Origin of the sequence: uncultured Phocaeicola sp., assembly GCF_948499155.1 — a bacterium.
GTDB lineage: Bacteria > Bacteroidota > Bacteroidia > Bacteroidales > Bacteroidaceae > Phocaeicola > Phocaeicola faecalis.
On sequence record NZ_CAOOSE010000006.1, the window covers coordinates 1 to 57671 of the forward strand.

Annotated in this window: 48 protein-coding genes, 1 tRNA gene and 3 pseudogenes (1 of these 52 running past the window's edge); 20 read left to right on the forward strand and 32 right to left on the reverse strand. The window is 43.1% G+C overall.

Annotation, left to right across the window (positions count from 1 at the left end; all coding sequences use genetic code 11):
* Nucleotides 1-160: 160 nt before the first annotated feature.
* The 3 genes from hflX to QYT14_RS06305 are packed head-to-tail and all read left to right on the forward strand — an operon-like array spanning nt 161 to nt 4632.
* Nucleotides 161-1420, forward strand: a complete 1260-nt coding sequence (gene hflX, locus QYT14_RS06295) for a GTPase HflX (RefSeq protein ID WP_237040362.1) — start codon at nt 161-163, stop codon at nt 1418-1420.
* 12 nt (nt 1421-1432) lie between these two features.
* Complete coding sequence (locus QYT14_RS06300; RefSeq protein WP_237040361.1) at nt 1433-3418, forward strand: DUF4954 family protein; 1986 nt, start codon at nt 1433-1435, stop codon at nt 3416-3418.
* A gap of 50 nt (nt 3419-3468) precedes the next feature.
* Entirely contained in the window at nt 3469-4632 is a 1164-nt protein-coding gene (locus tag QYT14_RS06305) for a GTP-binding protein (protein WP_288324522.1), read from the forward strand.
* Nucleotides 4633-4805: 173 nt separating this feature from the next.
* On the opposite strand, the gene QYT14_RS06310 is transcribed toward QYT14_RS06305, so the two are convergent.
* On the reverse strand, nt 4806-6716 hold the full coding sequence (locus QYT14_RS06310) for a CocE/NonD family hydrolase (RefSeq protein ID WP_288324523.1): 1911 nt from the start codon (nt 6714-6716) through the stop codon (nt 4806-4808).
* 141 nt (nt 6717-6857) lie between these two features.
* Between QYT14_RS06310 and QYT14_RS06315 the strand changes: the two genes are divergently transcribed.
* Nucleotides 6858-8501: a fumarate hydratase gene (locus QYT14_RS06315; RefSeq protein WP_237040358.1), complete on the forward strand. Its 1644-nt coding sequence runs from the start codon at nt 6858-6860 to the stop codon at nt 8499-8501.
* Nucleotides 8502-8735: 234 nt separating this feature from the next.
* Here the strand turns inward: QYT14_RS06315 and QYT14_RS06320 are convergent, their stop codons facing one another.
* From QYT14_RS06320 to QYT14_RS06355, 8 genes are all read right to left on the reverse strand, one after another.
* Nucleotides 8736-10391 (reverse strand): amino acid permease, encoded by a 1656-nt coding sequence (locus QYT14_RS06320; protein WP_288324524.1) that lies wholly within the window; start codon nt 10389-10391, stop codon nt 8736-8738.
* Between the two features lie 88 nt (nt 10392-10479).
* On the reverse strand, nt 10480-11799 hold the full coding sequence (locus QYT14_RS06325; protein ID WP_237040356.1) for a TolC family protein: 1320 nt from the start codon (nt 11797-11799) through the stop codon (nt 10480-10482).
* Complete coding sequence (locus QYT14_RS06330) at nt 11796-14831, reverse strand: efflux RND transporter permease subunit (RefSeq protein WP_288324525.1); 3036 nt, start codon at nt 14829-14831, stop codon at nt 11796-11798. The genes QYT14_RS06325 and QYT14_RS06330 overlap by 4 nt, the downstream gene beginning before the upstream one ends.
* A gap of 18 nt (nt 14832-14849) precedes the next feature.
* Entirely contained in the window at nt 14850-15926 is a 1077-nt protein-coding gene (locus QYT14_RS06335; protein ID WP_288324526.1) for an efflux RND transporter periplasmic adaptor subunit, read from the reverse strand.
* Nucleotides 15927-16019: 93 nt separating this feature from the next.
* Nucleotides 16020-17039 carry a M20/M25/M40 family metallo-hydrolase gene (locus tag QYT14_RS06340; RefSeq protein WP_237040353.1) on the reverse strand — a complete coding sequence of 340 codons (1020 nt, stop codon included), beginning with the start codon at nt 17037-17039 and terminating at the stop codon, nt 16020-16022.
* Nucleotides 17040-17052: 13 nt separating this feature from the next.
* Nucleotides 17053-17985 (reverse strand): ribosome small subunit-dependent GTPase A, encoded by a 933-nt coding sequence (gene rsgA, locus QYT14_RS06345; RefSeq protein WP_237040352.1) that lies wholly within the window; start codon nt 17983-17985, stop codon nt 17053-17055.
* A gap of 9 nt (nt 17986-17994) precedes the next feature.
* Nucleotides 17995-18555 carry a ribosome recycling factor gene (gene frr / locus QYT14_RS06350; RefSeq protein ID WP_237040351.1) on the reverse strand — a complete coding sequence of 187 codons (561 nt, stop codon included), beginning with the start codon at nt 18553-18555 and terminating at the stop codon, nt 17995-17997.
* Between the two features lie 99 nt (nt 18556-18654).
* Nucleotides 18655-20061: a S41 family peptidase gene (locus QYT14_RS06355; protein ID WP_288324527.1), complete on the reverse strand. Its 1407-nt coding sequence runs from the start codon at nt 20059-20061 to the stop codon at nt 18655-18657.
* A 99-nt stretch (nt 20062-20160) separates the two neighbouring features.
* Between QYT14_RS06355 and QYT14_RS06360 the strand changes: the two genes are divergently transcribed.
* A complete protein-coding gene (locus QYT14_RS06360; RefSeq protein ID WP_288324529.1) occupies nt 20161-20676 on the forward strand; it encodes a histidine phosphatase family protein in 516 nt (171 codons plus the stop codon).
* 517 nt (nt 20677-21193) lie between these two features.
* Here the strand turns inward: QYT14_RS06360 and pyrH are convergent.
* The gene (gene pyrH / locus QYT14_RS06365; RefSeq protein WP_237040348.1) at nt 21194-21904 is read right to left on the reverse strand and encodes a UMP kinase; all 711 of its coding nucleotides are present in this window, start codon (nt 21902-21904) and stop codon (nt 21194-21196) included.
* A 171-nt stretch (nt 21905-22075) separates the two neighbouring features.
* On the opposite strand from pyrH, the pseudogene QYT14_RS06370 reads away from it, so the two are divergent.
* Nucleotides 22076-22285 (forward strand): annotated as a pseudogene (locus tag QYT14_RS06370) (DNA-3-methyladenine glycosylase I); the annotation flags it as partial.
* Here QYT14_RS06370 and QYT14_RS06375 read toward each other — a convergent pair.
* Genes QYT14_RS06375 through QYT14_RS06390 form a run of 4 tightly spaced genes read right to left on the reverse strand, consistent with a single transcriptional unit; the run spans nt 22252 to nt 25087 of the window.
* The gene (locus tag QYT14_RS06375; RefSeq protein ID WP_288324530.1) at nt 22252-23586 is read right to left on the reverse strand and encodes an MATE family efflux transporter; all 1335 of its coding nucleotides are present in this window, start codon (nt 23584-23586) and stop codon (nt 22252-22254) included. The pseudogene QYT14_RS06370 and the gene QYT14_RS06375 overlap by 34 nt on opposite strands.
* 12 nt (nt 23587-23598) lie before the next feature.
* Nucleotides 23599-24360, reverse strand: a complete 762-nt coding sequence (locus QYT14_RS06380; protein WP_288324531.1) for a biotin--[acetyl-CoA-carboxylase] ligase — start codon at nt 24358-24360, stop codon at nt 23599-23601.
* A complete protein-coding gene (locus QYT14_RS06385; protein WP_237040345.1) occupies nt 24344-24703 on the reverse strand; it encodes an MmcQ/YjbR family DNA-binding protein in 360 nt (119 codons plus the stop codon). The genes QYT14_RS06380 and QYT14_RS06385 overlap by 17 nt, the downstream gene beginning before the upstream one ends.
* A gap of 18 nt (nt 24704-24721) precedes the next feature.
* Nucleotides 24722-25087, reverse strand: a complete 366-nt coding sequence (locus tag QYT14_RS06390; RefSeq protein WP_237040344.1) for a YraN family protein — start codon at nt 25085-25087, stop codon at nt 24722-24724.
* 75 nt (nt 25088-25162) lie between these two features.
* Between QYT14_RS06390 and QYT14_RS06395 the strand changes: the two genes are divergently transcribed.
* Entirely contained in the window at nt 25163-25396 is a 234-nt protein-coding gene (locus QYT14_RS06395; RefSeq protein ID WP_237040343.1) for a hypothetical protein, read from the forward strand.
* A gap of 7 nt (nt 25397-25403) precedes the next feature.
* Nucleotides 25404-25838 carry a nucleoside deaminase gene (locus tag QYT14_RS06400; protein ID WP_237040342.1) on the forward strand — a complete coding sequence of 145 codons (435 nt, stop codon included), beginning with the start codon at nt 25404-25406 and terminating at the stop codon, nt 25836-25838.
* Nucleotides 25839-25858: 20 nt separating this feature from the next.
* On the opposite strand, the gene QYT14_RS06405 is transcribed toward QYT14_RS06400, so the two are convergent.
* From QYT14_RS06405 to QYT14_RS06415, 3 genes are read right to left on the reverse strand one after another with little or no spacing between them, the layout of a single operon-like run.
* The gene (locus QYT14_RS06405; protein ID WP_237040341.1) at nt 25859-26149 is read right to left on the reverse strand and encodes a DUF4834 family protein; all 291 of its coding nucleotides are present in this window, start codon (nt 26147-26149) and stop codon (nt 25859-25861) included.
* 52 nt (nt 26150-26201) lie between these two features.
* A complete protein-coding gene (locus QYT14_RS06410) occupies nt 26202-26909 on the reverse strand; it encodes a CDP-alcohol phosphatidyltransferase family protein (protein ID WP_237040340.1) in 708 nt (235 codons plus the stop codon).
* A gap of 10 nt (nt 26910-26919) precedes the next feature.
* On the reverse strand, nt 26920-27606 hold the full coding sequence (locus QYT14_RS06415) for a phosphatidylserine decarboxylase family protein (RefSeq protein WP_237040339.1): 687 nt from the start codon (nt 27604-27606) through the stop codon (nt 26920-26922).
* Nucleotides 27607-27797: 191 nt separating this feature from the next.
* Between QYT14_RS06415 and dnaE the strand changes: the two genes are divergently transcribed.
* The 3 genes from dnaE to QYT14_RS06430 are packed head-to-tail and all read left to right on the forward strand — an operon-like array spanning nt 27798 to nt 32335.
* Complete coding sequence (dnaE, locus tag QYT14_RS06420) at nt 27798-31595, forward strand: DNA polymerase III subunit alpha (protein WP_237040338.1); 3798 nt, start codon at nt 27798-27800, stop codon at nt 31593-31595.
* 52 nt (nt 31596-31647) lie between these two features.
* A complete protein-coding gene (trxA, locus tag QYT14_RS06425) occupies nt 31648-31962 on the forward strand; it encodes a thioredoxin (RefSeq protein WP_237040337.1) in 315 nt (104 codons plus the stop codon).
* A gap of 37 nt (nt 31963-31999) precedes the next feature.
* Nucleotides 32000-32335 (forward strand): hypothetical protein, encoded by a 336-nt coding sequence (locus QYT14_RS06430; RefSeq protein WP_237040336.1) that lies wholly within the window; start codon nt 32000-32002, stop codon nt 32333-32335.
* Between the two features lie 74 nt (nt 32336-32409).
* On the opposite strand, the gene QYT14_RS06435 is transcribed toward QYT14_RS06430, so the two are convergent.
* From QYT14_RS06435 to dinB, 10 genes are all read right to left on the reverse strand, one after another.
* A complete protein-coding gene (locus tag QYT14_RS06435; protein ID WP_288324533.1) occupies nt 32410-34704 on the reverse strand; it encodes an outer membrane beta-barrel protein in 2295 nt (764 codons plus the stop codon).
* Nucleotides 34705-34856: 152 nt separating this feature from the next.
* Nucleotides 34857-35747, reverse strand: coding sequence for a LytTR family DNA-binding domain-containing protein (locus QYT14_RS06440; protein ID WP_288324534.1), 891 nt, complete (start codon nt 35745-35747; stop codon nt 34857-34859).
* Nucleotides 35744-35965, reverse strand: a complete 222-nt coding sequence (locus tag QYT14_RS06445; RefSeq protein WP_018452168.1) for an immunity 17 family protein — start codon at nt 35963-35965, stop codon at nt 35744-35746. The genes QYT14_RS06440 and QYT14_RS06445 overlap by 4 nt, the downstream gene beginning before the upstream one ends.
* Before the next feature lie 136 nt (nt 35966-36101).
* Complete coding sequence (gene tsaE / locus QYT14_RS06450; protein WP_237040333.1) at nt 36102-36527, reverse strand: tRNA (adenosine(37)-N6)-threonylcarbamoyltransferase complex ATPase subunit type 1 TsaE; 426 nt, start codon at nt 36525-36527, stop codon at nt 36102-36104.
* 28 nt (nt 36528-36555) lie between these two features.
* Entirely contained in the window at nt 36556-37380 is an 825-nt protein-coding gene (locus QYT14_RS06455) for a metal ABC transporter permease (protein ID WP_237040332.1), read from the reverse strand.
* 52 nt (nt 37381-37432) lie between these two features.
* A complete protein-coding gene (locus QYT14_RS06460) occupies nt 37433-37852 on the reverse strand; it encodes a phospholipase (RefSeq protein WP_237040331.1) in 420 nt (139 codons plus the stop codon).
* A gap of 4 nt (nt 37853-37856) precedes the next feature.
* Entirely contained in the window at nt 37857-39083 is a 1227-nt protein-coding gene (locus tag QYT14_RS06465; RefSeq protein WP_288324612.1) for a 3-phosphoshikimate 1-carboxyvinyltransferase, read from the reverse strand.
* A gap of 203 nt (nt 39084-39286) precedes the next feature.
* A complete protein-coding gene (locus QYT14_RS06470) occupies nt 39287-40339 on the reverse strand; it encodes a class I fructose-bisphosphate aldolase (protein ID WP_288324535.1) in 1053 nt (350 codons plus the stop codon).
* Nucleotides 40340-40363: 24 nt separating this feature from the next.
* Nucleotides 40364-41110 carry a 2,3-diphosphoglycerate-dependent phosphoglycerate mutase gene (gene gpmA / locus QYT14_RS06475; RefSeq protein WP_288324536.1) on the reverse strand — a complete coding sequence of 249 codons (747 nt, stop codon included), beginning with the start codon at nt 41108-41110 and terminating at the stop codon, nt 40364-40366.
* Nucleotides 41111-41232: 122 nt separating this feature from the next.
* Entirely contained in the window at nt 41233-42330 is a 1098-nt protein-coding gene (dinB, locus tag QYT14_RS06480) for a DNA polymerase IV (RefSeq protein ID WP_289307097.1), read from the reverse strand.
* 116 nt (nt 42331-42446) lie between these two features.
* On the opposite strand from dinB, the gene QYT14_RS06485 reads away from it, so the two are divergent.
* The 4 genes from QYT14_RS06485 to QYT14_RS06500 all read left to right on the forward strand — a co-directional run bounded on the left by QYT14_RS06485 (nt 42447) and on the right by QYT14_RS06500 (nt 45277).
* A complete protein-coding gene (locus QYT14_RS06485; RefSeq protein ID WP_288324538.1) occupies nt 42447-43259 on the forward strand; it encodes a 6-bladed beta-propeller in 813 nt (270 codons plus the stop codon).
* A 101-nt stretch (nt 43260-43360) separates the two neighbouring features.
* Entirely contained in the window at nt 43361-43891 is a 531-nt protein-coding gene (locus tag QYT14_RS06490) for a hypothetical protein (RefSeq protein WP_288324539.1), read from the forward strand.
* Nucleotides 43892-44091: 200 nt separating this feature from the next.
* Nucleotides 44092-44490 carry a hypothetical protein gene (locus QYT14_RS06495; protein ID WP_288324540.1) on the forward strand — a complete coding sequence of 133 codons (399 nt, stop codon included), beginning with the start codon at nt 44092-44094 and terminating at the stop codon, nt 44488-44490.
* On the forward strand, nt 44450-45277 hold the full coding sequence (locus tag QYT14_RS06500) for a hypothetical protein (protein ID WP_288324541.1): 828 nt from the start codon (nt 44450-44452) through the stop codon (nt 45275-45277). The genes QYT14_RS06495 and QYT14_RS06500 overlap by 41 nt, the downstream gene beginning before the upstream one ends.
* A 530-nt stretch (nt 45278-45807) precedes the next feature.
* On the opposite strand, the pseudogene QYT14_RS06505 reads toward QYT14_RS06500, so the two are convergent.
* Nucleotides 45808-46095 (reverse strand): annotated as a pseudogene (locus tag QYT14_RS06505) (DNA polymerase IV); the annotation flags it as partial.
* Nucleotides 46096-46194: 99 nt separating this feature from the next.
* On the opposite strand from QYT14_RS06505, the gene QYT14_RS06510 reads away from it, so the two are divergent.
* Complete coding sequence (locus QYT14_RS06510) at nt 46195-48399, forward strand: cation:proton antiporter (RefSeq protein ID WP_288324542.1); 2205 nt, start codon at nt 46195-46197, stop codon at nt 48397-48399.
* Here QYT14_RS06510 and QYT14_RS06515 read toward each other — a convergent pair.
* Complete coding sequence (locus QYT14_RS06515) at nt 48386-49873, reverse strand: alpha-L-fucosidase (RefSeq protein WP_288324543.1); 1488 nt, start codon at nt 49871-49873, stop codon at nt 48386-48388. The genes QYT14_RS06510 and QYT14_RS06515 overlap by 14 nt on opposite strands.
* A 674-nt stretch (nt 49874-50547) precedes the next feature.
* Nucleotides 50548-50775: a hypothetical protein gene (locus tag QYT14_RS06520; RefSeq protein WP_288324544.1), complete on the reverse strand. Its 228-nt coding sequence runs from the start codon at nt 50773-50775 to the stop codon at nt 50548-50550.
* Nucleotides 50776-51201: 426 nt separating this feature from the next.
* On the opposite strand from QYT14_RS06520, the pseudogene QYT14_RS06525 reads away from it, so the two are divergent.
* Nucleotides 51202-51356, forward strand: a pseudogene (locus tag QYT14_RS06525) (addiction module killer protein); the annotation flags it as partial.
* A gap of 201 nt (nt 51357-51557) precedes the next feature.
* Here QYT14_RS06525 and QYT14_RS06530 read toward each other — a convergent pair.
* Both QYT14_RS06530 and aroB read right to left on the reverse strand, forming a co-directional pair.
* Nucleotides 51558-51632: transfer RNA gene (locus tag QYT14_RS06530), tRNA-Pro, on the reverse strand.
* 134 nt (nt 51633-51766) lie between these two features.
* Entirely contained in the window at nt 51767-52822 is a 1056-nt protein-coding gene (aroB, locus tag QYT14_RS06535) for a 3-dehydroquinate synthase (RefSeq protein ID WP_237040321.1), read from the reverse strand.
* 99 nt (nt 52823-52921) lie between these two features.
* Between aroB and QYT14_RS06540 the strand changes: the two genes are divergently transcribed.
* The 3 genes from QYT14_RS06540 to cls all read left to right on the forward strand — a co-directional run.
* Nucleotides 52922-53326 carry a hypothetical protein gene (locus tag QYT14_RS06540; RefSeq protein WP_237040320.1) on the forward strand — a complete coding sequence of 135 codons (405 nt, stop codon included), beginning with the start codon at nt 52922-52924 and terminating at the stop codon, nt 53324-53326.
* 81 nt (nt 53327-53407) lie between these two features.
* Complete coding sequence (locus QYT14_RS06545; protein ID WP_288324546.1) at nt 53408-56314, forward strand: TonB-dependent receptor; 2907 nt, start codon at nt 53408-53410, stop codon at nt 56312-56314.
* A gap of 86 nt (nt 56315-56400) precedes the next feature.
* Nucleotides 56401-57671, forward strand: the 5' portion of a protein-coding gene (gene cls / locus QYT14_RS06550; protein ID WP_237040318.1) for a cardiolipin synthase. It continues 166 nt past the right edge of the window; 1271 of the gene's 1437 nt are visible here — the first part of the coding sequence; the start codon lies at nt 56401-56403; its stop codon lies off the right edge, out of view.

Genomic DNA, 57671 nt, shown 5'->3' on the forward strand with positions numbered 1-57671 from the left:
AAAAACTGTTTAATGAAAAAGATACCATGTTCTAGGGCTTTTATAGAATTAAACAGGAGGATTCATATCTCAGAAGAATCATAAAAAAGAGGATGAACGTTCAACGTTCATCCTCTTTTTTTGTTATATTTGTCGCGAACTTATTTATAATCATAGATAAATGAAAGAATTTGTAATATCTGAAGCACAAGTTGAAACGGCTATTCTGGTAGGTCTTATAACACAGACTCAGGATGAACGGAAGACAATGGAGTATCTGGACGAATTGGAGTTCTTGGCGGAAACGGCAGGAGCGACGGTTGTGAAGAGGTATACTCAAAAGTTACCGTCTGCCAACTCTGTGACTTATGTTGGTAAAGGGAAATTGGAAGAAATCAAAGAATATATTCATCAGGAGGAAGAGGAAGAACGAGAAATCGGAATGGTGATTTTTGATGATGAGCTTTCTGCAAAGCAGATACGGAATATTGAGGCTGAACTGAAGGTGAAGATACTTGATCGTACTTCGCTGATTCTTGATATTTTTGCCATGCGTGCGCAAACGGCAAATGCCAAAACTCAAGTGGAGTTGGCCCAATACAAATATATGCTTCCTCGTCTGCAACGCTTATGGACACACTTGGAACGTCAGGGTGGCGGTTCTGGTGCCGGTGGTGGAAAAGGTTCTGTAGGTTTGCGCGGACCGGGTGAAACACAGTTGGAAATGGACCGTCGTATTATCTTGAACCGTATGTCTCTATTGAAGGAGCGTTTGGCGGAGATTGATAAGCAAAAGACTACTCAACGGAAGAACCGTGGCCGAATGATACGTGTGGCATTGGTAGGATATACCAACGTAGGAAAATCTACATTGATGAATCTGCTTTCAAAAAGTGAAGTATTTGCAGAAAACAAGTTGTTTGCTACCTTGGATACGACTGTGCGTAAGGTTATAATTGATAACTTGCCCTTCCTCTTGACGGATACAGTAGGGTTTATCCGTAAGTTGCCGACAGATTTGGTCGATTCCTTTAAATCGACATTGGATGAAGTGCGTGAAGCGGATTTGCTGATTCATGTAGTGGATATCTCGCATCCTGATTTCGAGGAACAAATAGCAGTAGTAGATAAAACCATTGCTGATTTAGGTGCCGGTGGTAAGCCTACCATGATTGTGTTTAACAAAATTGATGCATACACTTATATTGAGAAGCCTGAAGATGATTTGACTCCTAAAACAAAGGAGAATATTACTTTGGATGAATTGATGAAAACGTGGATGGCTAAATTAAATGATAATTGTATTTTCATTTCGGCAAAAGAGAAAACCAATTTGGAAGAACTGAAGAATATCATATATAATAAGGTGAGGGAACTCCATGTGCAAAAGTATCCATATAATGATTTTCTTTATCAGACTTATGACGAAACAGAGATATAAAATATACCGGTTATGAATACTTATCGTTCACTGACACTGCAGGAAATACAACAACTGAAAGAACACTCATGTACGGCTGTCAATTGGGCGGACGTTGAAGTAGTAGAGAATTTTAAGACCGACTATATTTACCATACCCGTTTCTCAGGAAAGGTGAAGTTGGGAGTCTTTGAAGAGGAGTTTATCCTTGCTGGTGGTATGTGCAAACATTCGGGTTTGTTTCATACGACGTTGCACAATGTGACAGTGGGCGATAATTGTTGTATCGAGAATATTAAGAATTACATAGCCAATTATGTGATTGGTGATTATACTTTCATTGAAAATGTCGATATTATACTGGTAGACGGCAAGACTAAGTTCGGCAATGGGGTGGAGGTAGCTGTTCTGAATGAGACAGGAGGGCGTGAAGTAATTATTCATGACCGTTTGTCGGCTCATCAATCTTATATTATGGCACTGTACCGCCATCGTCCCGAATTGATTTGCCGGATGAAAGCGATTATCGATAAATATGCGGAAGAGAATGCATCTGAGACAGGTTCTATCGGACACCATGTGACAATTGTAGACGCCGGATATATAAAGAATGTGCGTATCGGTAATTATTGTAAGATAGAAGGGGCCGGACGGTTGAAGAATGGAAGTTTGAACAGTAATGAGACAGCTCCGATTCATATTGGATATGGTGTGGTCTGCGACGATTTTATTGTGTCTAGTGGCTCCAGTATAGAGGATGGTACTATGCTGACTCGTTGTTTTATTGGTCAAGCCTGTCATTTGGGACATAATTATTCTGCATCCGATTCATTGTTTTTCAGCAATTGTCAGGAAGAGAACGGAGAAGCCTGTGCCATCTTTGCAGGGCCGTTTACTGTTACCCACCATAAATCCACATTGCTTATTGCCGGCATGTTCTCGTTTATGAATGCAGGTTCGGGTTCTAATCAGAGTAATCACATGTATAAATTGGGCCCAATCCATCAGGGAGCAATGGAACGGGGAGCAAAGACTACTTCTGATTCTTATATTCTGTGGCCGGCAAGAGTCGGCGCTTTTTCTTTGGTAATGGGGCGTCATGTGAATCATTCGGATACGTCCAACCTTCCTTTTTCCTATTTGATAGAACAGCAAAATACTACCTATTTAGTGCCGGGGGTAAATCTGCGTAGTGTAGGAACGATTCGTGATGCCCAAAAATGGCCGAAGCGGGACAAGCGGAAAGATTCGAATCGCTTAGACCAAATCAATTATAATCTTTTAAGCCCTTATACCATCCAGAAGATGATGAAGGGACGTGATATCCTGAAGGAATTGCGAAGGGTTTCCGGTGAGACCTCTGAGACTTATTCTTATCAAAGTGCGAAAATTAAAAACTCGTCTTTAAATAATGGTATTCGTTTTTATGAACTTGCCATTCATAAGTTCTTGGGTAATTCTTTGATTAAGCGTTTGGAGGAGATGCATTTTGCAAGTGATGAAGAAATCCGTGCCCGATTAATTCCTGATACAGAAACAGGGACAGGGGAATGGGTGGATATCTCAGGCTTGATAGCTCCGAAGAGTGAAATAGAAAAGTTGATGGCAGATATAGAATCGGGTGTATTGACTAATGTAGACCAAATACATGAACGTTTTGTAGAAATGCATCATAACTATTATACCTATGAGTGGACTTGGGCGTATGGAAAGATGCTCGAATATTACCATTTGCAATCCGAAACCATTACAGCTAAAGATGTGGTTGCTATTGTGAAACAATGGCAGGAAGCAGTAGTGGAACTCGATAAAATGGTTTATGCAGATGCCAAGAAAGAGTTTTCTTTGTCTGCCATGACCGGATTTGGCGCAGATGGTTCGCGAGAGGAAAAAGAACAGGACTTTGAGCAGGTACGCGGTGTCTTTGAAAGCAACCCATTTGTGACTGCCGTGTTGCAGCATATCGAGGTCAAGACGGCTTTAGGCAATGAATTGATAGAACGTATTGGCTTTTTGTAGCTAAAGAAGCGAAGGATTCTGAATGTGAATACAATAAAATAATAATTAGCATGAAAATAAAAGAAATACCTATATTACTGCTGACCGGCTATTTGGGCAGTGGAAAAACGACGTTGGTCAATCATATTCTCACTAATAAGCGTGGTGTCAAGTTCGCAGTTATAGTCAATGACATTGGTGAGGTGAACATTGATGCTGACTTAATTCAGAAAGGTGGAATTGTAGATAAGAAAGACGATAGTTTGGTGGCACTTCAGAATGGTTGTATCTGCTGCACCCTTAAGATGGATTTGGTAGAGCAGATAGATGACATTATGAAATTGGGACGCTTTGATTATATTGTCATTGAGGCAAGCGGTGTCTGCGAACCGGCTCCTATTGCACAGACCATTTGTTCTATTTCAGGGATGAACGCTGTACATGGTTCATGCCGGTTGGATTGCATTGTGACTGTAGTGGATGCCTTGCGTTTGCAAAGTGAGTTTTCGTGTGGCAATGATTTAATTCGTAAAGGTATTGATGAAGAAGATATTGAAAATCTGATTATCCAGCAGATTGAATTCTGTAATATTGTCCTGTTGAATAAGGCTTCGGAAGTGAAGCGTGAGGAATTGGAGCGTATTAAGCAGATTATCCGTACTTTGCAACCGGTTGCCGAAATAATAGAATGTGATTATGCCGGGGTTGGTTTGGATAAGATTATTAATACCGGAAAGTTTGACTTTGAGCATACTGCCACTTCTGCCGGTTGGGTGCGCGGAATAGAAGGAGCACTTACGGAAGAGCAGAAACAAGAGGCCGAAAGACATGAACATCACCATCATCATCACGAAGGCGGCGAAGTGGAAGAATACGGCATCGGTACTTTTGTCTATTACCGCCGTCCTGCGTTCGATATTCATAAGTTCGACCGTTTTGTTGCTACCAAATGGAGTCGCAATATCATCCGTGCCAAAGGTGTATGCTATTTTAGCAATAACCCTGATATGTCTTTCCTTTTTGAACAAGCCGGTGTGCAGAAGAAACTGAAAGAAGCAGGCTTGTGGTATGCCACGGCACCGGAAGAGGAGTTGATGGAAGTGATGCGTCAGGAACCGGGCCTACTGCGTGATTGGGATGATAAATACGGTGATCGTATGCAGAAGATTGTCTTCATTGGTCAGCATTTGGATAAGGAACAGTTGATACGTGACTTAGATGAGTGCCTGGAATAATATAGGAGGATGAATGCTTCAATAGACTGTTAAGAGTTTCTTTTAGGCACAGAACTCAGGGACAAACACGGATTATTTTTTCTTATTCCGTAAGTTCCATGTTTTCTGTGCCTAAAACAGATTCTATAAATAAGTATATTTGCCTGTAGGACAATCTTCCTCCTGTTGCTGTCCTACTTCTTCTTTACTACCGGAAGTAGTAATCTGGTGGCAGCGCCTTGCTGGTGAAATATCTTAATGCTTTGTTTCATCACAAAATCCTCCACTCCGCAATGATAAGTGTCTATGAACTTCTGAGGGTTGCGGTCAATAATGGGGAACCATGAACTTTGGATTTGAATCATCAGCCTGTGTCCGGGCAGGAAAGAGTGGGCTACATCGTACAACGTATAGTTGACCTGTGTAATTTCTTCCGGCCTGAAAGGTTTGGGTGTGTCGAACCCTTCCCGAAAACGTCCTCGGAACAATTCGCCGCGGACCATTTGCTGAAATCCGCTCATGGGATAGTTGCTTTTCAGTTGTTTGCGTATTTCTTGTGGATATTCAAATCTTTCGGGGTAAACATCAATTACTTTCACCATGAAGTCTGCGTCGGTGCTGCTTATGGCTGTCATAAGCTCTACCCCGATGGGGCCTGCCAACGTGAGTGTATCCTGCAGCGGTTCGGTCATGAAGGTAATGACATCTGGGCGTGAAGCGGCAAAACGTTGGTCATCAATCATATATTCCAATGTGCGGTAAGTAGTCGGATTGGCTGTATAAGGGACCGGTCGTGACATATCCGATACATATTCTGTATACGATTTCTCTTCGGTCGGTGCCTGAGTCGATACTGAACCGTCGGCATGAATATAATAAGGAGTCGAAACCATTTCTTTTGCAGGCCACTCTTCATAAGTCTTCCATTCGTTTTCACCGGAATAGAATATGTTTACCCGCTTTTCGGGTTTTTCTCCTTCCCCTTCCAAGAAATAACGGAAGAAGGGATACTGAATTTCATCCATATAATAAGCTGAAGTACTTTTGCCGAAATAGACATTTCCGATACTTTGGAAATTGCGGCGGGTCCAAGCACCATGCCACCAAGGACCGAAAGTCAGATAAAGGTCGGTTTCGGGAGACTGCTCTTTGATTGCTTTGTATAAGTTCCATGCACCATAGCAATCCTCTGAATCATACAGCCCTCCCACTACCAATATAGCCGGTTTCAGATTGTAGCAAGAGGTACGTGCATCTCGTTCTTTCCAGAACTCGTCGAAGTTGGGATGGTTCTTGATATCGTTCCACATGGTTTCAGTCGTATCTTTCACCAGATTGTCTATATCTTTAAATGTGCCGATAGACAGGAAATCAGTATATACATCGTTTTTCACAATCTGATGCATTACACCCTTTCCCATGTTGCGACCTTCCAGACGGGGGAGAAAATTAGTGGTTTGCAGGAGGGTAAATGCGCCATTGTGATGGCGGTCGTCTCCTCTGAACCAGTCTGTGACCGGTGCTTGCGGTGAAACGGCTTTTAATGCCGGATGATTGCATGAGGCGGTCATGGTGGCATAGAAACCTTCATAGCTGATGCCCCAGGTTCCCACTCGCTCGTTGCTGTGAGTATGATGAATCAACCATTCGATGGTGTCATAAGTATCGGTGGCTTCATCTATATTTTTCTTATTCTTTTTCCCCTTCTTATTTTTGTTTAACGGACGTAGTTGCACGAAGTCCCCTTCGCTCTTATGGCGGCCGCGTACATCCTGAAAGACAATGATGTAGTTGTTGTCCACGTACTTCTTCAATGCAGTTTTCAGATAATCGTCAAATCTTTCTCCGTATGGACTGCACGAATAAGGGGTACGCATCATCAGTGTGGGGTGTTTCCGACTGTTGTCTTTTGGTTCGTAAATAGCAGTGTAGAGCTGTACTCCGTCACGCATCGGAATCATGACTTCTCGCTTGGTATAGATTTCCATGAGCCGGAGTTCCAGACTGTCCGGTTGGTTGGTGGCTCTGTCGCGGCTCCACCCTTTCAGACCGAAAAGACATAAAAATAAAGAAGTGATAAAAAGTAATTTGCCTGTTCTTTCCATATATAATATTAGGTTATTTAATAATGAGTCGGCAAAGGTAAGGACATTCTCTGAAAGTTTTTACGCTAATTAAGGAAAAATTTCGATAATAGTTGCTACCTTTGTGACACTAATAACTAATTAACTAAAATAAGTATCATTATGGCAACACCTCCGTTCCACTATCAGCCCATGTTCGATTTGGGACCTGACAAAACTGAGTATTATTTGCTGACCAAGGACTATGTGTCAGTAAGTGAGTTTGAAGGAAAACCTATCTTGAAGATTGCAAAAGAAGGTTTGACTGCAATGGCAAATGCTGCATTCCGCGACGTTTCGTTCTTGCTCCGCCGTTCGCACAACGAACAGGTTGCTAAGATTCTGAACGATCCCGAAGCTAGTGACAATGATAAATATGTAGCCTTGACTTTCTTGCGTAATGCGGAAGTTTCTGCCAAAGGTAAATTACCGCTTTGCCAAGATACCGGTACAGCTATCATCCACGGTGAGAAAGGCCAGCAGGTTTGGACTGGTTATTGCGATGAGGAAGCTCTTTCTGAAGGTGTGTATAAGACTTATACGGAAGAGAATCTGCGTTACTCTCAGAATGCTCCTCTGAATATGTATGATGAGGTGAATACTAAATGTAATTTGCCCGCACAGATTGACTTGGAGGCTACTGAGGGCATGGAATATCACTTCCTTTGTGTTACTAAGGGTGGCGGTTCTGCCAATAAGACTTATTTATATCAGGAAACGAAGGCTGTGCTGAATCCGGCTACTTTGGTACCGTTCTTGGTAGAAAAGATGAAAACTTTGGGCACGGCTGCTTGTCCTCCTTATCATATTGCATTCGTAATTGGCGGTACATCGGCTGAAAAGAACTTGCTGACAGTGAAATTGGCATCCACTCATTATTATGATGAATTGCCCACTACGGGTAATGAGTACGGACGTGCGTTCCGTGACGTAGAACTTGAAAAGCAAGTATTGGAAGAGGCTTACAAGATTGGTTTGGGAGCTCAGTTTGGTGGTAAATATATGGCACACGATGTTCGTATTATCCGTTTGCCCCGTCATGGTGCTTCTTGTCCGATTGGGCTTGGGGTATCTTGCTCTGCCGACCGTAATATTAAATGTAAAATCAACAAAGACGGTATCTGGATTGAAAAGATGGATGACAAACCGGGTGAATTGATTCCGGCAGCACTTCGCGAAGCAGGTGAAGGTGATGCTGTAAAGATAGACCTGAATCAGCCGATGGCGGATATCCTGAAAGAATTGACTAAATATCCGGTAGCTACCCGCCTTTCATTGAACGGAACAATCATCGTTGGCCGTGATATTGCTCATGCTAAGTTGAAAGAACGTTTGGACCGCGGCGAAGATTTGCCTCAATATATTAAAGACCATCCTATCTATTATGCTGGTCCGGCTAAAACACCGGAAGGCATGGCGTGTGGTTCTATGGGCCCCACCACTGCAGGACGTATGGACCCGTATGTGGACTTGTTCCAAGAGCATGGAGGCAGCATGATTATGTTGGCAAAAGGTAATCGCAGCCAGCAAGTAACCGATGCTTGCAAGAAACATGGTGGTTTCTATTTGGGCTCTATCGGTGGACCGGCTGCCATCCTTGCACAAAACAATATCAAGAGCATCGAATGTGTGGAATATCCTGAACTGGGTATGGAAGCCATTTGGAAGATTGAAGTGGAAGATTTCCCTGCATTCATCTTGGTAGACGATAAGGGGAACGATTTCTTCAAACAGTTGAAACCGCGTTGCTTGGGTAACTGTAAATAAGCAATATACTCTTTTATAAATAACAATAGGGTTGTGTCAAAACGTGGATAATGCTGTCGTTTCGTTCGTAGGGGCGAGGTTCGCTCGCCCGAAAACAGTTTGCTTTGTGTCTTCGGGCAGGCAAACCCTGCCCCTACAGCTGACGATGGGATAGCTCGGTTTAGTTTTGACACCCTCATTCCTTTTTATGGCGGTGAAACTGCCTTTACGATATTCGTTGCGTCTTCTGTTTTTTTATTTCTTTTGGGAAGTCTGTCTCCAAATGCGTACCATATAGAAAGCACAGTGAGTAAAAGCGAAGACGAATGAGATAATAAGCAAAGTTTTATCTTCGTCCCAGCCTACTGTCTGCTGATGCCATAACCCTGTGATAACGGATAAGACAGATAAGGCAATACCTATCATGTTGAGTATGGTAAGTCCGCTTCGGCGGGGGATGTGCTGCTCCAGTTTGCTGTGTTTTACTCCATAACAGGCATAGATGTCCAAACCAATCAGCATCCACAATACCAATCGAATCCAGGTATCCGCCGGAAGGAATAGCATCATGCAAAGGCAGGTCAGGATTCCCAAAATAGGCACTACCGGCACAAAGGGTGTCTTAAAGGCACGATGCACTTCAGGCATACTTTTGCGGACAATCAAAACGGCTGCACAAACTAGGGTAAAAGCAAAAAGAGTCCCGATACTGGTCATCTCGCCGGCTACGCGTGCCGGAACAAATGCGGCCAGCAATCCTACAATAATCATGAACAGCAGATTGCTGCGTGCCGGCGTACGGAATTTCTCATTGATATGTGAGAAGAAAGGCGGTAATAATCCGTCACGGCTCATGCTGAGGAAGACACGGCTTTGCCCTAATAAAGTAACCATAATGACAGAACAATAACCGAAAAGGATGGCGAGTACGATGGCGCGGTTCAGCCATGGGTAATCGGGATGAATGATGCCGGCTGCATCTGCATGTCCCATGTGGTCGATGGCTACGGCTACAGGTGCGATACCTTGTTGGCCGGCAAAGTCGGTGTAGTGGGCGACTCCTGTCATTACATGGGCAAAGACCATATAAAGTATGGTACAGATTAACAGTGACATGAGTATCCCGATGGGCATATCCCGTTTAGGGTTCTTGGTTTCTTGAGCGGCCGTACTTACGGCATCAAAGCCGAGAAAGGCGAAAAATACAATGGCGGCTCCACGCAGTACACCCGACAAGCCGAACTCTCCCAATGTTCCTGTGTTGGCAGGAATGTAAGGAGTGTAGTTCTCTGCGTTGATGTATTTCCAGCCCAGTACCACGAAAGTGAGTATGACAGCTACTTTCAGGAATACGATGAAACCGTTGAAGATAGAACTTCCTTCCGTACCTCTAATCAGGAAGATACTCATCAGTACTACGATAAGGAAAGCCGGAATATTGATAATGCCTCCGTCCCACGGGCAGGCTGTGAGCGCGTGCGGAAGGTTGATTCCCACTCCTTCGAGAAAAACGACAAGGTATCTGCTCCAACTGATGCTGACCGTGGTGGCCGCTACTGTATATTCCAGAACTAAGTCCCAGCCGATTATCCATGCTATCAGTTCTCCCATGGTGGCGTATGAATAGGTATATGCACTACCAGCTACGGGTATCATTGAGGCAAATTCAGCATAGCATAGCCCGGCAAAACAGCATCCAATGGCTGCAATGGCAAAAGAGAGTGTAATGGCAGGGCCGGTATATCCTGCTGCTACTGTTCCTGTGATGGAGAATAATCCCGCACCGATAATCACGCCTACTCCCAATGCTACCAAACTCCATGCACCTAATACTCTTTTAAGTGACTTTGCGCCTGATTCGTTTGCTTCGGCTTGAAGCATGGAAAAAGGTTTTCTAATAAATAATCCCATATCTTTTTATAACGTAATTAGTGATAATTGGGCGCAAAGGTACGGATTACCGCCCTGAAATACAAACGCGCAGTAAACTCTATAACGATTATTCGAGATATTTCGTTATTTTACCGCTTATTTGGAGCAGGGATATTTCGCATATCTTGGTATCATATTCTGCTGAAAGTATACGTTCTTCTGCATCGAGCAAACTTTTTTGCGCTTCACGCATTTCGATACCTGACAGGTCGCCGAGCAGATAGCGCTCTTTGGCTATTTCATGGTTCTCGCGGGCGGCAACCAGATTTTGACGTTCCAGATTTAACAGGCGCAAGTTATTGCGGTAGGCCTGCCATAAGTTGCTTAGGTCGGCCTTCAATCCCAGCTCCAGTTGCTCGCGTTCCAGTTGTGAATTGCGGATGGCAAGGCTGGCATTGCGTTTCTCACGGCGTCGGTTGCCGTCCCATAAGTTGATGCCTACTGTGATGCCTCCGTTCAGTCCCCAATTGCTTCTGCGGCTGGTGGCGTTAGTTTCATATTTATTTAATGTATAGCCATATCCGGCTTTCAGTTTCACATAAGGATAGTTGCGTGACAATACTTTCCGGTAGTCTAATTGGGCGATGGTCGTATTCTGGTCTGCTCTGAGCAGTCCGGCATTGGTCGATAGAGTTGCAGACCACAGTTCGTCATAATTCAGTACGTCATTGACCGTGATGATGGAATCATGGAGACGTAGGGGGCGGTTGACTTCTTGCACAGCCATCAGTTCATTCAGATTAATGCGGGAGGTCACCACCAGTTCTTGTTGTTTCATATATTGTGCACTGTCGGCATTGAAGTCTACTTTTGCCTGCTGGTAGTCCAGTCGGGAGAAGTTACCGATATGGTAACGTTCTTCTACGATACGCAGACGCTCTTTAGACAGTGATACGGCATATAGGAAATTCTTCAAACGTATCTCTTGTTGGACGTAGTTGTAATATTCGGCGGTCAGTCCGGCTATGAAATCCTCCAGCGTGATGCGGGTGTTTGTTTCTCCCAACCGTTCCAGTTCCTTCAATTGCTTGTAGGTTGTGCTGATGTTAAATCCGTCAAAGAGTGTCCAGTTTACGTCCAGTCCGGCTTGCAGGGTTTGGTCGTAGACATTGCGTTCGCTGGTGGTGCTTCCGGTGCTGCGGCTTTTACTGTCGGTATTGTCCAGTGAACCGCTATATCCTGCCGATAAATCGAGTGTAGGCAGATAACCGGCATTGGCTAGTGTGGCATTGTTGTGGCTCACTTGCTCTTCGTTGCGGGTGATGCGGATGGAATAGTTATTGGCGAGTCCTTCTTCCAGACATTTTTTTAGTGTATAAGGGTATTGTGCATATATCCCGGTTATTCCTGCCAGACAGATACACATTGTTATAATGATTCGTTTCATACGGTTTCTGTTTTAACTTTTCGGTTAGTGGAAATATAAGTATAAATAGCCGGTACGATGTACATGGTGAGCAGAGTGGAAACAAGCATACCGCCTACAACGGCCGTACCCATGGCGATACGTTGGTTGGCTCCTTCTCCGGTTGCAAAAGCCAAAGGAATCAGTCCCAATATGGTGGAAACACTGGTCATTAGGATGGGGCGGAGGCGCTGCAAGGCTGCATTTCGGATGGCCGCCATCTTGTCTTCACCCGATTCTTGCTTCAGATTGGCAAATTCTACAATCAGGATACCATTCTTTGCCACCAGACCAATCAGCATGATGATACCGATTTGACTGAAGATATTCATTGTAATTCCGCCGGCAAACATAAAGATAAGTGCTCCCGCAATGGCCAACGGTACTGTCAGCATAATAATGAACGGGTCTTTGAAGCTTTCGAATTGTGCCGCCAGAATGAGGTAAATAAGTATCAGTGCCAGTATAAAGGCAAACATCAGGCTGGACGAACTTTCGCGATAATCTTTAGAATCGCCCGAAAGTGCGGTACGAAAACTGTCATCCAAGGTTTCGGAGGCAATCTTGTCCATCTCTTCCAATCCTTGTCCGATTGTCTTTCCATCGGCAAGTCCCGCAGAGACGGTAGCCGAGATAAAACGGTTGTAGTGGTAAAGTTTGGGTGGTGCTACAGACTCTACGAATTCTACCAGATTATCCAACTGAATCATTTCTCCTTTGTCGTTTCGGATATAGATGGACTTGATATTGGAAGGTTTGTTCCGTTGTTGACGGTTGATTTGCCCTAAAATCTCGTATTGTTTTCCATTCATATAAAAGTAGCCCATACGTTGTCCGCTGAGGCCGTATTGCAATGTCTCTGCAATATCGCGCACGCTGGCACCCATTGTTCCCGCTTTGTCGCGGTTGATATTGACTCTCATTTCGGGACTGCTGAATTTCAAGTCGACGTCGGCCATTTGGAATGTCGGGTTATCGTATACTTTGCTTAGAAATTTGGGTAACACTTTCTCCAAGTTTTCAATGCTGACGGCTTGCAGCACATATTGTACAGGCATACTTCCCCTGCGTCCGCCAAAGGAAGATTGCTGTTGGACAAAGGCTCGGGCTTTTGTTTTGTTGCGGATAGCCTTTGAGATACGTTCGGCCACTTCCATTTGGGTGTAATCGCGGTCTTTTATGTCTTTCAGTGTGATACGGATATTACCGCTACCGCTTGACACACGTGCCGTAACCGATTCAGCATCAGGGACGATAGAGTCAACCAGATTATTGATATCTTCGGTGTAATCGCGGATATATTCATAACTGGCTCCTTCGGCTGCGCGGGTATTAATGCTGATTTGTGAACGGTCTTCCATCGGTGCCATTTCTGCCGGAATATAACTCCATAATATTCCGATGGCAATCAACATCAATAGAGTTATAGGGATAGCCAACATACGCTTTTTTAAGAAAGCATCCAATGAGCGGGCATAAATGCGGTTCATACCCTCAAAGAATGGTTCTGTCTTTCGGTAGAACCAACTCTGCTTCTCACGTTTCACCAATAGTTTGGTGGCAAGCATCGGGGTAAATGTCAATGCGGCAAATGAGGAGATGATGACCGAACCGGCTACAACAAAACTGAACTCGCGGAACAGGCGTCCACTGGTTCCTTCCATAAACACGATGGGGAGGAAAACTGCAACCAGTGTGATGGTAGTCGATATCACGGCAAAGAATATTTCTTTTGCTCCTTCGATTCCTGCTTCGAACGGTTTCATTCCCCGTTCAATTCGGATATAAATATTTTCGGTCATTACAATGGCATCGTCCACCACCAAACCAACGGATAATACAACGGCCAGCATGGTGAGTACGTTAATGGAGAATCCGGCAATATACATGACGAAAAAAGCTCCGATAAGCGATACCGGAATAACGATACAGGGAATCAACGTCACGCGCCAATCGCGCAAGAAGAGGAAGATAATAATGATAACCAGTATGAAGGCTTCATATACCGTCGTCTTTACCTCGTCAATGGAAGCGCGTATGAATTTGGTATTGTCAAAGCCGTAGCTGTATTTCACATCTTCGGGAAGGTCTTTTTGCATTTGCTGCATACGTTGGTATACGGCATCGGCTATCTCTATGTGGTTGGCACCCGGTTGGGGAATCACGACAACTCCCACCATCGGGACTCCGTTCATTTTCATATAACTTTTAATATCGGCAGGACCGAGCTCGGCATAACCGATATCGCTAAAACGGATAACATTGCCGTTTACTTCCTTCAATATAATATTATTGAATTCTTTAGCCGTATGCATCTGTCCCATTGTGCGCAAAGTCAGTTCGACAGTGTTTCCTTCGATACTTCCGGAAGGTAGCTCTATGTTTTCTTTGGTGACTGCATTTTTTACGTCTACCGGAGTAATGCCGTAACCTGCCATTTTAGTCGGGTCAAGCCACAGACGCATAGAGTAACGTTTCTCACCCCAGATGGAAACACTGCTTACATCCGATATGGTTTGCAATTGTTCTTTTACCGTTAAGTCGGCTATTTCACTGAGTTCCAGTAGTGAACGGCTGTCGCTTTGGATAGCCACCATCAAGATAGGAACGGCATCGGCATCGGCTTTCGATACGGTGGGAGGGTCGCAGTCACGCGGCAGATAGCGTTGTGCACGGGAAACTTTGTCTCGCACATCGTTGGCTGCCGTCTCAAGGTCGACGGATAATTCAAACTCTACCGTGATGCGGCATTGCCCTTGTTGGCTCACACTGGACAGGGAACGGATACCAGGAATGCCATTGATGTTCTGTTCCAGAGGTTCGGTGATTTGGTTCTCAATCACATCTGCATTCGCACCGGAATAGCTGCAAGTAACTGAGATGATAGGATTATCCACAGATGGGTATTCACGAACTCCCAGTGTGTTGTAGCCTATCAGTCCGAAAAGTAATATGATAATCGTAAGTACGGTAGCAAGCACCGGTCTACGAATACTAAGTTCGGATATATTCATAGAAGCATTTTTTTGTGGTTAGTTAAAAGCCTGGATTTCAACCGGCATACCTTTTCGTAATTGGAGTGTACCCGAAGTCAGGATAGTGTCACCGATAGCCAAACCTTGAACAATCTGGATTTCGGACTCGGTACGGATACCGACAACTACATCCGTCGGTTCCGCCACTCCGTTGCGATACACAAAGACTTTATTCTTTCCCATTTCGGGTACAATTGCTTCTGATGGGATAGCTATTGCATCTGCTATTTCTTTCTGTTTCAACTGAATATCGGCATATCGTCCCGGCAATAACTCTCCGTTTCGGTTAGGATAGATGGCGCGAATGTTCAGTGAGTGGGTTTCCATATCCAGACTGGATTCTGTGGCATATACTTGTGCAGGATAAGCGTTGAGCCGTCCTTCTACACTGAAGTCCAGATTCATTCCTTTTTTTATTTCGCGTGCGTAACGTTCGGGTACGGCGAATTCTACTTTCAGCGGGCTTATTTTTGTCAGTTTGGCAACTACGGTGGTAGGAGAGGCATAAGCTCCGACACTGACCTGTCTTAATCCGATAATTCCATCAAAAGGAGCGCGGAGTTCCGTCATGTCAATACTTGCTTTTACATTTTCAATGTCGGCATTCAGGGTAGCTAGTTCTGTTTTTACCTGTTCATAAGCCTCTTTACTGACAGCATCGCGTTGTAACAAGGCATTTTGGCGGAAAACACGGTCTTCTGCCAATGGTATTTGAGCTTCCAGCCGTTTGAGTTGAGCTTGCAATTGCCGGTCGTTTACTTTGGCAAGTAACTCTCCGCGCTTGACGGAGCTACCTTCTGTGAAAAAGATTTCGGTAATCTTGCCGGAGGTTTCAAAAGAGAGGTTTACTTCTTCGTCAGGCACCAAGCGTCCTGTCACCAATATTTCATCGGTTAGCAAGTGCGGTGTAATGACTTGTGCATTCACTTTCAGTGTCTTTGATTTATTCTCTCTGGGCAGTGCATCGGCTGCCGTTAACTCTTCATTTTCGTGTGGGGTGAATTGGTAGATGCCTAAACCGGACAATCCTATTCCGATTATTAATATAATGCCCCATTTAACTCGTTTGTTCATGTGCCTTTCTGATATCTGATTTCCGATGAATACAATCATCGTTGTAAGGTTAGAAAAGAAGCGCGGTGTTAAGTTTAAACGCCGCGCTTCTTTTTAATATTTTTTTTCGTTTGCCAGTTTCCACATGGCAAGGAAAGAAGCTTTTGTGATATCTACTGTTTTGTTCCAGTTTATTTTTGCCGCTTCGTCACCCGGCAGATGATAGTCTGGATGACCGTTGGTGTGATACCATATAATAGGTATCCCTTCTTTTGCGAAACTTCCATTGTCACTTCCACCTACAGGGTTGTCCCATGCACGATAGTCGGGCTCCAGTTGCAGGCGGTAGTCTTCAATGTCTTTTTTCAGCCAGTCGCCGAAAGCGGGATGAGCGGCGGTATAGAAATAAACGACACCTTTGGGTTGTTCTTCATTGTTGTTGCGCCCTATCATGTCATAGTTCAGATAACCTTTTATTTTCTTTAGTTCTGGATAGGTCATCGTGAAGTAGCGCGAACCTAACAAGCCTTTTTCCTCACCGTCCCAGAAAGCAAAGATAACAGTACGTTCCGGTTGCTCTCCTGTTGCCAGAAAAGCGCGTGCCACTTGCAGTACGGCTGCCACTCCCGAGGCATTGTCATCTGCTCCGTTGTAGATTTGATCGCCTTCCAAAGTCGGGTCATAACCAAGATGGTCATAATGTGCACCGATAACTACAATCTCATTCGGGTTCTTACCTTCTATTTTTGCCAGGATATTGCGCAGGTCCAGCTTCTGATGAACTGTTTTTTTCAGGGCGGCGATAGAATCGGGATGAACTTGCCAGCGTTTGTTCTTCACCTGACGTTCGGCATGGCACACCTCGAAAGGTTGGACATAATCGTCAAATAGAGGTTGCAGTCCCATTTGTTTCAGGCATGAAATGATATAGTTACCGGCAATGCGACCACCTTTCCATCCGGCTTCACGCCCTTCCAGTTCATCGCAGGCCAGGAATCCGATATGTGCTTCGGCAGTTGCACGGTTGATGGTTTCTACTCCTTTCTTTTCCGGTGCTGTTTTCTTGGGGGAAGCAGCATTCAGGTTTGTGGCACCAATCGCAAAGAGTGCGGCTAGGATAAGATGTCTTTTCATAAAGTCATGGTTGTTAATAGGCTGCGCGATATTTACCTTCTTCCTTGTCTTCCAACATATTAAGATAAGAAGTATAGCGCGACTCGCTGATTAAATGTTTTTCTACTGCTTCACGAACTGCGCAGCCCGGTTCATGGCGATGGGTGCAGTTACCGTATTTGCAGTCGGCGGAATATTCGAATATCTCTTTAAAGTAATGTCCCACCTCTTCTTCTTCCATATCGAAGGTTCCGAAACCTTTAATACCCGGAGTATCAATAATATATCCGTCTCCCGCTATAGGGAACATTTCAGAAAAAGTGGTAGTGTGCATCCCTTTATTATGGTAATCGGATATCTCTCCTGTCTTTAGGTTCTTCTCGGGGAGAATGGCATTGATTAAAGTGGATTTGCCTACGCCGGAATTACCGGAAAGGAGTGTGACCTTACCTTCCAAATCCTTTTTAATTTCGTCTACACCGATGTGGTTCAGTGCGGAAACTTTAAAACAGGGATAGCCGATGTGTGTGTACAGGTTTATCAGGGCATCCAGATAGCGCAAATCATCTTCGTCATACTTATCTGTCTTGTTGAATACCAATTTGACAGGAATGCGATATGCTTCTGCGGTAGCTAGAAAGCGGTCAATGAAAATAGTCGAAGTTTCAGGATAATTAATCGTGATAATCAACATACACTGGTCGAGGTTAGCGGCCAGTATATGTGATTGTTTGGAAAGATTTGAGGCACGTCGGATAATATAATTCTTACGGTCTTCTATTTCACTGATAAAAGCGGTACCTTCATTGTTCATAATGATTTTCACGTAGTCTCCCACAGCAATGGGATTGGTACTACGAATCCCTTTCAGTCGGAAGTTTCCTTTGATTTTACAGTCAATGAGCTGTCCGTCTTCCGTCTTTACCTGATACCAGCTACCTGTATTTCTTATTACTAATCCGCGCACTTCGTTCTTTTATACGGTCATAATTTCTTTATCTTTCTCGGCAAGCAGTTCTTCAATCTTCGCAATGTACTTATCGTGTACCTTCTGAAGTTTGGCTTCTGCATTTTTCTGTTCGTCTTCGGGCATGCCTTCTTTTACGGCTTTCTTCAAAGCGTCGATGGCATCGCGGCGTGCGTTGCGGATACTTACTTTGGCTGTTTCGCCTTCTCCTTTGCACTGTTTGGCCAATTGTTTACGGCGTTCCTCTGTCAGAGGGGGAATGCCTAAACGGATAATTTCGCCATTATTTTCGGGAGTGATGCCGAGCTCGGAATCCATAATTGCTTTTTCGATGATGCGGAACATACTCTTGTCCCATGGTTTGATGACGATGCTGCGGGCATCGGGAGTAGTTACTGCAGCTACGTTGCTGATGGGCACCATGCTTCCGTAAGAATCAACACGAATACCATCAAGCAGTCTGGTGCTGGCTTTTCCGGCGCGGATGTGGGCCAAAGCCTCTTCCAGATACATAACGGCCATATCCATTTTCTCTTGTGCGTCGTTAATGCAAGTCTTTGCGTCTATCATACTGTTTTCTTATTTTAAGTTATATATTATCAATGCTTTGTTTTTTAGTGAAACAAAAGTAATTTATTTTTTGATTATCTGCAATATATGGCAGAGGATTTATTTATAAAGTTTCCCAAACTCTGTTTTCCTTTCCTGTGATGAGTAAAAAGGTTGTATGTCTTCCGGGGTTCCGGCGTTGCGCACTTTCGATTGTGATGTGGATTGTACCCCTATGATGTTGAGCGTATGGCTCAGAAGCATTTCCTTCGTATCTCCCAGTTCTTTAAAGTTATCATTAATCGACAATGACATTTCGTCGGCAAAGTAGCGGTATTTCTCAATCTTGAAGCCGTCCTCATAGTCCGATTCCATTTGGCTATTGTATAGTTTCATGGTAATAGGCCATATATCCCAACCCAGCTTTTCATTTCTGTGGAGAGTGGAACCGACATTCTTTCCGATGGTGGTACTGCCGATTAATGTAACATCCATATAGGGGAAGAGCCCGTTGATGAGTGCTTCGGAAGCTGAGGCGGTATATCTGCCTGTGATGGCATACAGGTTTGTCAGGTTGAGGTTAGGAACTTCTCGGATGAAGTCCACATCCGTTTTCTCTCCTTTGTTGTTCTCTTTTATCAGAAATATATCATTCAGATTTTGGGGAGGCACGAGCATACTGCCCAATAGTTGCAGGGTAGCAAGATTGCCTCCGCCATTATAGCGTAGGTCGATGATAAATTCCGTGACATGTTGTGATTTCATTTTGCCGATGACGTCTTTCAGTTCGTTTTCATAAGTGTGGTCATCGAATCCGGTGGGGCCGCTTGTGAAATGGTTATAGCACAGATAACCGATGGTCTTCCCTCCGATGTGGTATACAGAGTCTTTCAAGATGGGATGATTGGCTATGCTGCGGGAGGCTCCGATTGTTATTTCCCCGCTTTTGGCTATTGCATAGGATTTGCCTTCTTCTGTAAGTCTGAGGGTGCCGAGTGTGCATCGGATACTGCCTCCATACTGTAAAGAGGTAGAAGAGGCGTGAATTTTCTGTCCGTTGATTTCTATAATCCAGTCTCCGCGTTTCAGTCCGCTTTCGGCGGCCGGGGAGCCGGGCAGGACATACAGCACTCTGGCATAATAATAGTTCTGGTCTTTGATGGAATAAAGGATATATTCAAAGCCATACGAATTTTCTTCCGATACGGCACGTGCTTTGCTCGTGGGAGTCTTTTCTATCGTAGAGAAGTAGTGGTGCGAGCCGTCACTTAGTTTTTTTCCGTCTTTTGATGAGAGTAATGAGGTGAAGAATGTTTCAGGGGAAGCTTCGAAGTCGAGTGATGATTTACCGGGCAAATCGTCATTCCAAAGGTAGTCTTCTCTCATGGCGTTGTCTATCCATTGGTTCACTTTCCCATTGTCCGATGTAGGGGTCTCAAAATTATCCTCTTCTTTTTGACAGCCGATGGCGATAAATCCGATGAGGCAGCCTAAAAAGAGGGATAAATAGCATCTTTTGTTCATCATAACTGTGTAATTATACATTTTGCAAATGTACAAAAAACAATATTGGATTGTTCCTTATTGCTCTGTTTCTTATACCTTTGTAACAAAAAACATAGAAGTATGATTTCATTATATTTAGCCCGGCACGGGCAGACGGAAGAAAATATAGCGCGTATATTCCAAGGGCATTTACCGGGACAGTTGACTGCAGAGGGGATTGCTCAAGCGGAGGCTTTACGGGATTCTTTGAAAGAGATTCCGTTGGATGCTGTCATTTCCAGTGACTTAAAACGCTGTATGGATACCACCCGGATTGTGATTGGGGACAGGCACTTGCTGTGGGAGACAACGGATTTGCTTCGCGAGATAGATTGGGGGAGCTGGACAGGACTTTATATAAAAGAGGTAGACCTTAATCATATTCCGGCAGATGTGGAGACAGAGGAGATGCTCTATCGGCGTGCCGGTCGTTTTCTTGATTATATAAAGGCGGACTATGATGGGAAAACGCTTCTGGCTGTCGGGCACGGATTGATAAACCGTGCGGTTCAGGCACAGATTCAGGGAGTAGCTTTACAGCATTTGCGCAGTGTGCCCAAAATGAATAATGCAGAACTGAGACTGTTTATGCTGTAATTGTTTCATTGACAAGCGTGCCATTGGCTTTGTATGCTGCTTCCATACGTTCGCCAGAATGGAGGTGTTTCCATAGGGGCATCTTGTTTTCTTGGGGATTCAACATATCACCACACAAAGGGAAGAGTAAGCCGTTTCGTAGGGTCAGCTAAGGCTTTTTAAACGGAAGATTATTACAGTCTCCGCCGGCGGACTGTACAGTCCACTGCAATGGACTGTACGGTCTACTGTAGCGGACTATACAGTCCACTGCCGAAGACTGTAGTAATCTGACGGACAGAAAGGCATAATCGAAAGGATGAAAACACTTACTCCGGCTAATGAAACGACTTAGGGAGTTATAAACGTATGCAGTGTTTGAAAACCGGAGGAGACAACATCCGGTGACAGGTGTTTGCTTGATATATTAAATTTCCAAGAATAATAACTGAACCTTGCCGTTCTGTGCTTATCAAGAACGAGGGTGTGTCAAAATGAAAACACTTTATCGCTTTTGACACACTCCCTAAATGTGACATTAATTATGTACTAAAGTACCGATATTTTCTCCTGTCATGACTTTCTTCAGGTTGCCGAGTGTGTCCATATCGAATACGATAATCGGCAAGTTGTTTTCTTTGCACATGCAGGTAGCGGTGAGGTCCATCACCTTCAAACCACGGCGCAAAACTTCATCATAGGTGATATCGTCGAACTTGGTAGCTGTAGGGTCTTTCTCCGGATCGGCGGTATAGATGCCATCCACACGTGTGCCTTTCAGCATGACGTCTGCCTCTATTTCGATACCGCGCAGTGAAGAGCCTGTGTCGGTGGTAAAGAATGGGTTTCCGGTACCGGCTGACATGATGACCACTTCACCGTTTTCCATTGCTTCAATGGCTTTCCATTTGCTGTAGAACTCGCCAATCGGTTCCATGCGTATGGCAGTGAGTACGCGTGCTTTTACTCCGGCTGCACCCAAGGCGGAACTCAGCCCGAGGCTGTTGATAACGGTTGCCAGCATTCCCATCTGGTCGCCTTTCACACGGTCGAAACCTTTTGAAGCACCGCTCAGTCCGCGAAAAATGTTACCCCCACCGATAACGATACCGATTTGCACACCCAGTTCGTGAATCTCTTTGATTTGTTGTGCATACTCACCCAGACGTTTTTCGTCTATGCCATATTGTTTTTCACCCATCAAGCTCTCGCCACTCAGCTTTAATAGTATTCTTTTAAATCTTGCCATAGTGATTTATTATTTATTGTTTGGGCAAAGATAAAAAAATAATTTGATACTTGGCACTGTAATAAGAGCTGTGAATCAATTATCTTTGTGTCGGATTATAAATGTGATGACTATGCAAGGTATAATAAACGGACGTTGCGGTTGGTGTGGAACGGACGAACTGTATGTGAACTGTCATTCTTCCCCGATAGAAAGCCGGTTGTTCATACTTTTCATTCGTTAAGCGAGATTCCGGTTTCATCTCCCGAATCGGATGCTATGAGCAAAGATATGAAGGAACGGGGCTTTAAGTCCTTTGGAACGACGATTTGTTATGCTCATTTGCAGGCTTCGGGTTTTATCAATAATCACTTGGCTGACTGCTTTTGCCGAAAAGGATAGTAGCCTAGAATTTTTCTTCCCAAGATGCCTTGCAATACGCCCCGAAGCAATAGATAGATGATAAACGCCATCCACAATGCATGGTTTTCCATTGCGCCTTTGAACCCGTAATAAACAAGGAAGAAGCATCCGGATGCCACTGTCATGGCGCGGAGCATGAGATGGGTGGCGGTTGCGCCGATGAATATGCCGTCGAGCAGGAATGCCGGGAATCCGGCCAAAGGTATGGCAAGTACCCAATAAAAATAACTTCCGGAGGCTGCAACCACTGTTTCTTCATTTGTCAATAATCCAAGGAAAGCCTGTCCGCCTATTCCATATAATAAGGTAAAGGCAAGAGAAAGGCCGATTCCCCAGCCAAATAGCCGACGCACGGTCTGATGGAGTGCCTGCTTGTTGCCGGCACCGATATATTTGCCGGCCAACGCTTCTCCGGCGTATGCAAACCCATCCATGATGTACGAAAAGAGAGTGAACAGTTGCATGAGCAGTGTATTGACAGCCAGAACGACTTCTCCTTGTGCAGCTCCTGCCGAGGTGAAGAACACGGTAACGGCTACCAGGCAGATGGTACGGAAAAAAATATCCCGGTTTACTTGAAAGAAACGATACATGGCTTGCCGGCCGAAGGAGGAATGCCATTCGATACGCTTCCTTAAGCTACCATAATAACGAATCCAAAGCAGGTAGGCCATCACTAATCCTGCATATTGTGCGGTTAATGTGCCGATGGCCACCCCTTCTATTTTCATATTGAAACCATAGACCAGACAAAGGCTTGCCACGATATTCACTATGTTTTGAGTGATGGCAATGTACATGGGGAAGCGCGAATTCTGCATACCGATAAACCATCCGGCAAAACTGTATAGCCCCAGTACGGCAGGCGCACCCCAGATGCAGATGCGGAAATAGAGGGTGGAAAGTTGTGCCACTTCGTCTGTGGTATCTATCAATGTGAAAGCCACTTTCTCGATGGGATATTGGAGGGCTAATAAGGCCAAGGCGATGAATAATCCTACCCCCACAGAGCGTAGCAGCAGGCGGGTTACTTCATTTAAATCGTGCCTGCCGTATGCTTGTGAAGTCATGCCGCTGGTTCCCATACGCAGAAAACCGAATATCCAGTAAATGATATTAAACAGCATTCCGCCGACAGCTATCGCTCCTATATAAGCGGCAGAACCAAGGTGTCCCACAATGGTAACGTCTATCAGGCCCAACAGGGGAACTGTGATGTTCGATACGATGGAAGGAACGGCAATCTGAAGAATCTTTTTATTTCCGTTGCTTAGTTGCATCTCTTAATATTGTTATATGATGTATTGCACTTCTTTGAATGCGTATTTTCGGAGCATACCTTTTTCATCTTTCAACAGGAGGTGTCCGTCCGGCTCTATTGTTTCGAGGCTTGCTTTAAATTCTCCGTTTTCATCTCTGTAAAGATACATTCCTTTATGGCGATATTGTGCGTTCAGATAATCGGAATGAATGTTTTCCTTAATATTCGGTTCTTGAGTCATCAATGGGATATAATAGGAAAGCAGTCTTTTCAGAATACTTTCCAATACCTCCGACTTGTCTGTCTCCCGTCCCAGTATCTGCTTCAGTGAAACCGGATTGGGGGCGGAAGAGATGAAATGTTCTTGGTTGATATTCACGCCGATACCTGCAATGCAACGAACCAGATAAGCTCCTTCCAATTCATTCTCTATCAGAATGCCGCATATTTTCTTGTCTTTCCAGTAAATGTCGTTTGGCCATTTGATGCTGAACCCTTCGGCATAGTCGCTCAATGTGTCGTAGATGGACAAAGCTATAAGCATGGAAAGTATGAACTGTTCACGTGCCTTTAGGGTTATGGGATAGAGCACGGTGCTGAAAGTGAGGTTCATGCCGGTGGCAGATTCCCACGAATTGCCACGTTGCCCCTTGCCTGCAGTTTGTTTGTCGGCCAACAAGGTGGTAAACTCTTTTATATCTTCCCGGTCGCACAGTTGCGCAAGCCGGTTATTGGTAGAGTCGGTTTCTTTTTCTTTCAGTATGGAGACTGTCGGGCTAGTCGGGTAATTCATTGTATTCTTGTTTTAGTTTACGAGTGAATTTCTTGATGACTTCTTCGTATGAATGGTCTATCAGACTTAAAATCAATTTGTCGTCGATATCTCCTTTCAGCGATACTTGATTCCAATATTTCTTATTGAAATGGTAAGCGCCTTCTATTCCCGGATAACGGTCGCGCAGCTCAATGGCATATTCGGGGTCACATTTCAGTGTGATTAGGTCGGGTTGTCCCAGCCAAATGCAGGCAGTCATCTTTCCCATTACTTTAAACACTAAAATATCCTCTCCGAAAGGAAAGCCTTCTGTAGTTCCTTTTTTGGCGAGGCAATAATCGCGGATTGTTTCTATGTCCATATATAAATAAGTATAATATCACCAAATAGGCGGATAGAAAGCATCGGCAATATGTTCTATTTGAAAAGGTGCTTCTTGTCCTACCACTGTTATAATGTCAAAGCGAACAGGCAGGTCGATGGCAAATTTGCGGAGATAGGCATCGGTTGAGGCTATAATATGTCGGATTTTTCTGTTGTTGACAGCCTCTTCCGGATTACCGAACCGTATGTCTTTGCGCGACTTTACTTCTACAACGATTAGCTCATTGTTGTATTCGGCTACAATGTCTAATTCTTTCTTGCCACATCGCCAGTTACGGTGAAGGATGGAGTAGCCTTTTTCTGTCAGAAACTCGGCTGCCGCTGCTTCCCCTTCTTTGCCAAATTCGTTGTGTTCTGCCATTCTGTTACATTTTGCACAAAAATACTCATTTTTATGTTTTGTATTTACAGAAGTAAAGCTAATTTTGCAGAGAATATGGCAAACAACGTAAAAAAGAGAGTAAAAGTCCCCGCTTCTACGCCTAAAAGGAAGCAACGTATGGTGTGCTTGATGAGCGAAGAGGAACTAAAGATAGTGGATTGTTATCTTAAGAAGTATAAGATAACAAACAAAGCTCGTTGGCTGCGTGAAACGGTGTTAACTTTTATTCATCAAAAGATGGAGGAAGATTATCCTACATTATTCAACGAACATGATATGAGACGGTAAAGTGAATATGGCAGATGATACTTTTTATATGAAGCAAGCTTTAATGGAAGCGCAGAAAGCGTTTACATCGGGGGAGGTGCCGGTAGGCGCTGTCGTTGTTTGTCGTGACCGTATCATTGGGCGAGGACACAACCTGACAGAGACGTTGAACGATGTGACAGCTCATGCCGAGATGCAGGCTATCACGGCTGCTGCCAATAATCTGGGCGGTAAATACCTGAATGAATGTGCGCTGTATGTCACGGTGGAGCCGTGTGTGATGTGTGCCGGAGCTATAGCATGGGCACAAATGGGTAAATTGGTTTTCGGGACTGCAGATGATAAGCGCGGCTATCAAAAGTATGCACCTGATGCTTTACATCCGAAGACTGTAGTGATAAAAGGAGTACTCGCGGATGAATGTGCCCGATTGATGAAAGATTTCTTTAAGAAAAGGCGATAACCGGAATAGGAGAGGGTTGCTTATTGTTCCTCAAAATCGACGTACTCTCCTTCGTCATCACCAAATATCTTCTTTTTATTGCCTTTTGACTTTCGGTGTGTGTCCGAAGCCGGGTCGGTTTCGGTATAGCTGTCATTGCTGTCTTGTCGTTGTCTGTTGAAACTTTCGTGATTAGTATATGTATGGCTTTGATAATTGCCGCGTTTGCTTCCGCCACCAAACAATACGCGCATAATATTGCCTAGAATAGAAAAGCCGATAAAGATAATCAGCAAGAAAAGAATAAGTAGAAAACTTAAAAATCCAAACATAGTAATTTCTTTTTTAGTATATCACGTACAACAAGTGTGCCACGCATATTGTTTACGCTCTTTTTTTAGTTAAAAGAGATAGAATGATATACCAGATAATGACGGCTGCAAAGCCGCTGATTTTGAAAATAATCAGTAAAGGAATGCATACTATCAGGAATATATAGCTCACTTTGTTCTGACTCCATGTCAAATTCTTGAACTTTAATGAGAACATCGGAATTTCAGCAATCAGCAGTAAAGACATGATTAGGACTAAAATGAATAAGTATATCGCATTGAAAGAATCGGATATCAAAAAGGAGTGGCCACCCACTACCAAGGAGCCCCAGAACAATGCATTGGCCGGGGTCGGCATACCTATAAACGAACTGCTCTGACGCGGGTCGATATTGAACTTTCCCAGCCTCAAGGCTGAGAAAACAGCTATGAGAAACGCAGTGTAAGGCATATATCCTGCTATGGGTGACAGGAAATCGGGATAATGTACTTCTTTAAACAGGGAGAAAACAATGGCGGCAGGCGCAAAACCGAATGTAATATCGTCTGCCAGCGAATCAAGTTCTTTGCCAAGCGGTCCCGAAACTTTGAGCAGGCGTGCCAGCATGCCGTCGAAAAAATCAAATACAGCTCCTATTATAATAAAGGTAATCGCCAGTTCGTAGTTTCCTTTAAATGCCATTACGCTGGCAATACAGCCGGAAAATAAGTTGCAACAAGTTACAGTGTTGGGTATGTGGCGTGTAATACAGTTTGCCATTAGGTCTTTTTTATTTTAGTTTAGCAATGACGGTTTCGTTTCCGACGGTTGCTTGTCCCATTTTGACACATACTTCAGTGCCCAGCGGCAGGTAAACATCTACACGTGAACCGAATTTTATAAATCCCATGTGCTCGTCAATGTAGCAGTCTTCTCCTACTTCTGCGTAAGTGACAATACGGCGTGCGACGGCTCCGGCAATCTGACGTGCCATAACGGTATGTCCTTCGGGGGTCTCGATAACCACCGTGGAGCGTTCATTTTCCGTGCTGGCTTTCGGAAGCCATGCTTTCATGAACTTGCCATTGTGATGATCTACATGTTTTACTACTCCGTCCACCGGATACCAGTTGGCGTGAACATTCACAATACTCATAAAGATGGAAATCATTAAACGGCGGTCGTGAAAATATTCATGTTCGTCTACTTCCTCGATTACTACTATTCTGCCGTCGGCAGGTGCAACAACTATTTTCTCGGTATCGTGTTCGAATAAACGGATAGGACAACGGAAAAAGTTAACCATTAACAAGTAGACGATGATACTTGCTGTAGCCAATAGGTAGAACAGGATTTTGCAGTCAAATGCCCAAAACACTAACGCATTAATGCCCGCCAGTAATAAAGCACTTGCAATTAAAATCTCCGTTCCTTCTCTATGTAGTCTTATTTTCTTTAATTTCTTCAGTCGGTTCATGATATAAGAAGACCAATTATCGTGCAAAAATATACTTATTTTGAAAACCCTGCAAATAAAAGTTGTTAGAAATGCCTATTTCTGTCACTTTTAAGATAAAAAAAGCGAATGTTGATAACTTCTTCTTTATCTTTTTGCAGGTTTTGTGAAAGCGGAGTATCTTTAACCGAATTTTTAGGAGAGGAGAAATTATGCAGGATTTTGTCCATTTACACGTCCATACCCAGTATTCTATTCTTGACGGGCAAGCGTCTATTTCGCGTTTGGTCGATAAGGCGATTGCTGACGGTATGAAAGGAATAGCGGTGACCGATCATGGTGATATGTTCGGTATAAAGGAATTCTTTAACTATGTAAATAAGAAGAATGGAGGAACCAACGGCGAGATAAAGGATTTGAAGAAGAAGATAGCCGGACTGGAAAAAGGTACGGTGGAATGTGATAATCCCGAGGCTGAGTTGGCTGTATGCAGGGAGCAATTGGAAGCGGCGAAGAAGAAATTGTTCAAGCCTATCTTCGGTTGTGAAATGTATGTGGCACGCCGTCGTCTATTTAATAAGGAGGGAAAACCGGATCAAAGCGGTTATCACTTGGTGGTGCTTGCCAAGAATGAAAAAGGGTATCATAATCTTATTAAGTTGGTATCTAAAGCATGGACGGAAGGATTTTATATGCGTCCGCGTACCGATCGTGTGGAATTGGAGAAATATCACGAAGGACTGATTGTCTGCACGGCTTGTATTGCCGGTGAAGTGCCTAAGAATATCATTGCCGGAAAGTATGAAGAGGCTGAAGAGGCTATCCAATGGTATAAACGCGTTTTTGGCGATGACTTTTATTTGGAGTTACAACGTCATAAGGCTACTGTGCCTCGTGCCAATCACGAAGCGTATAAGTTGCAACAGATTGCCAACGAGAAATTAATAGAGTATTCTAAGAAATATAATGTGAAGCTGGTGTGCACCAATGACGTTCACTTTGTAGATGAGGAGAATGCCGAAGCACACGACCGTTTGATTTGCTTGAGCACGGGAAAAGACTTGGATGACCCTAACCGTATGCTTTATTCTAAGCAGGAATGGATGAAGACGCGTGCGGAAATGAATGAAATATTTGCCGATGTACCCGAAGCACTGTCGAATACGGTAGATATTTGTAATCAGGTGGAGTTTTACAGTATCGACCATGCCCCGATTATGCCTACTTTTGCCATTCCGGAGGATTTTGGAACAGAGGAAGAGTATCGGAAAAAGTACACGGAAAAGGATTTGTTCGATGAATTTACGCAGGATGAAAATGGTAATGTGGTGATGAGTGAGGATGCCGCTAAGTCCAAAATAGAAAAACTGGGTGGCTATGATAAGCTTTACCGTATCAAACTGGAAGCGGATTATTTGAAAAAACTCGCATTGGAAGGAGCTCACAAACGCTATGGAGAAGTACTGAGCGAGGAGGTGCAGGAGCGAATCAAGTTTGAGCTTCATATTATGAAAACCATGGGTTTCCCGGGATACTTCCTGATTGTGCAGGACTTTATTCGTGCAGCCCGTGAGGAACTGGATGTATCTGTGGGGCCGGGGCGTGGTTCTGCAGCCGGCTCGGCTGTGGCTTATTGCTTGGGTATCACTAAGATTGACCCTATTGCCTATGATTTGCTGTTCGAGCGTTTTTTGAATCCCGACCGTATCTCTTTGCCTGATATTGATGTGGATTTTGATGATGACGGGCGTGGACGCGTGTTGAACTGGGTAACGGAAAAGTATGGTCAGGAAAAAGTGGCTCATATCATTACTTACGGTACAATGGCAACGAAGTTGGCCATCAAGGATGTTGCCCGTGTACAGAAGTTGCCGTTGTCGGAGTCCGACCGTTTGTGTAAGCTGGTTCCCGATAAAATACCTGATAAGAAAATGAATCTGCCCAATGCCATTGCATACGTTCCCGAGTTGCAGGCGGCAGAAGTGTCACCCGACCCGATTTTGCGCGATACGATTAAATATGCCAAGATGTTGGAAGGGAATGTCCGCAACACGGGAGTGCACGCGTGCGGTACTATTATATGTAGGGATGATATAACAGATTGGGTTCCGGTAAGTACGGCGGACGATAAGGAAACCGGAGAGAAAATGCTGGTTACCCAGTATGAAGGTTCGGTCATTGAAGATACCGGCTTGATTAAGATGGACTTCCTTGGGTTGAAGACTCTGTCTATCATTAAGGAGGCGGTAGAAAATATCAAGCATAGTAAGGGTATAACGCTCGACATTGATGAAGTGGATATCTGTGATCCTGCTACCTATGAACTGTATAGCGAAGGACGGACAATCGGTACTTTCCAGTTCGAGTCTGCCGGTATGCAGAAATACTTGCGTGAACTCGAGCCGAGTACTTTTGAAGACCTGATTGCCATGAATGCCCTTTATCGTCCGGGGCCTATGGATTATATTCCTGACTTTATCGACCGTAAACACGGGCGTAAGCCTATTGAGTATGATATTCCTATCATGGAGAAATACTTAAAGGATACCTATGGTATTACAGTGTATCAGGAACAGGTCATGCTGCTGTCACGTTTGCTGGCTGATTTTACTCGCGGTGAGTCTGATGCTTTGCGTAAAGCGATGGGTAAGAAACTGCGGGATAAACTGGACCACATGAAACCGAAGTTTATTTCGGGTGGTCAGAAGAATGGGCATGACCCGAAAGTGCTTGAGAAGATTTGGGCAGACTGGGAAAAGTTTGCATCATATGCATTCAATAAATCGCACGCCACCTGTTACTCGTGGGTAGCCTATCAGACTGCTTATCTGAAAGCGAATTATCCGGCAGAATATATGGCGGCTACCATGAGCCGGAATATTTCGAACATTACTGAAATCACGAAGCTGATGGACGAAAGTAAAGCGACCGGAATCATGACCAAAGGTCCGGATGTGAACGAAAGTTATCTGAAGTTCTCAGTAAACCGCAAGGGGGATATTCGTTTTGGTTTAGGAGCTATCAAAGGTGTAGGAGAAAGTGCAGTTCACTCCATTCTGGAAGAACGGGAGAGAAACGGAGAATATAAAGATATCTTTGATTTCGTTCAGCGTGTAAACCTCTCGGCTTGTAACCGTAAGAATATTGAAAATCTGGCTTTGGCAGGTGCGTTTGACAGTTTCCCCGGCATCAAGCGTGAAGATTTCTTTGTGAAGAATGCCAAAGACGAAACCTTTACAGAAGTATTGGTACGTTATGGAAATAAATATCAAATGGATAAGGCTGCCGCATCCAACTCTTTGTTTGGCGGTGAGAACCAGATAGAAGTAGCGACTCCTGAAATAGTTCCGGCACCGACATGGGGAGATTTGGAACGTCTCAACAAAGAGCGTGATTTGGTAGGGATTTATCTTTCGGCCCATCCATTAGATGAGTATGCTGTTATTTTGGAGAATGTATGCAATACTCACATGATTGAATTGACCGATCTGACTCCGCTTCAAAACAAAGATGTGACAATGGGAGGTATTGTAACCGGAGTCCGCGAGGGTTACACCAAGACCGGTAAACCGTATGGCATTGCGAAGATGGAAGATTATAGCGGTTCTGCCGAATTTGCTTTCTTCGGTAATGAATGGGTGGAAAAGAAAAACTTTTTCATGAACGGTATGTTCTTGTTCCTGAGAGGAAAATGCCAGCCGAAGCAGTGGCGGCAGGAGGAATGGGAAATAAAGATAAACTCAATTGAACTTTTGCCTGAGGTGAAAGAAAAGATTATTGAAAAGTTGACGGTGACTGCCCCTTTGTCTGCCATTGATGAAGAGATGATTGAAGAGTTTGCGGCTTTGGTGAAGGCAAACCCCGGCAATGCGGAACTTTATTTCCATGTACAGGATGAAGATGGTCAGATGTATGTCAATTTGATGTCTCGCATGATAAAGATTACGGTTCAAAAAGATATAATGGCATATTTAAAGAGCCAACCGATGCTCTCCTATAAAATAAATTAGTATATTTGCGCAGATAACAATTCATATAATATAAAGTAAGAGTATTACAATTATGGCACTAGAAATTAAAGATAGCAATTTCGATGAATTGCTGAAAGCAGGAAAACCGGTGGTAGTTGACTTTTGGGCAACATGGTGTGGACCTTGTAAAAAGATTGCTCCGGATGTTGAAGCTTTGGCTGAACAGTATAAAGATCAGGTCGTTGTCGGCAAATGTAATGTTGATGACAATGACGAGTTGACAGGCAGATTCGGTGTTCGTAACATCCCTACCGTTCTGTTCATCAAAGATGGTGAAGTACAGGACAAGACTGTCGGTGCAGTTACCAAAGCTCAATTGGAAGAAAAATTGAAAGCTTTACTTTAATCAACAGAGAATATTCACCCCTTAATATATTAGAACTATGGGAATGGAAGACGATTTCTTATTGGAAGATGAGGATGATGCAAAAACGATAGAATTTATCAAAAACTATCTGCCTCAGGATTTGAAGGACAAGTTCACGGACGATGATTTGTATTACATCCTCGATGTGATTGTTGACTATTATACCACCAGTGGTTGTCTGGATGTAGAGCCGGATGCGGAAGGATACATCAATATCGATCAGGATGAAATCGTGAATTACGTAGTCAAAGAAGCTGCGAATGACGGTATGGGCCCTTATGAAGCCGATGATGTGTTCTTCGTGGTGCAGGGTGAAATGGAATATGGAAATTCTTTGGGACAAGTAGACTGATACTTGCCTTTTTGATAGAACAATAAAAAAGTGAATGCGCATCTCCTTTATATAGAGGATGCGCATTCTGTATATTATAATCGTTTTATTTCTTCTGCTGCAGCTCCTTTCCCTTTGTATTTGCTCTTTGCCGTATTGAATTTGTAACGGATAGTGAAACGAAGTTCACGACTGTCAGAAACATTGGCTACATCCATATTCATGTGTTTATTATAAATTCGGTTACCGTCCTTGCGTCCATGAGTCAGGTCTATACCTTGTAAATGAATGGATAAGTGCTCGTTGAGAAACGATTTGGTGAGTGTGGCGTTCATCATGAATACATTTTGATACATATAGATATTCTGATAATCCCCTTTACTTTGGAAGTTTATGTCTGCACTTAGAGTCCAATGATATGGCAGTTGGATGCCGTTGTTGAGTGTACAGAAGAATAAGGGGGTATCCATTTGAAGTGTTTCTCCGTTATGCTCTATTTTTGCCCATTGTTTTTGTACACCTACTGTGAGTTGGGGGTGCCAGCTGCCGATTGCAGGGGAAGCAGTCAGGAATGTAGAGAAATTATCTATACGGTTGAAGTTACGGTGGGTAACGGTGGTAATAGCGGGATTCTTTTCGTATTGTTCTGTAATATAGAGAATTACATCTTTTTCGCGTTGGTAGCTTATCATAAACTGTAGCCATTTGTAGCTGCCGGATAAGGTGAGGTCATGGATTGTTTCAGGTTTTAAATCTGGGTTACCACTCATATAGGTAAACCGGTTCATATATCTCATATTACTGGATAGTTGGTTGTAGAAAGGGCGTTTGATTTTAGTAGTATAGCTTAGTTGGGTCTGAAATTTGCCTATTTGTGTAGCTAACGAGATATTAGGGAAGAAGTTGCTATAGGAGTGCTCCGAAGATATATGTTCATAACGTAATCCAATATTCAGGTATGCGATTTTTATGAAGCGGTTGTATTCCGCAAAGAATCCGGTATGAGTTTCTTTAATATGGTTATCAGTAGTAGGAAGTATTTCCTGTGGGTTGGCAAATAGGTCATAACGGTGGGTATGGGTATATTCGGAACCAAATGAGAATGTACCTTCAGCTATAGGATAGCTGAAAAGCAATTTTCCTGCATAAAGTTTGTTGTCTACTTTATTTGTTGATTGTATCATGCGGCTTGCTTGTTTGTGACTGGTTTCCTCTATTTCGTTTGTGGTTCTTACTTTACTCCATAGTGCATCGGCATTGAAGTCAATAGTCAGTTGGCCGAAGGTGGCTGAATAATATGCATTTATTTGTTGTGACGGCTTTTTTACTGTTATACTGTTGCTACTACTCAATAAATGGTCATAATAATCTCCATTGGCAAGAATCTCACTTTCTGCTTTATACCACACTTTATCTTTAGGTGAAGCAGACAGTGAATAACGGATACCTACAGATTGATTATTATTGATTTGGTAATTCATTCCTAACTCTCCTTTATAATTGTTGTATAGGGAAGCTTCTTTCATGATATTTTTCTGCTGCCATAAGGTATCGACAAAAATATCTTGGGTGACGCGGCGGGTGAGTAAATATTCATTGTGTATATATTGGAAAGTTCCAAAAATATCAAGGCTGTTATGTCGGTAGTTCAGGTTTAACTGCTCATTCAGTCTGCTGTTTTCAGACTGTCCCCAAGTGGAACGAACGTCAATTCCTATTCCGTCACCGCTTTGTCTTACTGTTTTAATACGGATTACTGCTTTTGCATCTGCTTTATATCTTGCTCCCGGATTCGTGACGACTTCCACTTGTCGAATTTCTGCTGAACTTAACCGGTCAAGTTCGGAAAGGTCACGTATTTCTCTGCCATTGATGTAGATAGTTGGTGTGCCCTTACCAAATACTGTGAATTTTCCTTCTTTTTCTTGTATTCCCGGAATGTGTTTCAGTACATCATTTCCTGTTCCTGATTTACTTAAAAGGCTATTTTCAATGCGGGTAACAAGGTTGCCGTCCTTTATTTGATAGTCGGGACGTTTGGCGGTAATGACCACTCCTTCCAATATAAACGTATCATTGGACAAAACTATGTGTTCCTTTTTGCTGTTTTGGGCCTTTTGATATGTGGTTTGATATCCTATGGAAGATACCTTTATTATATATGTGTTCGGAGATGGGGCAATTATTTCGAAACTGCCGTCTTCTTGGCTGATACTTCCTTGAATGAATGAAGAATCGCGGGCTGATAATAAAACGATATTGGCGAATCCTATCGGTTGATTTTGCATATCTGTTACTGTGCCACAGATATGCTGAGCCATGAGATTGGTTGCTGTTACCAAGAATAATAGTACACAAATACTTGTTCCTTTAATTACATTCTTTTTCATTTTGCTGATAATTTTCGTGATTTATTTCCAGCAAAAGTAAGAGTGGGCAAGAAATAGGGCAAATAATAGGGATATACATCAATGTTTAGTGATAAAACACTTATTGATGCGTTCTATCCCATGTTTCTGGGATAAAAGACAAGGTCTGACGGCTAGTTTATAATATCTTTCAGTTTTTTCAGATTCTTCAGGTAAGTACGGGATACAGGAATTTCTTCGGTTGTTTCGGTTAGGTTTAAACGATAACCTTGCGCATTCCCACTGATGTGTATGATATGATTAATATTGACAATGTAGGCTCGGTGGCAACGGACGAAGTATTCGAAAGGCTGCATTGCTTCTTCCATCTGTTTAATGGTGGATCGTAGAAGTTTGTGTTTCTCTTTCCCTTCTTCTTTATAATAAATATCGACATAATTCCCAGATGCTTCCATATAGAAAATATTTTGGGGCAACAGGGTGACGGAGTCTTTTGTCTCTCCTGAAAGAGTAATCATTTCATTGCTTCCTTTTTCGTCTTTATGTCGTTCGGAAAGCGCTTTGTTCAGCTTTTGTGCTTCCAACAGGTTACGTTTCAAGGCATTGTTTTCTACAATGAAAAGACCAAAAGTAAGTGGAATTGCACCGATAGTGAATGCCGCAAGCATATCAATGCAAAGTATCTTGTAGAATCCGGGTGTCCCCAAATCATCCCAAAAGTTGGCTTTAATGAGAAAATAATGGTCGTAGATAAAGGTGCAGACTCCCATGAACAATAAGAAGGAGAAGCAGTGTATGATGTTTTTCTTTATAGTCCATTGTTCAGGATCATAAAAACGCTTGAACAGTTTAGGGGCTACAACGAATCCTAGAACGGAAGCAATGAATGCAAGTCCGATAAAAACACATAATACTCCAAATTGAATGACACTGTTTAATCTGTAATGAAAAGGTTCGAAAACAGCAAGAATCAATCCTACGGTGGTGGCATTCACTAATGCAAGTGTCCATGGCTTATCTACTGCATAGGTAGGGCGGTTCAGGTATTCCTTTAACTTTATCATACGATACCTTGTACATTAAGGAAGAAGTAAACGCCGGTGGCTATCATCATCAGTCCTAATAAAGCGTAAAATAAGCGTGCACGTTGGCGGCCTACGTTGTGGACAATAAATTGTGTATTATGCGCGGTGAAAAACCATTCCCAGTTGAGTAAGGAAGCTAGGATGGCAAGTAAACCCACCAATACAAATATTCCTTGTATAATATAATGCATTCCCATTTTTGTATAGTGTCATTGTAAGTAAGGAACACATGGCTCCTTATTATGAACTCCGTCATTCCAAATACTTTGCAGATATTTGGAACGACGAGATGATAATTATCTTTAGCTTTATCTGCTTCCCGAAGGAGCTTTTTTATTCGGCTGTTTCAAAATGGATTTTGCGGCTTCCGTCTTCCTGTTCGTCGATATAAACTTTCACGGCATCACCCGGCAAAACGTCTTCTATCAATTCCGGCCATTCGATAAAGCAAAGCGCACCGCTGTAAAAGTAATCTTCATATCCCATATCATATACTTCTTCCAGTTTCTTGATGCGGTAAAAGTCAAAATGGTAAATCAGTTCGCCTGCCTCTTCCGAACGATATTCGTTGACGATGGCAAATGTAGGCGAGTTGATGACATCTGTTACTCCCAGTTCTTCACATACTGCTTTGATGAACGTCGTTTTACCGGCACCCATCTTTCCATAGAAAGCGAAAACGGTGTTGTCTCCCATGGCTGCGATAAACTGTCGGGCAGCTTCGTGGATAGAGTCTAAAGAATTGATTTTGATTTCCATATAATTGTTTGTTTTAACTTCTTATTATTTATCGGGTATGTCTGCAAAGATAAATGCTTTTCCCCACTTTGCAAAGTGCATACACCAGAATAGAGAAAAATATGATGGCGGCTCCTGAAGGAACTTGTAGTTTATAAGAAATGAACAGTCCTCCCAGACAGCCGACGTATCCGATAACGATGGAAAGCCAAATGATGCGCTTGAAACTGTGAGTGAACAGGTTGGCGGTCATTTGTGGCAATGTCAGCAGTGAGATGGCAAGGACAATCCCCACCATGCGCAGGCATGAGACGATGGTAAGTGCAATGAACATCATCAGCAGATACTCAAAAATGGCGACGGGGATGCGTTGCGAACGGGCAAACTCGCGGTCGAAAGCTATATAGATAATGGGATTTAAAAAGAGGGTGAAAAATAGAATCAATAAGACCGAAAGGGTAGCCAGCATCCAGATATCCGTTGGTGTGATGGTAAGGATATTGCCAAAAAGAAAAGCCGAAAGGTCGGGGGTGAAGCCCGGTGCCAGGAAACTGAATATGATACCTACTGCCATGCCGAATGTCCAGAAGACGGCAATGGCGGAGTCTTCGCGCATATCTTTTCGCTTGCTCAGCCACTCTACTCCGAAAGCAGACAAAACAGAAAATACGGCAGCCGACAGAAGGGGGGAGATACCGGCATACAGCCCTAGCCCGATACCGCCGAAAGAGGCATGAGTGATGCCACCGCTGATAAACACCAGACGGCGTGTCACAATGTACGTACCGATGATGCCGCAGGCGATGCTGGCAAATAAACTTCCCAACAGGGCATGCTGGAAGAAAGTATAATGTAAAAGTTCTAATATATCCATTTGGCTTTGTTTATTAACTCTTTCTGCCGGAGGCACCTCCGGAGGGCGGGGACTATTTGAATCTCCGTTCTCCTACTATCAGGAACAGTTCGTCTTTCAATTCGTCTGGCAATTCGATACCCCGAAGCTGCAAACTGCGGCTCCATCCGGCCACCTCGTCTTCCTTGCAGGTATACATCACTTCACGAAATTCTTCAATTTCTTCTTCGCTGTATCCGTCCGAAGAATGTCCGCGGAAGCGGTCCAATTCTTCATCGTCATAATATTCTATCTTTTTGCTTACGGCGGCCAGTAGACTTTCTTTTTCGCACACTTCATGTTGTCCGCAACATTCGGCATCTGCTTCTACTATTTCGGGAGCAGCCTGCAGTTCACCGCTTTCTATCTTTTTTTGAATCTTTTTGTTACGTGCATAGCCCACTGCCATGGCAATGGCGGTCAGAACGATTAATCCGATAATTAGTATCCACATATTTTTATACCTCCTTTATTATGAAACCTGCCTGTCTCAAATCTTCCCAATAATGGGGGTAAGACTTGGAGACTACTTGCGGATTGTTAATCAATATTTCGGGCAATGTCAGGCAGGCAGGGGCAAATGCCATTGCCATGCGATGATCTTCATACGTATCGATGGCAGGATGCTCTTCAGCACTGCATCGTTCTCCTTCCCATGAAAGAACAGCCCCGTCAGTTTCACGGAGTATATACCCCAGTTTCCTCATTTCCGTTATCAGTGCAGCCATACGGTCTGTCTCTTTGATTTTCAAACTTTGCAGGCCGGAGAAGCGGAAAGGGATATTTAGTAACGCACAAGTCACAACAAATGTTTGTGCCAGGTCAGGCTGGTTGATGAAGTCATAATCCAGTCTTTCTATGGCGTTTCCACTTTTTTTCAGAGTGACGGTTTGGTCTTCGTATATGGTTTCTACTCCCAGTGAGCGGAATATTCCGGCTACTTGGCTGTCGCCCTGATAGCTTTCCTTGAAAAGTCCGGGCAGTGTGACTTCCGCTTCTTTCGACAAGGCTACTATCTGATACCAGTAAGATGCGGCACTCCAGTCACTTTCTACATAGAAAGGGATAGAATGGTAGACTTGCGGCTCTACTTTGAGCTGATGGCCGTCTGTCCATTCCGCACAGACACCGAAATCGTTCATCAGTTGCAAAGTCAAGTTGATGTAGGGGCGTGAGATGATATCGCCTGTCAACCGGATGGTTAGTCCGTTTGTCAAAACGGGGGCTATCATTAATAAAGCGGAAATATATTGGGAGCTTACGTTGCCGGGCAGACTGATAGTGTCTTTTTCGAATTTCCGCCCTGTGATGCGTAATGGGGGGAAGCCGTCGTTGGCTACATATTCTATATCTGCACCCAGTTCACGTAAAGCGTTGACCAGCACTTGTATCGGACGTTGTTGCATACGTTGTGTTCCGGTGATGATTCGTGTTCCGGGGGTTACCGACAGATAGGCGGTGAGAAAGCGCATGGCTGTTCCGGCAGCCATAATGTCAATGGTTTCTTTGTCATCGTTCAAGGCGCGTACCATTACCCGGGTGTCATCGCAGTCCGACAAGTTTTCGGGTTGGTGTGTTCCGTGGCCTAACGCATTGATGATAAGTGCACGGTTGCTGATACTCTTGGAAGAGGGCAATTGGATAGTTGTATGTATCTTAGCGGGTGCCGTTACTTTTATTTGCATCATACCTTATATATAATAATGTGTATCGGAGTGCAAAGTTAGGAATATTATCTTAATACTTGATACGTTGGAGGATAAAAAGAATGTTCTTTTAAGGAGAAGGGGAACCGGAAGCGGGATGGAGCAAAAAATCGGGCGGAAAGATTCCGCCCGTCAGTATAATGCTTTTCACAAAGCTCCCATGCTGATAATTTATAGTAAAGTTAAGCTATAGTAATGCCGGAATCTAGGTAAACGTCCTGAATGGTGTGAAGCAGTCCTACTCCTTCATTCATTGGTTTCTGGAACGCTTTGCGGCCGCTGATAAGTCCCATGCCTCCGGCACGTTTGTTCACAATGGCCGTGATGACCGCATCTTTCAAGTCGGAACTTCCATGTGATTCTCCACCGGAGTTAATCAGCCCTACACGTCCCATATATCCGTTGGCCACCTGATAACGGCAGAGGTCGATGGGATGTTCGGAAGTCAGTTCTGTATAAACTTTATCGCTGGTCTTGCCGAACTTGATAGCTGTGAATCCGCCATTGTTGACCGGAAGTTTCTGCTTGACAATGTCCGCTTTGATGGTGACTCCCAAGTGGTTGGCTTGCCCTGTGAGGTCGGCTGCCGCATGATAGTCCACACCGTCTTTCTTAAAGTCATTATTGCGCAGATAACACCACAAAATGGTGGCCATACCCAGTTCGTGTGCATATTCGAATGCTTCGGCTATTTCGACCAACTGGCGGCGGCTTTGTTCAGACCCGAAATAAATAGTGGCGCCGACAGCTACCGCTCCCATATTCCATGCCTCTTTCACCGTACCGAACATCACTTGGTCGTAGGACGTGGGATAGGTCAGCAGTTCATTGTGGTTCAGTTTGACGATAAACGGAATCTTATGGGCGTATTTGCGGGCTACCGCGCCCAAGACTCCGAAAGTAGAGGCAACTCCGTTGCATCCGCCTTCAATAGCCAGCTTGACGATATTCTCAGGATCGAAATAAAGAGGATTCGGAGCGAATGAAGCTCCAGCAGAATGTTCGATACCCTGGTCTACAGGGAGGATGGAAACATATCCGGTGTTGGCCAGTCGTCCGTGTCCCAATAAAGTTTGCAGGCTGTTCAGCGTACGGATATTCCTGTCCGAATTAATCCACACCTTGTCGATGGTATCGGCCGAAGGAACATGGATGAGTGACTTATCTATTGTTTTACAAGTATGGCCCAGGTAGTATTCGGCCTGGTTGCCAAGTAAATCTATTATTTTATTCATAAAGTAATTGTTGTTAAAGTTTAGTTATTTCTTTTTTCCCTGATTGGCCACTGCTTCCATTAGCTTCTTTATCTCTTCCGGATTTCCGAGAAAATAGTCATTCTTCAGATTCAATTTATCATCAAATTCAAAGACATAAGGAACGGCAGTCGGAAGGTTGAGGTGTACAATCTCTTCATCGGGAATGTTTTTCAGATATTTAATGATACCTCTCAAGCTGTTGCCGTGAGCCACCACCAACAGTTCGTCTTCTGTTGCCAGAGCGGGGAAGATAATGCATTTCCAATAAGGCAGAATGCGTTCGATGGTTTCTTTCAAAGACTCGGTGCGGGGTAAGTCGCATTCGGGAACTTCCTTGTAGCGGGTCTCGTGGATAGGATTGCGCGAATCGCTTTCTTCCAATGCATGCGGTGCCACGTCAAAACTGCGGCGCCATATCAGGACTTGTTCTTCTCCGTATTTAGAAGCTGTCTCACTCTTATTCAAACCCTGCAGAGAGCCATAATGCTTTTCGTTCAGGCGCCAGCTCTTTTCTACGGGAATCCAATCCAGGTCCATTTTGTCGAGCACACAGTTGAGTGTCTTGACAGCCCTTTTCAGGAAAGACGTATACGCTTTGTCAAAGTGGAAACCCTTTTCCTTCATCAGTTCGCCGGCTTTGTGGGCGTCGGCTATTCCTTTCTCCGTCAAGTCCACATCCGTCCAGCCGGTGAATCGGTTTTCTTTATTCCATGTACTTTCTCCGTGTCGGAGTAATACTATTCTTTTCATATTTGGTTCTCCTTTCTTGTTACCTTAAAATCGTATGGCTGATATCGGCAAAGTTACTTGCCATTATTTTCATAATCAATACCTACTGATTATGAATTTAACAATGGCGGAGAACGATTTGTTTACTCCCAGTCACTAAATTCAAAGGAGAGCTGTTCCCATCTTTCCTTCTCTGCCGTCCCTTCTCTCTCTTCCTTGGGATTGGATATAGACAGACCGATGAGGCGGATGGGATGGTTGGAGTAGTCTACCTCTTTCAGCAGTTGTTTGGCTAGCGGGAGTATCTTGTCGAGGGTATGCAGTTCATGCGGTTGGGTGATGCTGCGCGTGATTTGGCTGAAGTCGTGGAATTTGATTTTCAGCGTCAGTGTATTGCCGGCAAAACCGTTTCGCTTGAGACGTTCCACCAGTTCGGTGGTCACATGGTAAAGTTCAATGATGGCAGACGAAGGGATGGAAATGTCTTTTTCCAATGTATGTTCACACCCTACGGATTTTCGGATGCGTACTGCTTCTACGGGGCGCAGGTCTATACCTCGTGCAAAGTCATAATAAAGTTGGCCGGCTTTACCGAATTGGCGTGTCAGCATTTCAAGGGTGCAGGTCTGCAGTTCCTTGCCGCTATGTATGCCGAGGGAATGCATCCTTTGGGCGGTGACAGGGCCTACTCCCCAAAAAGATTCGATGGATAGCCGGGAGATGAATTCCAATGCCTGGTCGGGGTGGACGGTGCACAGTCCGTCGGGTTTGCGATAGTCAGAGGCCACTTTAGCCAGGAATTTATTGTATGAAACACCTGCCGAAGCTATCAGTCCCAATTCTTCGCGTATTCGCTTCTTTATTTCCTTGGCAATGTCGACCGCCAAAGGAATGTCGGTCTTGTTTTCCGTCACATCCAGAAAGGCTTCATCCAGCGAAAGAGGTTCGATGATATCAGTATAGGTGTGGAAGATTTCGTGTATCCGGCGCGATACATCTTTATATACATCCATTCTGCCGTGTACGAATATCAATTGCGGACACAGCCGTTTTGCTTTTTGGGACGACATGGCCGAGCGTACTCCATAGCGGCGTGCCTCGTAACTGGCGGCGGCCACTACGCCACGTTCTTCTGCATGCCCCACAGCCAACGGCTTCCCCCGTAGCTCCGGGTTGTCTCTCTGTTCGACGGAAGCATAAAAGGCATCCATGTCGATATGTATAATCTTGCGTTCGGACATATTCAGTTTTTGCATGGCAAAGGTAGAAAAAAAGAGGCGGATTCGGTGAACTTATGCTGAAATATCATTCATCATCCCGGAATAGCTTTTATAATTAAAAAAAATAAATTGCGTGTATGTTTTCAGGAAAACGAATCTTAATCTACGATTTAAAAGGAAACTTAGCCAATGACATAAAAACAGATTTCATAGCACACGAAATAGAATATTTGGAAGATGGAAGTTTAGCCTGTTACTGCGATTATTCAGCAAATGAGGCGTATGAAAAGAATAAGACACGCCCTAATCTTATATTGTTGGATTTAAACAGTGCAGAAACACATCCTTTTTTATATACTCCACAATCAATTTCTGTACAAGAAGTAAATTCGCCTTTTTCAGCTTTGTCTTCACACACTCCTCAGTATGCCTTCCTTTTTGACATATTGACCAATTCTATTTACGAAATCGGGCAAGAAAGAATTAAGAGAACATTTGTACTGAATTTCGGTGACGAGGAGACAGCAAACCAAAAGTCCTATGTCCGCAAGTTGGAAGAAGAGCAATTAACCGCAGAAAGAATTATGCCGGGAGCTTCTGATTCGCCCCAATATCCTGTTATTACATCGTTGATAAGTTGTAATAACTTCCTTTTTCTGAACGCTATCAATTACAGTACGATGGATGTATATCAGATAGTTTACTCTGTAGACGATGCCAAATGTATTTATGGGAAAGCCCAAAAACAATTTCCTATAGAAAACGATATAGATGGTGTTGTTCCCTTTGCGCCCTACGCGGCTTATCAAAGCAAAATATATGGCGTCATAGAGTCATATCAGCTGGCTGCATCAGAACCGACGAATAGTAAAGTTGTAACTTTTTTAGCTGATATTGAAGAAGATGACAATCCTATTATTGTAATGGCTGAGACTAAAAAAATAAATTGAACATTTAACTCATGAAGAAAAAGTATTCCATAATCTTCATTGGTATAGCGATGATAACGTTGAATGTAATTTGTCTGAATTGGGCTATTCAACAGAGAAGAATGAAAGAATTAGCAGCTACAACAGCAAGTGATAGAAAACAGATTCTATCACTTTTATTAGGTAATATACAAATGCATTACACTTATTCAGAATGTCAATTACCTGATATTATATTAATTGATAAATTAAAAAACGAAATAACTCTCTCTTCAATAATAGCTGATAAGAGGAAACTTGCTTTAAAGTTTTCTCCCCAAAATTGTTATTCATGTATTGAATTTGCTATGTCCTGTTTAGAAGAACTTGCCTTAAGCAAGCCTAATATTAAAGAACGATTGTTAATTATTATTAGTGATGCCAGTTATAGGGAATATCAAGCTATATCTAATAGTTTACAATCTGATATTCCTATTTATTTATCTAAAGATTCAGCTTTTAGTACAATATTAAAAGAAGAAAATATTCCTTTTATTTTTGTTATGAATGAAAGATTATGTATGGATGATTTATTTATACCCATAAAAGAAATGCCTAATTATTCAGATTTGTATTTTCATATAATAGAAACAAAATATTTCAGGAATCTATAAAAAGAGGAGAGCAATCTTTCTCTTTGTGGTTTTAAGATTATGCTTAGCCCTCAAATTCTAAATACGATGATAAAACAAAAACTGCTTCCGGCTGTCATGGGATATGCTTGTATATACATATTATGTATTTTTATGACAGCTTGCAATCCTCCCGGTCCATTAGAGCAAACTTTGAGACAAGCAGGAAATACAGGATAGAATTGGAAGAAGTTTTAAAACATTATCAAAAGGACAAATTAAGATATAAAGCGGCCTGTTACTTGATAGAGCGTATGAGCAAATGTTATTCTTATAGCGATTTATATATCGACTCCTTAAAACAACTCAAATGGTTATCTGCCCAGTATGGAGAAGGAACATGGACGGACTCGGTAAACGACCTATGGTATAATTTCTCCTATCGAAAATCGCTGAAAATATATGACTCACAAGTGATTACAGCGGAATACCTGATTGAAAATATTGACTTAGCTTTCAGTGTGTGGGAACAACGTCCATGGGCAAAGCATTATTCATTCGATGATTTCTGCAAGTATATACTTCCCTATCGCATTGGTGATGAACCATTGGAATCATGGCGCAAAATCTATTTTCCATAATTTAGAACCGGAAGTTCGTTTTCTGCCGATGTACCATAAAAATGAAATCTTATGTCCAACAGGATATGCTTTCTCCATCACTCGGACCGGAACCGTAAACTTATATAAGCCTGATACATTAAAAAGACAAAAAGCAATATTAACCCGTAAATATCCGGTTCATGCACATTTTAAAGAATATTTAGAATGTATGACAGGACTAATAATCGAAGGAGACCAATCTATGAATTTCCAAAATCCATGCTTATTAGGCCATATAGAAGATACAATCACAACTAATCAAATATGTTTTGATTCGATACCTTCCTTTCCTGTTAAATATATTCGGCTTATTCCTCCTGGAAAATTCTATATTGAAATAGGTGAAATAGCCTTTTTCGATACAAATAATAAAAAGTTGGATACATATATTTGTAAAGCACCTATAGCTAAAGATGCCAAACATACGGAAAAATGTATTTTGGATGGAGATATTTTATCTTATTACGAATCACAAGAAATAACAAAAGAAGAAATCGTTCTTTCTTTTACAAGAAAAAGTCAAATAGGAAAGATTTTATTTGTCCCACGAAACGATGATAATTTTATTAAAAAGGGAGATGAATATGAACTCTTTTATCAGAATGGGACAAAGGGTTGGATATCCTTAGGTAAACAAATAGCAACAACAGACAGTTTAATTTACAATAATATTCCATCAGGAGCATTACTTTGGTTACGTGATTTAACTCGTGGACAAGAAGAACAATTATTCAGTCTTCAAACCAATGGAAAACAATTGTTTTAATGCTTAAGTATACTTATTGTGACAAGAAGGACAATAGCCACAAGCCTGATATCAACATAGGTAAGATTTTACAAAGAACTGGATGACAATAAAATGGCTTTTAATAAATAATATCATTCACAAAACATAACGGCATAAAGAGAATGCTATTCGCCCTCATTGTTTTGCTGTTCTTTGGTGTTGTCACAGTAACCGCACATAGTAAAGAAAAAGAGTTCAATTTCAATAGAGTGAGCTTAGTGTAAACTCTGCTTGTTCTCTTGTAAAAATTCTGTCCTTTGTTAGGAATTAGGTTCTCCGGGCTAAACGGGAAAGGATGTCTTTTTTCCAATCATTGAGTTGCACTCAAAAGAAAGTTGATAAAAGTTGCTTTCACACGTCACACCCATTGAAATCCTTTGTTCATCGGCGTTTTGAAGTGAAGAAGACGGGGAAGGTTACTTTCACACAGTGCCTCTTTGAATAAGAGATTTGTAAGCATCCGATAAAGTACACATTGTATTTTTCATAAATAGAAGAGGCCATCTCAACAGTTCCTTGCCGCTATGTATGCCGAGGGAATGCATCCTTTGGGCGGTGACAGGGCCTACTCCCCAAAAAGATTCGATGGATAGCCGGGAGATGAATTCCAATGCCTGGTCGGGGTGGACGGTGCACAGTCCGTCGGGTTTGCGATAGTCAGAGGCCACTTTAGCCAGGAATTTATTGTATGAAACACCTGCCGAAGCTATCAGTCCCAATTCTTCGCGTATTCGCTTCTTTATTTCCTTGGCAATGTCGACCGCCAAAGGAATGTCGGTCTTGCGTTCGGACATATTCGGTTTTTGCATGGCAAAGGTAGAAAAAGAGGCGGATTCGGTGAACTCATTAACAGCTTTCTATGTTTATTTACTTATAACATTTATATATCTGAATTTATGGGAAGGGCACGGAAGAACTACTTTATTTATTTAATGATGCTTCTTCTTTTCGGAGGGCTCATTTATATGGCTATTGTCGGGGGCGAACGGTTTGAACATCTATCGTCATCCCGGGTGGCGGGGCAGGCGGGAGATGCTTTTGATATGTTTGTTGTTGTATTGGCGGATAATATCCAACATCCGCTTTCTACCCTGTTGGTTCAAATTATTGTCGTTTTATTGGCGGTGAGGTTGTTTGCTTCATTGTTTCGTGCTATCGGGCAACCGGGAGTGATAGGAGAGATAGTGGCGGGGATTGTTTTGGGACCTTCTGTCTTAGGAACTCTGTATCCGGAGTTGTTCGGCTTCCTGTTTCGTCCCGAATCATTGACCAATTTAGAACTGATAAGTCAACTGGGATTGGTGCTCTTTATGTTTGTTATTGGCATGGAAGTGGACTTCAGTGTATTGAAAAACAAGATAAACGAGACACTGGTCATCAGTCATGCAGGTATTCTGGTACCTTTTTGGGGGGGAATCATCGCATCCTACTGGATATACGAGTCGTATGCTGCACAGCATACAGCATTTATTCCTTTTGCCTTGTTTATAGGTATATCTATGAGTATTACGGCATTTCCGGTGCTTGCCCGCATCATTCAGGAGCGAAATATGACTCGTGAACCGGTAGGGATTCTTACCATAGCTTCAGCGGCCAATGATGATGTGACGGCTTGGTGCCTGTTGGCAGTGGTGATTGCCATAACTAAAGCCGGAACGTTAGGTGGAGCTGCTTATACGGTCTTGCTTACTTTTGTGTATATCGGTGTCATGTTTGGGCTTGTGTGTCCGTTTCTGAAGAAAATCGGTGCCATGTATTCCAATAAAGAAGTGATAAACAAGACGTTTGTCAGCTTTATCTTCTTGGTGCTTATTGTTTCAGCTGCTATAACCGAGGTTTTGGGTATTCATGCACTGTTCGGTGCTTTTATGGCAGGCGTTGTGATGCCTTCCAACTTCGGTTTCAGAAAGGTTATGATGGAGAAGGTAGAAGATATAGCATTGGTATTTTTCCTGCCATTGTTCTTTGCGTTTACAGGGCTCCGCACTCAGATTGGTTTGATAAATACGCCCGAATTGTGGGGAGTATGCCTGTTGCTGGTGACAGTGGCAGTGGTGGGAAAGTTTGGAGGATGTGCGGTGGCTTCCCGCTTGGTCGGCGAGTCGTGGAAGGACAGTTTCACCATTGGCACTTTGATGAACACTCGCGGACTGATGGAACTGGTTGCTTTGAATATCGGTTATGAGCTGGGAGTGCTGCCTCCTTCCATATTTGTGATATTGGTTATCATGGCACTTGTCACGACTTTTATGACTACGCCGTTATTAAACTTTGTCGAATGGAGTTTCACTGTTCATCGACAGAAATCGGCGTTGCAGCGTAAGCTTCTTCTCTTTTTCGGACGTCCGGAGTCCGGAGGTAAGTTATTGTCTGTCTATCGACTGCTTTTTGGTAATCAACTCTCTCAACATCAGATTATTGCCACTCACTATACGCTGGGGACGGATTTGAATCAGACTAGCGCGGAACAGTTTTCGGAAGAAAGTTTTGAACCGATAGAGAAACGTGCCGGCCAACTGCATCTACAGATAGAAAAACGTTATCGTGTAACTGATAATTTGGTTCCCGATATGATTTCAATGGTGGAAGATGAAGCACCCGATATTCTGTTGTTGGGTGCCGGACCACGGTTTATGACAGATGGTGAAAAGTCTATGACCTCTTTCTTCGGGCTCTTCCGTAAGAAAGTGAATGATGTGTTGGAAGAAGTTTCCTGTCCTGTGGCTGTTTTTGTCAACCGCGAGTTTAGGGAGGGAGAGGAAATTGCGGTTCTTGTCAATGGTGCGGAAGACGAGTTCCTTTTCGGCTACCTGAAGCCGTTGTTGGAGGAGGGAAACCATGTACTTCATCTCTATTATTTTAAAGGGGGAGACGAGGAGTACATGGCACGTGTTTGGAACTTGGGCAAACAATATTCCGGCAACGTACATCTGCGTCCTTTGGTAGAAATAGCAGATTTACGTTTGCCGGATTCTTACGGTTTACTGATTCTGAGCTATAATGCTTGTGTCGGCATTGCGGCAGATGAAGAAATCTTTAAGTCACTTCCTTCTTTGCTGGTGATTAAAGATACCATACATTCATTCGTCATTTACAAATGACATTGAATTCGTAAATGGAAGGTGGTGCAGATGCTTTCAGTACGTTCAGGCGTATTTGTGAAGTGCGGTAACAGTAAGGAAAATGAATGACCTTACAGTCGCCCATGGGAACGTCCGAACGGTAAATCGTTTCCCAATCCCCATCCTTCCATATTTCTATTTGATAGTCCTTGATGCGGTTAATCCTGTAGTTGGAGAAGCCGTCCGTTCCGTTTTTGACATCGCAATATTCGAAGATACTGATTTTATTGAAAGGTTCTTTCTCGTCCAGCGTCAGGGTCAACGTCGCCACTGTGTCGGCAGCCGCCCATCGGGTTTGCATACCTCCGTCTGTGGCAAACTGTGCACCATATTTGTCCTCGTCATTGCCGTAGGTGGAAGAGGCAGTCACTGTACTGTTCAATGAAATGAATTTTCCGTTGCGCGGCAAAGTTTTCCCTTTTTTTATTCCCAGCCGTTTGTTCAGTTCGATGATAGTGCTGGCTTCATGTTCGCGTATGCGTCCGGTTTGGTCGGGCGGAATGTTTACCACCAATGTATTATCATTGTCGGTACACCAATAGAACAGCTCTTCCAGTTCATCCAAATCGCGGACAGGCATGACGGACGATTTCTGGAACCAGTTCCATGCCTTGCTCAGACAAAGGGTGTGCTCAAAAGGCAGATAATAAGATTTTCCTTGATGTAGATACTGCTTCTTGTCGGCTTTGTGGGCAATTTTAGGGTCCCACAAACGGAAATCGCTTGGAAAGTATTGGAAGGTGTATTTGTTATCCACCGTCATAGAGTCGGGGAGTGCAAACTTACGTTCTCCCTCTTTCAGGACAATGGTATGATTGACTCCTACGGCGCATGTGGGTTGCAGTTTCTTGATGTGTGAATAAATGCGGGGCAATTGCCACTCTTCCGGCTTCTTGTCCCATCCTCCGTCAAACCATATTTCCTGCACCGGTCCATAGTTGGTCAGCAGCTCGGTTAGTTGGTTTTGCATATAGTCAATGTACTTGCCGAAGTCTTTTCCTTTGTACAGGGGTTCGTGGCGATCCCACAATGAATAATAGATGGCAAACTGCAGACCGTACTTTTTGCAGGCCTTGGACACTTCGCCCACCACATCTGTCTTAACGGGCGAGGAAGCCACATCGTAGTCGGTATATTTACTGTCCCACAGGCAGAAGCCATCGTGATGCTTAGTGATGAGCAGGACATAGCGGAAGCCGGCATCTTTGGCCACCCTCACCCATTGGTCGCAGTCCAGTCGGGTCGGGTTGTATGCACTGACGGGGACAGTGCCATCCGACCATTCATCTCCTGAGAATGTATTCACTCCAAAATGTATAAACATTCCGTATCCACGTTTCAGCATGGCTTTTTGAGTCTCATTCGGAGTATCCGAAGGGGTGATTTCCTGAGCGTGTGTACACACTATCGCGAATAGTAGTGCAAGAAAAAGAATGGATTTGTGTGTTTTCATATAATTGGGTATTCTATTTTGTTTCAGTTTTCAAAAGTATATCTTTTCTGCTGAATAGGCTAATATATAACAAGTAAATTCAGACCTTCTTTTAATATTCTTTACCCGCCGAACAGTTTTTCTATCCGTCTTTTGCCGGATGAAAGGAATGTATCACACGAGATTTCATTGCCAAGAGTCTGTCAGTCAACGCACTCGACTACCTTGTCGGAAGGAGTGCTTTTGTGTTCCGGGTTTTTATATATCTCCTTCAATTCTTCAAATGCGCTTTGAAGATAACTTATGTGCTCTTCTTTAAACATTAATTGTTTTTGACATAACTCTATGTTCTGTTCTAACAGGTCAATCATTTTTTCATTGTTTTCGACTTGGGCCATCAATATTTGGTTGTAATAACAGGTATCTTCGTATTTCGTGGCTAACTTGTGAATTCAATAGTGGGACTGTTGGCTAAGTTTTGTAATGGTCACTTCCAACATTACAAAGACAACTCTTTCATCCACTGACATTAGCCGGGCAATAGTATATATATCGGTTTGGTTGGCAAACGCAAGGAATACTTTACGTTCGTTTTCTCCGAGCAACATGCTCAGTGCATGACTGACAATCTCGTTGATGGCTATAACCTGTTCGCTCAGTTTTTGTGTAAGGCCTCTTGTCGTGTTGCCTGTTTTCTATTTTTTCTTAGAGCGAAGCGCTTTTTGCAGAACATTTACCAGCGAGTCCTTCTGAGTCAGTTGCTTGAGCGCATCAATATAGGCCATCAGGCTGTCTTCATCCACAAGAATTACACCCGCAGCGTCGGAATAAACCACTTCGTGTGTTTCGAGTATACGAAGCATTTCTTTTTGGGAGATGCCATACTTTCTCATCAGTGTTCTGATTCCTTTCCAGTTAGTCATATTGCTGTTTTTTAGGTTAAGAGAGAATGAAATAAAGATATGAATATTTAAGGATATATTGTCTTTTTTTTTAGCACAAAAGCTTTCTGTTTTTTGGGGTAAAGTTTGTCCGAAGCTGGAATACATGGTGTTTGGAACTCCCTAAGTCGTTCCATTAGTCGGAGTAAGCGTTTTCATCCTTTCGATTATGCCTTTCTGTCCGTCAGATTACTACAGTCTTCGGCAGTGGACTGTATAGTCCGCTACAGTAGACCGTACAGTCCATTGCAGTGGACTGTACAGTCCGCCGGCGGAGACTGTAATAATCTTCCGTTTAAAAGTCCTTGGCTGACAGTATGCAACGGCTTACTCTTCCCTTTGTTTGTGCTATGTTATAAGGAAATAAAAGAATTGATATATCAGGCTATTGATGAAAAGGATTCACTAATATCGCGAATCGTACAAATATGGATTATTTTTGTGTCATCAAAGAACGGTTATATGAACGTAGAATTTGAAAAGGAACATTTGGCAAGACTTTATGAAAAAGGAAAACCGATGACAAGAAGCATCGTTTCCAACCTCAAACAGTCAATGGTTATTAAAGAAAATAACTGCTTTGTTTTAAAAACAGCTATTGGTATGATATTATAAAAACAAGAATAAGGTTTCTAATGGAGCATCTAAAACATGGGTAGGGCATAAGTTATCCGAAAAGTGATTGACCCAAAGTGTAATCAAAAGGTAATCGCTATAAATGAAAAGGAGTTAGGTCAATGACTTAACTCCTTTTGCTCAGCTTGTCGGGGTGACTAGATTCGAACTAGCGACCACACGCCCCCCAGACGCGTACTCTAACCGGGCTGAGCTACACCCCGAATTGCGGATGCAAAGGTACAGCTTTATTTTAAAATAGCAAATCTTTCAGCTTCTTTTTTTAGAATAAAATGCATTTTGTTTTATTGAAGCCTATGTATCAGTTAGTTATTGTTTGGCTCTAAATTATACTTGATTACATGGATTCACGATAGAAATCGAGCATATCCATAATTTCTTCTTTAGTTGCCGACTGGTTGATTTGAATGTCGCCCACATCAGCCAATAAAGTAAAGTTGATTCTGTCGGCGATATTCTTCTTGTCATGTGTCATGAACTCGTAAAGACGGTCATAATGTTTGCAGTCGAAATCCAGTTTACCATAATGATTCTTGATAAATTGGAGAGTTTGGCGCAGTTTGTCTGTGGGAAAGCCAATCTTTATATGAGAGAAATATAGTTCGCAGACCAGTCCCCAGGCAACAGCATAGCCGTGTAGCACCGGATGATTGGTCTCCAAAGCAAAACTTTCAAAAGCATGCCCCACCGTATGTCCCAAATTCAAAGCCTTGCGTATTCCGGTTTCATATGGGTCACATTCGACAATCTTCTCTTTGATTTGAACGGATTTGGCAACCAGCTCTTGCAATGCCTTATAGTCTGTCTTGTTGAAGTCGAAGTTTAATAACTCAGCCCAATGTTCAGGTGTGCTGATAAGCCCGTGTTTCAACATTTCCGCGTAGCCGGAAAGCAGATTGTGCATATCCAGTGATTTTAAGAATTCACTGTCTATCAGCACTGCTTCAGCCGGAGAGAAGACACCGATTTCATTTTTCAATCCATTGAAGTTGATGCCGGTTTTTCCTCCTACAGAAGCATCTACCATGGCAAGTAAAGTGGTGGGGACATTGATATATTCAATGCCTCGCTTGAATGTTGAGGCTGCAAAACCGCCCAAATCTGTCACCATTCCTCCACCTAAGTTGATGAGCAGTGAATGGCGCGTAGCTCCTCGGTCGCCTAATTGTTTCCATACATAGGCCAAGGTATCAAGATTCTTATGTATATCCTCGGCACCGATGCTAATCAGTTCCGCATCCGCAGTAAAGCCGGCTTCTTTAATGACCGGTATGCAGAGTTCGCGGGTATGCTCGTCAACCAGAATGAATAATTTGTCATACGTGCATTGGCCGATGGCATCCGCTAAATTCTCGTTTAGATTATGGCAGATAATAACCTTTTGTTTACTCATAGCTTTTTATATATTTGCCTGCAAATTTAGGTAAAAAAGCAAAAAGATGGGCGTAGTTTGCTTGCAAATAATTACTTTTGTACGTTAAATACTAAAATAATGAAAGGAATTCTACCCACTTATTGCAGAACCATGGGATATACTCTTTTAATCCTGTGTGTGTTCTTGCCGTTGATGATGTTTATGTTTGGAATGATAAACGATAGTAACTTGTTGTTTACCAAAGCCTCTGTGAAGTTGTTTATTTGGTTTTCTCTTTTCATGATATTTCTGGCAAAGGTGAAAAACGAGAATGAGGCAACATCTAAAATCCGTGTTAAGGCCATTTGTTATGCCATTTATCTTTTAGGCATTTATTATATTGTTATGCTTGCCAGGGGAGTCTATGATGGAAACCTTGAAGAAGCCGATAATTCTATTGCTATTGTTTATATGGCTTTCAATGTACTTTGTCTAGAGTTTGGCATTCAAAAGAGTAAAGTAGACAAGCTTTTTAAAAAATAATCTTCTTTTCCGTTAAACCTTTTGAGGGTGGAAGTGTCCAAAGGACATTAGGCATTAAATCTCATTAGGAAAAATAGAAAGATGAAGAAATTGATACTTTTGTTGTTACTGGTGTGTGCCGGTACAACTCTCTCTTGGGCCCAGGGCGGCAAACGAGTCACGGTAAGCGGAACTGTAGTTGATGGAGATGACAAGAGTCCGATAGCACAGGCTACCGTACAGTTGCTTTCTCTGCCGGATAGTACAATGGCAGTAGGAAATGTTACCAATAATAATGGTGTTTTTTCTGTGGCGGCACGTCCCGGAAAATATGTTTTGAAGATTTCCTTTGTCGGTTATCTGACGCAGGAGAAGCCGTTGCAATTGACGGCCGGAAAGCCTTCTGTCAATGTAGGTACGGTGACTTTACCCACTGATGATATTATGCTGGGTGAAGCGATTGTGGTGGCTGAAGCTCCTCAAGTGACTATTTCGGAAGATACAATCGGATATAATGCATCCGCCTATCGTACTCCCGAAGGAGCTATGCTGGAAGAACTGGTGAAAAAACTGCCCGGAGCCGAGGTTGATGAAGATGGAAATATCAAAATCAATGGTAAGGATGTGAAGAAAATCATGGTGGACGGTAAGGAGTTCTTTGGCGGCGATGTGAAGACCGGATTGAAGAACTTGCCTGTCGATATGGTTGATAAACTGAAGACTTATGATAAGAAATCTGATTTGGCCCGTATTACAGGTATCGATGACGGTGAAGAGGAAACGGTGCTGGATTTGACTGTCAAGAAGGGTATGAATCAGGGGTGGTTTGGAAATGTCGATTTGGCGGGAGGTACTGAGGACCGCTATATGGGACGTGCCATGATAAACCGTTTTTATGATAAAACTCAATTCTCTATTATCGGTTCTGCCAATAATGTGAATGACCAAGGATTTTCGGGTGGGGGAGGCGGCCCTCGCTGGAGACGTAATAACGGACTGAATGCCACAAAGATGCTGGGTGCGAACTTTGCTACCGAAACGTCTAAACTGGAATTGGGAGGTAGTGTGCGCTATAATTATCGTGATGCAGATATCATCAGTAGCGGTTATTCTCAACGTTTCTTGCAGAGCGGCAATTCTTATTCAAATACGAATTCAAACAACCGTAACAAAGTAAGTGATTTTAATGCGGATTTCCGTATGGAATGGAAACCCGATTCAATGACAAATATTATCTTTCGTCCTAACGTCTCTTATAACAAGACCGATGGGGCTACAATGAAAGAATCAGGTACTTTTAATGACGATCCTTATAATTATATTGCCAATCCGAATGACTATCTTAATTTTAATGATATGGATGGCAATGATCCGTTGCGCGATATCCGTGTCAATGCGACCAATGAGCGCGGCTTGTCGGATACCAAGAGCGTGTCTGCCAATGCCACTTTGCAGGTGAACCGCAAGCTGAACGATAAAGGGCGCAACATTACGTTCCGGGGTTCGTTTGGTTATGGCGATAACGACAATGATCAATATACCCAGTCAGAAACTCGTTATTATCAAATACATAATTACTTGGGAGGAGACTCTATCCAATACCGCAATCAGTATATAACGATGCCGACTAAGAATTATAACTATATGGCACAGCTGACGTATAGTGAGCCGATTGCACGGGCTACTTTCCTGCAACTCAGCTATCAGTTCCAATACAAAAACAGTACGAGCGACAAGTCTACTTATGATTTACAAGGTTTCCCTTGGGAAATCGGTGACGGATTGCCCGAAGGATATGAAGCTGCGTATGTGGATAGTTTAAGTAAAGATGCCGAGTATCAATACTTTAACCATGATGTCTCTTTGGGACTGCGTTTCATTCGGGAGAAGTATCAGATGAGTGTGGGAATGTCTTTGCAACCGCAGAATACCAAGCTTTCTTATAAAAAAGGAGCGTATATGGTAGATACCACTCGCACTGTCTTTAATTTTGCTCCTAATCTGGATTTCCGCTATCGTTTCTCTAAAGTGAGTCAGTTGCGCATCACTTATCGCGGACGTAGCAGTCAGCCGAGCATGGAAAACTTGTTGCCGATTGTCGACAACTCGAATCCGCTGAACATCCGTGTCGGTAACCCTGGTTTGAAGCCTTCGTTTGCACATACCATGCGTGCATTCTATAATACATATAATGCTAAAAAGCAACGTGGAATGATGGCGCACTTGATGTTTACCGCTACTCAGAACAGCATCAGTAACAGTACGCAGTATGATATGGAAACCGGACGGACTATTGTCACTCCGCAAAATATTAATGGCAACTGGAACGCTTTCGGTATGTTCGGTTTCAATACCGCACTGAAAAACAAGAAGTTCACCATCAATTCTTTTGCACGCGCCAATTATCAGAATCAGGTGGCCTATCTTTATAATAAGGATACAAAGATGGATGATAAGAACACGACTACTGGTCTGACGCTGGCAGAAAATCTGAACGGTTCGTATCGTAACAGCTGGTTTGAATTCTCTTTGAACGGTTCTATCGAATATACGGCGGAACGTAGTAAATTACGTCCGGAAAATAATCAGAATCCTTATACATTCTCTTATGGAGCAAGTACCAATATCACTCTTCCCTGGCAAATGACTTTGTCTACCAATATCACTAATCAGTCAAGAAGAGGATATAACGATGCCAGCTATAATAATAATGAGTTGATATGGAATGCCCAGATAGCACAGAACTTGCTTAAAGGAGCTGCAACTATCAGCTTTGAGATGAATGATATCCTGAAGCAACAGAGCAATGTCAGCCGTTCACTGTCTGCCGATATGCGTTCGGTTACAGAATACAACAGTATCAACAGTTATTGTATGGTTCACTTTATTTATCGTCTGAATATCTTCGGAAGTAAAGGGGCACGAGATAAAATGATGAATAACAGGCGCGGTTTCGGGGGGGGCGGCTTTGGCTCCGGTCCCGGAGGACATGGAGGACGCCCATTCTAAAATAAGCATAGAAGAATCTTTTCCCAATCTATATTGTTATAGGTTGGGATTTTTTTTATATGTTTGCTAATGTGTAAATCAGAGCTATGATAGAATGGAGCATATTCAATGAGATATTTACTGTTGCCTTTAACCTGCTTTACTTTATAATTATCATTGGCACTATTATGATAGTGGTGCTTGATAATCGTAATCCGGTTAAAACAATGGCCTGGGTGCTTGTGCTCTTTTTTCTGCCGATAGTCGGACTTGTTTTTTATTTCTTCTTCGGTAGGAGCACACGTAAGGAGAAACTGATTGGTCGTAAAGGGTTTACCCGCTTGATTAAGCGTCCGATGGCAGAATATCAGGCGCAGAAGGCGTTTAAATGTCCCGAAGACCAGCACCAACTAATGCGTTTCTTTAGAAATGTGAACAATGCTTTGCCTTTTGAAGGCAACAAGACGGAAGTCTATACCGACGGACTGTCCATGCTGCAATCGTTGATGAAGGCAATCAGTAAAGCGAAGCATCATATTCATTTGGAGTTTTATATATTCGAAGATGACTCTGTGGGCAGGTTGTTGCGTGATTTATTGATTGACAAGGCTCGTGAAGGAGTTGAAATCCGTCTGTTGTATGATGATGTAGGATGCTGGAAAGTTCCCCATCTCTTTTATGATGAAATGAGAGGTGCCGGCATTGAGGCACGCAGCTTTCTGAAAGTCCGTTTCCCGGTTTTTACGAGTAAGGTGAATTATCGTAATCATCGTAAGATAGTGGTGATTGATGGGAAGGTTGCCTTCACGGGAGGGATGAACATAGCTTTGCGTTACATGAAGGGCTTCCAATGGGGAATTTGGCGTGATACTCATATTAAGATAGAAGGGAAAGCTGTGTATGGATTGCAGACGGCGTTCCTGACAGACTGGTATGTGGTGGATCGTACTCTGATTACTTCTTCCCGTTATTTCCCCGAGATGGAGAGTTATGGTAATGCTTTGGTACAGATTGTGACTTCAGATCCGGTGGGAGAGTGGCGGGACATCATGCAGGGTCTGTTGATAGCCATCAGCAGTTCACGCAAATATTTTTATATCCAGACTCCTTATCTGCTGCCTACCGAACCTATATTGATGGCTTTGAAAACGGCTGCTCTTGCGGGTGTAGACATTCGTATCATGATACCGGAACGTGCTGATACGCGGTTGACTCATTTGGCTTCTCTTTCTTATTTGGATGATATGATGCGTGCCGGTGTTAAGATATATCTTTACCAGAAGGGATTCCTTCATTCCAAATTGATGGTGAGTGACGATATTCTTTCTACGGTTGGTTCCACCAATATGGATTTCCGAAGCTTTGAACATAACTTTGA

What these genes read in the sequence shown, in the direction of transcription:
- QYT14_RS06440 (WP_288324534.1), bottom strand. Translation starts at nt 35,747, where the DNA reads ATGATAAAGTTAAAGGAATACCTGAACCGCCCTACCTATGCAGTAGAT.
- QYT14_RS06340 (WP_237040353.1), bottom strand. Translation starts at nt 17,039, where the DNA reads ATGAAAAGACATCTTATCCTAGCCGCACTCTTTGCGATTGGTGCCACA.
- QYT14_RS06380 (WP_288324531.1), bottom strand. Translation starts at nt 24,360, where the DNA reads ATGAATTACCCGACTAGCCCGACAGTCTCCATACTGAAAGAAAAAGAA.
- QYT14_RS06355 (WP_288324527.1), bottom strand. Translation starts at nt 20,061, where the DNA reads ATGATGAACAAAAGATGCTATTTATCCCTCTTTTTAGGCTGCCTCATC.
- hflX (WP_237040362.1), top strand. Translation starts at nt 161, where the DNA reads ATGAAAGAATTTGTAATATCTGAAGCACAAGTTGAAACGGCTATTCTG.
- QYT14_RS06315 (WP_237040358.1), top strand. Translation starts at nt 6,858, where the DNA reads ATGGCAACACCTCCGTTCCACTATCAGCCCATGTTCGATTTGGGACCT.
- tsaE (WP_237040333.1), bottom strand. Translation starts at nt 36,527, where the DNA reads ATGGAAATCAAAATCAATTCTTTAGACTCTATCCACGAAGCTGCCCGA.
- QYT14_RS06360 (WP_288324529.1), top strand. Translation starts at nt 20,161, where the DNA reads ATGATTTCATTATATTTAGCCCGGCACGGGCAGACGGAAGAAAATATA.
- gpmA (WP_288324536.1), bottom strand. Translation starts at nt 41,110, where the DNA reads ATGAAAAGAATAGTATTACTCCGACACGGAGAAAGTACATGGAATAAA.
- QYT14_RS06325 (WP_237040356.1), bottom strand. Translation starts at nt 11,799, where the DNA reads ATGAAACGAATCATTATAACAATGTGTATCTGTCTGGCAGGAATAACC.
- QYT14_RS06455 (WP_237040332.1), bottom strand. Translation starts at nt 37,380, where the DNA reads ATGGATATATTAGAACTTTTACATTATACTTTCTTCCAGCATGCCCTG.
- QYT14_RS06310 (WP_288324523.1), bottom strand. Translation starts at nt 6,716, where the DNA reads ATGGAAAGAACAGGCAAATTACTTTTTATCACTTCTTTATTTTTATGT.
- QYT14_RS06520 (WP_288324544.1), bottom strand. Translation starts at nt 50,775, where the DNA reads ATGACTAACTGGAAAGGAATCAGAACACTGATGAGAAAGTATGGCATC.
- QYT14_RS06330 (WP_288324525.1), bottom strand. Translation starts at nt 14,831, where the DNA reads ATGAATATATCCGAACTTAGTATTCGTAGACCGGTGCTTGCTACCGTA.
- QYT14_RS06490 (WP_288324539.1), top strand. Translation starts at nt 43,361, where the DNA reads ATGAAAGAATTAGCAGCTACAACAGCAAGTGATAGAAAACAGATTCTA.
- QYT14_RS06405 (WP_237040341.1), bottom strand. Translation starts at nt 26,149, where the DNA reads ATGTTTGGATTTTTAAGTTTTCTACTTATTCTTTTCTTGCTGATTATC.
- QYT14_RS06545 (WP_288324546.1), top strand. Translation starts at nt 53,408, where the DNA reads ATGAAGAAATTGATACTTTTGTTGTTACTGGTGTGTGCCGGTACAACT.
- QYT14_RS06415 (WP_237040339.1), bottom strand. Translation starts at nt 27,606, where the DNA reads ATGAACCGACTGAAGAAATTAAAGAAAATAAGACTACATAGAGAAGGA.
- QYT14_RS06435 (WP_288324533.1), bottom strand. Translation starts at nt 34,704, where the DNA reads ATGAAAAAGAATGTAATTAAAGGAACAAGTATTTGTGTACTATTATTC.
- QYT14_RS06465 (WP_288324612.1), bottom strand. Translation starts at nt 39,083, where the DNA reads ATGCAAATAAAAGTAACGGCACCCGCTAAGATACATACAACTATCCAA.
- QYT14_RS06375 (WP_288324530.1), bottom strand. Translation starts at nt 23,586, where the DNA reads ATGCAACTAAGCAACGGAAATAAAAAGATTCTTCAGATTGCCGTTCCT.
- QYT14_RS06500 (WP_288324541.1), top strand. Translation starts at nt 44,450, where the DNA reads ATGAACCATTGGAATCATGGCGCAAAATCTATTTTCCATAATTTAGAA.
- QYT14_RS06390 (WP_237040344.1), bottom strand. Translation starts at nt 25,087, where the DNA reads ATGGCAGAACACAACGAATTTGGCAAAGAAGGGGAAGCAGCGGCAGCC.
- QYT14_RS06460 (WP_237040331.1), bottom strand. Translation starts at nt 37,852, where the DNA reads ATGTGGATACTAATTATCGGATTAATCGTTCTGACCGCCATTGCCATG.
- dnaE (WP_237040338.1), top strand. Translation starts at nt 27,798, where the DNA reads ATGCAGGATTTTGTCCATTTACACGTCCATACCCAGTATTCTATTCTT.
- QYT14_RS06305 (WP_288324522.1), top strand. Translation starts at nt 3,469, where the DNA reads ATGAAAATAAAAGAAATACCTATATTACTGCTGACCGGCTATTTGGGC.
- QYT14_RS06515 (WP_288324543.1), bottom strand. Translation starts at nt 49,873, where the DNA reads ATGAAAACACACAAATCCATTCTTTTTCTTGCACTACTATTCGCGATA.
- dinB (WP_289307097.1), bottom strand. Translation starts at nt 42,330, where the DNA reads ATGTCCGAACGCAAGATTATACATATCGACATGGATGCCTTTTATGCT.
- QYT14_RS06470 (WP_288324535.1), bottom strand. Translation starts at nt 40,339, where the DNA reads ATGAATAAAATAATAGATTTACTTGGCAACCAGGCCGAATACTACCTG.
- pyrH (WP_237040348.1), bottom strand. Translation starts at nt 21,904, where the DNA reads ATGGCAAGATTTAAAAGAATACTATTAAAGCTGAGTGGCGAGAGCTTG.
- QYT14_RS06320 (WP_288324524.1), bottom strand. Translation starts at nt 10,391, where the DNA reads ATGGGATTATTTATTAGAAAACCTTTTTCCATGCTTCAAGCCGAAGCA.
- QYT14_RS06300 (WP_237040361.1), top strand. Translation starts at nt 1,433, where the DNA reads ATGAATACTTATCGTTCACTGACACTGCAGGAAATACAACAACTGAAA.
- frr (WP_237040351.1), bottom strand. Translation starts at nt 18,555, where the DNA reads ATGATAGACGCAAAGACTTGCATTAACGACGCACAAGAGAAAATGGAT.
- QYT14_RS06335 (WP_288324526.1), bottom strand. Translation starts at nt 15,926, where the DNA reads ATGAACAAACGAGTTAAATGGGGCATTATATTAATAATCGGAATAGGA.
- trxA (WP_237040337.1), top strand. Translation starts at nt 31,648, where the DNA reads ATGGCACTAGAAATTAAAGATAGCAATTTCGATGAATTGCTGAAAGCA.
- QYT14_RS06510 (WP_288324542.1), top strand. Translation starts at nt 46,195, where the DNA reads ATGGGAAGGGCACGGAAGAACTACTTTATTTATTTAATGATGCTTCTT.
- QYT14_RS06485 (WP_288324538.1), top strand. Translation starts at nt 42,447, where the DNA reads ATGTTTTCAGGAAAACGAATCTTAATCTACGATTTAAAAGGAAACTTA.
- aroB (WP_237040321.1), bottom strand. Translation starts at nt 52,822, where the DNA reads ATGAGTAAACAAAAGGTTATTATCTGCCATAATCTAAACGAGAATTTA.
- QYT14_RS06410 (WP_237040340.1), bottom strand. Translation starts at nt 26,909, where the DNA reads ATGGCAAACTGTATTACACGCCACATACCCAACACTGTAACTTGTTGC.
- QYT14_RS06400 (WP_237040342.1), top strand. Translation starts at nt 25,404, where the DNA reads ATGGCAGATGATACTTTTTATATGAAGCAAGCTTTAATGGAAGCGCAG.
- QYT14_RS06430 (WP_237040336.1), top strand. Translation starts at nt 32,000, where the DNA reads ATGGGAATGGAAGACGATTTCTTATTGGAAGATGAGGATGATGCAAAA.
- QYT14_RS06385 (WP_237040345.1), bottom strand. Translation starts at nt 24,703, where the DNA reads ATGGACATAGAAACAATCCGCGATTATTGCCTCGCCAAAAAAGGAACT.
- QYT14_RS06395 (WP_237040343.1), top strand. Translation starts at nt 25,163, where the DNA reads ATGGCAAACAACGTAAAAAAGAGAGTAAAAGTCCCCGCTTCTACGCCT.
- QYT14_RS06445 (WP_018452168.1), bottom strand. Translation starts at nt 35,965, where the DNA reads ATGGGAATGCATTATATTATACAAGGAATATTTGTATTGGTGGGTTTA.
- QYT14_RS06540 (WP_237040320.1), top strand. Translation starts at nt 52,922, where the DNA reads ATGAAAGGAATTCTACCCACTTATTGCAGAACCATGGGATATACTCTT.